This window comes from Conexibacter sp. CPCC 206217 (genome assembly GCF_030646165.1).
Taxonomy (GTDB): Bacteria; Actinomycetota; Thermoleophilia; order Solirubrobacterales; family Solirubrobacteraceae; genus Conexibacter.
In genome coordinates this window covers 225375-282567 of record NZ_JAUTDO010000002.1, presented here as the reverse complement: position 1 = coordinate 282567, position 57193 = coordinate 225375, and the positions used below count along the sequence as shown (strand labels likewise).

At 71.7% G+C, this 57193-nt stretch carries 49 protein-coding genes, 1 tRNA gene and 2 pseudogenes (2 of these 52 only partly in view); 34 read left to right on the top strand and 18 right to left on the bottom strand.

The window, feature by feature from the left end; translation table 11 throughout:
* Positions 1–1271 carry the 5' portion of a glycerol-3-phosphate dehydrogenase/oxidase gene (locus Q7L65_RS06070; RefSeq protein WP_304719431.1) on the bottom strand. It extends 292 nt beyond the left edge of the window, so only the first 1271 of its 1563 coding nucleotides appear in the window; it begins with the start codon at positions 1269–1271; its stop codon lies off the left edge, out of view.
* Between the two features lie 106 nt (positions 1272–1377).
* On the opposite strand from Q7L65_RS06070, the gene Q7L65_RS06065 reads away from it, so the two are divergent.
* From Q7L65_RS06065 to Q7L65_RS06055, 3 genes are all read left to right on the top strand, one after another.
* Positions 1378–1450: transfer RNA gene (locus Q7L65_RS06065), tRNA-Thr, on the top strand.
* 489 nt (positions 1451–1939) lie between these two features.
* Complete coding sequence (locus Q7L65_RS06060; RefSeq protein ID WP_304719429.1) at positions 1940–2956, top strand: hypothetical protein; 1017 nt, start codon at positions 1940–1942, stop codon at positions 2954–2956.
* A gap of 220 nt (positions 2957–3176) precedes the next feature.
* Entirely contained in the window at positions 3177–5168 is a 1992-nt protein-coding gene (locus tag Q7L65_RS06055; protein ID WP_304719427.1) for a M1 family metallopeptidase, read from the top strand.
* 72 nt (positions 5169–5240) lie between these two features.
* Here the strand turns inward: Q7L65_RS06055 and Q7L65_RS06050 are convergent, their stop codons facing one another.
* Entirely contained in the window at positions 5241–6290 is a 1050-nt protein-coding gene (locus Q7L65_RS06050) for a hypothetical protein (protein WP_304719425.1), read from the bottom strand.
* Positions 6291–6422: 132 nt separating this feature from the next.
* Here Q7L65_RS06050 and Q7L65_RS06045 point away from each other — a divergent pair, with 132 nt between their 5' ends.
* From Q7L65_RS06045 to Q7L65_RS05990, 12 genes and pseudogenes are all read left to right on the top strand, one after another.
* Positions 6423–7241, top strand: coding sequence for an SDR family NAD(P)-dependent oxidoreductase (locus Q7L65_RS06045; RefSeq protein ID WP_304719423.1), 819 nt, complete (start codon positions 6423–6425; stop codon positions 7239–7241).
* A gap of 314 nt (positions 7242–7555) precedes the next feature.
* The gene (locus Q7L65_RS06040) at positions 7556–8623 is read left to right on the top strand and encodes an ABC transporter permease (protein ID WP_304719421.1); all 1068 of its coding nucleotides are present in this window, start codon (positions 7556–7558) and stop codon (positions 8621–8623) included.
* Between the two features lie 22 nt (positions 8624–8645).
* A complete protein-coding gene (locus Q7L65_RS06035) occupies positions 8646–9725 on the top strand; it encodes a substrate-binding domain-containing protein (RefSeq protein ID WP_304719420.1) in 1080 nt (359 codons plus the stop codon).
* A 90-nt stretch (positions 9726–9815) separates the two neighbouring features.
* Complete coding sequence (locus tag Q7L65_RS06030) at positions 9816–11333, top strand: sugar ABC transporter ATP-binding protein (protein ID WP_304719418.1); 1518 nt, start codon at positions 9816–9818, stop codon at positions 11331–11333.
* On the top strand, positions 11330–12052 hold the full coding sequence (locus Q7L65_RS06025; protein ID WP_304719416.1) for a GntR family transcriptional regulator: 723 nt from the start codon (positions 11330–11332) through the stop codon (positions 12050–12052). Before Q7L65_RS06030 ends, Q7L65_RS06025 begins: the two co-directional genes overlap by 4 nt.
* On the top strand, positions 12049–12828 hold the full coding sequence (locus Q7L65_RS06020) for an SDR family NAD(P)-dependent oxidoreductase (protein ID WP_304719414.1): 780 nt from the start codon (positions 12049–12051) through the stop codon (positions 12826–12828). Before Q7L65_RS06025 ends, Q7L65_RS06020 begins: the two co-directional genes overlap by 4 nt.
* A gap of 16 nt (positions 12829–12844) precedes the next feature.
* Positions 12845–17005 carry a hypothetical protein gene (locus tag Q7L65_RS06015; protein ID WP_304719412.1) on the top strand — a complete coding sequence of 1387 codons (4161 nt, stop codon included), beginning with the start codon at positions 12845–12847 and terminating at the stop codon, positions 17003–17005.
* A gap of 10 nt (positions 17006–17015) precedes the next feature.
* A complete protein-coding gene (locus Q7L65_RS06010) occupies positions 17016–17990 on the top strand; it encodes a C-terminal binding protein (protein ID WP_304719410.1) in 975 nt (324 codons plus the stop codon).
* The gene (locus tag Q7L65_RS06005; RefSeq protein WP_304719408.1) at positions 17987–18994 is read left to right on the top strand and encodes a thiamine pyrophosphate-dependent dehydrogenase E1 component subunit alpha; all 1008 of its coding nucleotides are present in this window, start codon (positions 17987–17989) and stop codon (positions 18992–18994) included. The genes Q7L65_RS06010 and Q7L65_RS06005 overlap by 4 nt, the downstream gene beginning before the upstream one ends.
* Positions 18994–19977 (top strand): annotated as a pseudogene (locus Q7L65_RS06000) (alpha-ketoacid dehydrogenase subunit beta); the annotation flags it as partial. The gene Q7L65_RS06005 and the pseudogene Q7L65_RS06000, both read left to right, overlap by 1 nt.
* Before the next feature lie 71 nt (positions 19978–20048).
* A complete protein-coding gene (locus tag Q7L65_RS05995; protein ID WP_304719406.1) occupies positions 20049–20294 on the top strand; it encodes a biotin/lipoyl-containing protein in 246 nt (81 codons plus the stop codon).
* Between the two features lie 209 nt (positions 20295–20503).
* Positions 20504–20863, top strand: a complete 360-nt coding sequence (locus tag Q7L65_RS05990) for a hypothetical protein (protein WP_304719404.1) — start codon at positions 20504–20506, stop codon at positions 20861–20863.
* 39 nt (positions 20864–20902) lie between these two features.
* On the opposite strand, the gene Q7L65_RS05985 is transcribed toward Q7L65_RS05990, so the two are convergent.
* The 4 genes from Q7L65_RS05985 to Q7L65_RS05970 all read right to left on the bottom strand — a co-directional run bounded on the left by Q7L65_RS05985 (position 20903) and on the right by Q7L65_RS05970 (position 25409).
* On the bottom strand, positions 20903–21322 hold the full coding sequence (locus Q7L65_RS05985; RefSeq protein WP_304719403.1) for a hypothetical protein: 420 nt from the start codon (positions 21320–21322) through the stop codon (positions 20903–20905).
* 164 nt (positions 21323–21486) lie between these two features.
* Positions 21487–22224, bottom strand: a complete 738-nt coding sequence (locus Q7L65_RS05980) for a GntR family transcriptional regulator (protein WP_304719400.1) — start codon at positions 22222–22224, stop codon at positions 21487–21489.
* Positions 22221–23027 (bottom strand): MBL fold metallo-hydrolase, encoded by an 807-nt coding sequence (locus Q7L65_RS05975; RefSeq protein ID WP_304719398.1) that lies wholly within the window; start codon positions 23025–23027, stop codon positions 22221–22223. The genes Q7L65_RS05980 and Q7L65_RS05975 overlap by 4 nt, the downstream gene beginning before the upstream one ends.
* A 138-nt stretch (positions 23028–23165) precedes the next feature.
* A complete protein-coding gene (locus tag Q7L65_RS05970) occupies positions 23166–25409 on the bottom strand; it encodes an AAA family ATPase (protein ID WP_304719396.1) in 2244 nt (747 codons plus the stop codon).
* A 111-nt stretch (positions 25410–25520) separates the two neighbouring features.
* Here Q7L65_RS05970 and Q7L65_RS05965 point away from each other — a divergent pair, with 111 nt between their 5' ends.
* Positions 25521–26474, top strand: a complete 954-nt coding sequence (locus Q7L65_RS05965; protein WP_304719395.1) for a glutathione S-transferase family protein — start codon at positions 25521–25523, stop codon at positions 26472–26474.
* Between the two features lie 287 nt (positions 26475–26761).
* Here Q7L65_RS05965 and Q7L65_RS05960 read toward each other — a convergent pair whose 3' ends face one another.
* The 7 genes from Q7L65_RS05960 to Q7L65_RS05930 form a co-directional block, all read right to left on the bottom strand.
* Entirely contained in the window at positions 26762–28051 is a 1290-nt protein-coding gene (locus Q7L65_RS05960) for an aspartate aminotransferase family protein (protein WP_304719393.1), read from the bottom strand.
* 122 nt (positions 28052–28173) lie between these two features.
* On the bottom strand, positions 28174–28974 hold the full coding sequence (locus Q7L65_RS05955; protein WP_304719390.1) for an IclR family transcriptional regulator: 801 nt from the start codon (positions 28972–28974) through the stop codon (positions 28174–28176).
* Between the two features lie 793 nt (positions 28975–29767).
* A complete protein-coding gene (locus Q7L65_RS05950) occupies positions 29768–30421 on the bottom strand; it encodes a helix-turn-helix domain-containing protein (protein WP_304719386.1) in 654 nt (217 codons plus the stop codon).
* A gap of 190 nt (positions 30422–30611) precedes the next feature.
* Positions 30612–31085 (bottom strand): MarR family winged helix-turn-helix transcriptional regulator, encoded by a 474-nt coding sequence (locus Q7L65_RS05945; protein WP_304719385.1) that lies wholly within the window; start codon positions 31083–31085, stop codon positions 30612–30614.
* Positions 31082–32461 (bottom strand): DHA2 family efflux MFS transporter permease subunit, encoded by a 1380-nt coding sequence (locus tag Q7L65_RS05940; protein ID WP_370552528.1) that lies wholly within the window; start codon positions 32459–32461, stop codon positions 31082–31084. The genes Q7L65_RS05945 and Q7L65_RS05940 overlap by 4 nt, the downstream gene beginning before the upstream one ends.
* A 96-nt stretch (positions 32462–32557) precedes the next feature.
* On the bottom strand, positions 32558–33862 hold the full coding sequence (locus tag Q7L65_RS05935) for a polysaccharide deacetylase family protein (RefSeq protein WP_304719382.1): 1305 nt from the start codon (positions 33860–33862) through the stop codon (positions 32558–32560).
* 61 nt (positions 33863–33923) lie between these two features.
* Positions 33924–35117, bottom strand: a complete 1194-nt coding sequence (locus Q7L65_RS05930; RefSeq protein WP_304719380.1) for an HRDC domain-containing protein — start codon at positions 35115–35117, stop codon at positions 33924–33926.
* A gap of 118 nt (positions 35118–35235) precedes the next feature.
* On the opposite strand from Q7L65_RS05930, the gene Q7L65_RS05925 reads away from it, so the two are divergent.
* The 7 genes from Q7L65_RS05925 to sufD all read left to right on the top strand — a co-directional run bounded on the left by Q7L65_RS05925 (position 35236) and on the right by sufD (position 41753).
* Entirely contained in the window at positions 35236–35772 is a 537-nt protein-coding gene (locus Q7L65_RS05925; RefSeq protein ID WP_304719377.1) for an Rrf2 family transcriptional regulator, read from the top strand.
* 31 nt (positions 35773–35803) lie between these two features.
* A complete protein-coding gene (sufC, locus tag Q7L65_RS05920; RefSeq protein ID WP_304719375.1) occupies positions 35804–36577 on the top strand; it encodes a Fe-S cluster assembly ATPase SufC in 774 nt (257 codons plus the stop codon).
* Between the two features lie 4 nt (positions 36578–36581).
* Positions 36582–37826 carry a cysteine desulfurase gene (locus Q7L65_RS05915; RefSeq protein WP_304719374.1) on the top strand — a complete coding sequence of 415 codons (1245 nt, stop codon included), beginning with the start codon at positions 36582–36584 and terminating at the stop codon, positions 37824–37826.
* A gap of 270 nt (positions 37827–38096) precedes the next feature.
* Positions 38097–38510 (top strand): iron-sulfur cluster assembly scaffold protein, encoded by a 414-nt coding sequence (locus tag Q7L65_RS05910; RefSeq protein ID WP_304719372.1) that lies wholly within the window; start codon positions 38097–38099, stop codon positions 38508–38510.
* A gap of 91 nt (positions 38511–38601) precedes the next feature.
* Entirely contained in the window at positions 38602–38919 is a 318-nt protein-coding gene (locus tag Q7L65_RS05905) for a bifunctional 3-phenylpropionate/cinnamic acid dioxygenase ferredoxin subunit (RefSeq protein ID WP_304719370.1), read from the top strand.
* A 2-nt stretch (positions 38920–38921) separates the two neighbouring features.
* Positions 38922–40355: a Fe-S cluster assembly protein SufB gene (gene sufB / locus Q7L65_RS05900; RefSeq protein ID WP_304719369.1), complete on the top strand. Its 1434-nt coding sequence runs from the start codon at positions 38922–38924 to the stop codon at positions 40353–40355.
* Between the two features lie 129 nt (positions 40356–40484).
* Positions 40485–41753, top strand: a complete 1269-nt coding sequence (gene sufD / locus Q7L65_RS05895) for a Fe-S cluster assembly protein SufD (protein WP_304719367.1) — start codon at positions 40485–40487, stop codon at positions 41751–41753.
* 22 nt (positions 41754–41775) lie between these two features.
* Here the strand turns inward: sufD and htpX are convergent, their stop codons facing one another.
* On the bottom strand, positions 41776–42717 hold the full coding sequence (gene htpX / locus Q7L65_RS05890) for a zinc metalloprotease HtpX (RefSeq protein WP_304719365.1): 942 nt from the start codon (positions 42715–42717) through the stop codon (positions 41776–41778).
* 354 nt (positions 42718–43071) lie between these two features.
* Here htpX and Q7L65_RS05885 point away from each other — a divergent pair, with 354 nt between their 5' ends.
* The 5 genes from Q7L65_RS05885 to Q7L65_RS05865 all read left to right on the top strand — a co-directional run bounded on the left by Q7L65_RS05885 (position 43072) and on the right by Q7L65_RS05865 (position 49258).
* Positions 43072–44940, top strand: coding sequence for a bifunctional diguanylate cyclase/phosphodiesterase (locus tag Q7L65_RS05885; protein WP_304719364.1), 1869 nt, complete (start codon positions 43072–43074; stop codon positions 44938–44940).
* Positions 44941–44953: 13 nt separating this feature from the next.
* Complete coding sequence (locus Q7L65_RS05880) at positions 44954–45601, top strand: response regulator transcription factor (RefSeq protein WP_304719363.1); 648 nt, start codon at positions 44954–44956, stop codon at positions 45599–45601.
* Positions 45598–46758 (top strand): sensor histidine kinase, encoded by a 1161-nt coding sequence (locus Q7L65_RS05875; RefSeq protein WP_304719362.1) that lies wholly within the window; start codon positions 45598–45600, stop codon positions 46756–46758. Before Q7L65_RS05880 ends, Q7L65_RS05875 begins: the two co-directional genes overlap by 4 nt.
* A gap of 172 nt (positions 46759–46930) precedes the next feature.
* A complete protein-coding gene (locus tag Q7L65_RS05870; protein WP_304719361.1) occupies positions 46931–48916 on the top strand; it encodes a GMC family oxidoreductase N-terminal domain-containing protein in 1986 nt (661 codons plus the stop codon).
* Positions 48917–48988: 72 nt separating this feature from the next.
* Positions 48989–49258, top strand: a complete 270-nt coding sequence (locus Q7L65_RS05865; RefSeq protein WP_304719360.1) for a hypothetical protein — start codon at positions 48989–48991, stop codon at positions 49256–49258.
* Positions 49259–49291: 33 nt separating this feature from the next.
* Here Q7L65_RS05865 and Q7L65_RS05860 read toward each other — a convergent pair whose 3' ends face one another.
* The gene (locus tag Q7L65_RS05860; RefSeq protein WP_304719359.1) at positions 49292–49630 is read right to left on the bottom strand and encodes a hypothetical protein; all 339 of its coding nucleotides are present in this window, start codon (positions 49628–49630) and stop codon (positions 49292–49294) included.
* Between the two features lie 63 nt (positions 49631–49693).
* Here Q7L65_RS05860 and Q7L65_RS05855 point away from each other — a divergent pair, with 63 nt between their 5' ends.
* Entirely contained in the window at positions 49694–50383 is a 690-nt protein-coding gene (locus Q7L65_RS05855; protein WP_304719358.1) for a response regulator transcription factor, read from the top strand.
* A gap of 45 nt (positions 50384–50428) precedes the next feature.
* On the opposite strand, the gene Q7L65_RS05850 is transcribed toward Q7L65_RS05855, so the two are convergent.
* Positions 50429–52381: an ATP-binding protein gene (locus Q7L65_RS05850; RefSeq protein ID WP_304719357.1), complete on the bottom strand. Its 1953-nt coding sequence runs from the start codon at positions 52379–52381 to the stop codon at positions 50429–50431.
* Positions 52382–52477: 96 nt separating this feature from the next.
* On the opposite strand from Q7L65_RS05850, the gene fdhD reads away from it, so the two are divergent.
* From fdhD to Q7L65_RS05830, 4 genes are all read left to right on the top strand, one after another.
* Entirely contained in the window at positions 52478–53227 is a 750-nt protein-coding gene (gene fdhD / locus Q7L65_RS05845) for a formate dehydrogenase accessory sulfurtransferase FdhD (RefSeq protein WP_370552527.1), read from the top strand.
* A 154-nt stretch (positions 53228–53381) separates the two neighbouring features.
* A complete protein-coding gene (locus Q7L65_RS05840) occupies positions 53382–53819 on the top strand; it encodes a hypothetical protein (RefSeq protein ID WP_304719355.1) in 438 nt (145 codons plus the stop codon).
* 10 nt (positions 53820–53829) lie between these two features.
* The gene (locus Q7L65_RS05835) at positions 53830–55011 is read left to right on the top strand and encodes an SLC13 family permease (RefSeq protein WP_304719354.1); all 1182 of its coding nucleotides are present in this window, start codon (positions 53830–53832) and stop codon (positions 55009–55011) included.
* 63 nt (positions 55012–55074) lie between these two features.
* Entirely contained in the window at positions 55075–55875 is an 801-nt protein-coding gene (locus Q7L65_RS05830) for a fumarylacetoacetate hydrolase family protein (RefSeq protein ID WP_304719353.1), read from the top strand.
* On the opposite strand, the pseudogene Q7L65_RS05825 reads toward Q7L65_RS05830, so the two are convergent.
* Positions 55872–56069 (bottom strand): annotated as a pseudogene (locus tag Q7L65_RS05825) (LysR substrate-binding domain-containing protein); the annotation flags it as partial. The gene Q7L65_RS05830 and the pseudogene Q7L65_RS05825 overlap by 4 nt on opposite strands.
* 23 nt (positions 56070–56092) lie before the next feature.
* Here Q7L65_RS05825 and Q7L65_RS05820 point away from each other — a divergent pair.
* Positions 56093–56653 (top strand): hypothetical protein, encoded by a 561-nt coding sequence (locus Q7L65_RS05820; RefSeq protein WP_304719352.1) that lies wholly within the window; start codon positions 56093–56095, stop codon positions 56651–56653.
* 7 nt (positions 56654–56660) lie between these two features.
* Here Q7L65_RS05820 and Q7L65_RS05815 read toward each other — a convergent pair whose 3' ends face one another.
* Positions 56661–57193 carry the 3' portion of an ATP-dependent Clp protease proteolytic subunit gene (locus tag Q7L65_RS05815; protein ID WP_304719351.1) on the bottom strand. Its footprint extends 49 nt past the window's final position, so only the last 533 of its 582 coding nucleotides appear in the window; its start codon lies beyond the right edge, outside the window; its stop codon occupies positions 56661–56663.

Below are 57193 nucleotides of genomic sequence, written 5' to 3'. Positions count from 1 at the left end.
AGCGGCAGCCTGCGGGTGGTGCATGGACGTGCGTCCACATCGGGGCGGGCGACGACCGCGTCGACCGCGTCCTGCGCCATCCGTCGCGCGGTCGTCAGCTTGCCGCCGACGACCGTCACGATGCGGTCGTGCTCCAGCACGGCGTGGCGACGAGACAGGTCGGCGGTCGCCTCGTCGTCGGCGCTCGACAGCAGCGGGCGCAGGCCGGCGTAGCGGCCGACCACGTCGGCGGGCGTGAGCGGACGCTGCAGCACGCGGCTCACGTTCTCCAGCAGGAACGCCTGCTCGGCGTCGGAGACCTCCGGCACGTCGGGGATCTCGCCCCCGTCGTACGGCTCGTCGGTGATCCCGATCATCACGAGGCCGTCGCCGCGAGGGACCGCGAAGACGAAGCGCGAGCCGCCGCTGTCGGGGATCGGCGCGCTGACGCCGGCGCGCGGGTCGCCCAGCAGCCCGGCGCGCACGAGCAGGTGCGAGCCCTTGCTCGGCCGCAGCTCGACGCCGCCGGTGAGCCCGCCGGCCCACACGCCGGTCGCGTTGACGACGTTGCGGGCGCGCAGCTGATGGTGTTCGCCGCTGCGCTCGTCGACGACGACGGCGCCGTCGCGCGTCAGCTCCTGCGCGCTTGTGTAGGTGAGGATGCGCGCGCCGTGGGCGGCGGCGGTGCGAGCGATCGCGAGCACGAGACGCGCGTCGTCCTCGATCTGACCGTCCCAGTGCAGCAGCGCGCCGCGCATGCCGCGGTCGGTCAGGCCGGGCGCCAGGCGCCGCGCCTCCTCGGTCGAGATGCGGCGCATCGGCGGCAGCCGGCGGCGGTTCGTGCCGGCGGCGGCGCGCATGCGGTCGCCGATGCGGATGCCGGTCTCCAGCTTCGCGCCGGCCGCGCGCGAAACCTGGTCGCCGAGCGGGATGATGAACGGCAGCGCGCGGATCAGATGGGGAGCGTTGACGTCCATCAGCGTCGCGCGCTCCGAGGCGGACTCCCACGCGATCCCGAACTCGAGGTGGGCGAGGTAGCGCAGCCCGCCGTGTGCGAGCTTGCTGCTCCAGCCGCTGGTCCCGCTGGCGAGGTCGCCGCGCTCGATCAGCGCCACGTCGAGCCCGCGCGCGGCGGCGTCGAGCGCCGTCCACGCGCCCGTGACGCCGCCCCCGACGACGAGCAGGTCGACGACCGCGCCGCCCGCGAGCGTCTCCAGCTCAGCGGCCCGCCGACCCGCGTTGAGCGAGCTGGACCCGTGCGTCTCCCGCACGCTGGTGCGACGAAGTGACACCACGAGTCCAACTGTAACATCGCTGTCGCCCGCGCGCGAGGCTTCGTCGCAACTCCTGGTCGGCTAGGATGTCCGTCCCGGCGGCCCCGCGTCGCCCGGGGGGTTCGCCGACGTAGCTCAGCTGGTAGAGCACTTCACTCGTAATGAAGGGGTCCCCGGTTCGAATCCGGGCGTCGGCTTCTCGCAGCGGCGGTGGATTCAGGGGTTCGGGGCTCCTGCATGACGGTCTTCTTGGACGTTGTGTTGGTCAAGGGCCGTCGGGCGCGCCGGCAGGATCACGGCGCGAGGCTGTCGCCGGCATCATCGAGCCGTGGATCGGGCCGGCTGCCGGTAGCCCAGAACGCACGAACGCCCCGGCGGTGCCGGGGCGCTCGTGTTGCAGAAGATCGGCATCGTGCGGCGTTGCACCCCCGCCCGTTCCGACACGCTCTGTATCGGTCGGACGAGAGACCGGGGTGAGGTGCGCCATCGATGTCGGCGCGCCGCAATGGTCGAGAAACGACGAGATGCCTCGGAGTAAGCCCAGGGCGTCGACCGCGGGTGGCCGAAGGCGCCCGCGAGGAGAGGTCTTGTTGCTGACCCGCTGGCTCAGGGTGTCGTGGCGCGTCGCCGATACCGACCCTTTCGGGCATTTGCGGTCGAAGGGGTCTTTGATGGTTGGTCGTGTGGTGCAGCACGTGCGAACGCACGTGATCGGGTATCTGGCGCTGTTCGTGGCGCTTGGTGGGACGTCGGTCGCTGCGACCGCGGCGGTCAGAGCGGGCTCGCAGCGAGCGGTGGTGCAGGCATGCGTGACGGAGGCGTACGGGACGTTGAACCTCGCGGGGCCTGGTGGGAGATGTCCGAGCGGGCAGCGGCTGATCGCGTGGAACGAGAAGGGGCAGCCGGGTCCGGCAGGGCCGCGCGGCGCGACAGGTCCGAGAGGGGCGCGAGGCGCGCAGGGACCTGCCGGCGCGCCCTCGACCACCCCGGGTCCCGCCGGACCCGCCGGACCGATCGGGCCGGCGGGACCGGCCGGCCCGGCGGGCGCCGACGGCGCGCCCGGCGCAAGAGGCGACGCCGGCCGGCAGGGCGAGCCCGGCCCGCAAGGACCGCAGGGCGAGAGAGGCGAGCAAGGCGACAGAGGCGAGCAAGGCCTGCAAGGCGACGAAGGCGTGCAAGGCCCTCCCGGAACAGACGCCACGATCAACGGTGTCGCCGCGGGTGGCGCGCTCACCGGCACCTACCCCAACCCATCGATCGCGCCCGGCTCGATCGACACGTCCAGCTTCGCGACCGGCGCGACAGCACCAAACGCCAGCGAGTTCCGAGGCCTCACCCCTGCCGCGTTCGTCCAAGGCGGCGGACAGATGCGCCTGAGATCGGCAACCACGAGATACGGCGCTTCCTTCAACGTTCCCGGTGGACAGGCCAACCTGACCTGCGTCCCGACCGCCGATCCGCACTCGATTCTCCAGTTCCAGAACGTTGACCCCGCGGCGGCAATGGATGTCTGGCAGGACGACTCCGACGACGGTGTCTCCTACAGCACGCTGCCCTACGGGGGCATCATCAGCCCAACGACCAGCACGACCCGTCGCACGACATTCACCGTCTCACAGGGCGACGCTACGACGACGGTCGTGGTGTGGCAGGCCTGGACGGGCAGCGAGTGCAAGTACAGCGTCGCCTACTGGACCACCTAGCCCACAATGACAAAGCGCCTCCGAAAGCACCGCGCATGCGGGAATTCTGTTGTTCTGGGCGCTGCAAACGACGGCGTGTCTTTGGCCGCTTGGTAAGGGTGCGGGCGGCAATTGTGGACGAGATCGCTGGACGCGCGGGCTTGGGGAATGGCATCGTTCGCCGATCGCGTCCAGCTGGGGGACAGGCTCGCGGCGGCGCGATGCGCAAGAAAGGCCCCGCATGAACGATGGATCCCGGAAGGTCCGGGCGCGGCGCGCTGCGGCAGCGACCGTTTGTCTCCTCGCCGCCGGACTCGCGCCCGCGAGCGCGATCGCGGCGAGACCGCAGGCGAAGCGCTCGACGCCCAAGCTGACCGTCACGTCGATCAGCGCCTCGGCGACTTCGCTCAAAGGCAGACAGCGCTTCACGATCCGCGGCAAGGTCGCCAACAGAGGCGGCGCCGCCAGTCCGGCGCAGCTCGAGCTGACGCTGCGCGGCAACGTCAATCCGGTCAAGGTGTTCTCGCTCGGTGGTGTGAGACTCGCCACGGTCAAGGCGCATTCGTCGCGCTCGTTCTCCGCGTCGGTGACGGCTCCCGTGCTGAAGCGCGCCGTTCCCGGAGGCTTTCGCGCGCGCGTCTGCGTGCGCACGCATCGCGGCGCTCCGCGCGTGATCTGCGAACGCGCCGGCAGACGTGTCTTCATCGAGGGACCCAAGCCGAAGCCTGTCCCGCCGAAGCCGCCGGCTCCGCCCGCGCCGCCCGCGCCTCCGGTCGACCCGACGGTCTACACGTCGGGCGCGCGCACGCTGAACGACTCGCTCTTCCCGACGATCGGCAACGGCGGCTACGACGCCGAGCACTACGACCTCGACATCAGCTACCCCAACCCGATCACGAGAGTCATGCTCGGCACTGCGACGATCACCGCGATCGCGACGCAGAACCTGAAGGACTTCAGCTTCGACTTCCAGTCGAAGGCGGTCAACGAGGTGACGGTCGACGGCAGACCCGCGACGTTCGCATTCGACTACGTCGACTCGAAGCTGATCGTCACCCCGAGCAGCGGCATCAGAACGGGCACGACCTTCACCGTGAAGGTCGTCTACGGCGGCCCGACGTCGCCGGTGATCGATCCTGACGGCTCCTCCGAGGGCTGGATCGCCAGCGCTACCGTGGGCGCCACCGCGCTCGGCGAGCCGATCGGCGCGCAGGGCTGGTTCCCGAACAACAACGTGCCGACGGACAAGGCGACCTACGACATCTCCGTGACGCCGCCGGCCGGCTTCCAGGCCGTCTCCAACGGCGTGCTCGACGCGACCATCGCACACGACGACGGCACCTCCACCTACGAATGGAGCTCGGCGGAGCCGATGGCGTCGTACCTCGCGACGATCTCGATCGCCAGATTCGACACGACGGGATCGGACTTCTCCAACCCCGATCGCCCTCTGTACGTGTACGTCGATGGCGGCTTCACGACCAACAGAGCGAGAATGATCGCCGACCAGCAGCGAGTGCCTTCGATCCTCGACTACTACGCCGGCTACTACGGCGTGCCGTATCCGTTCGGAGCGGCCGGCGGCATCGTCCCGCGCCTCAGCGTCGGCTACGCGCTCGAGACGCAGACGAAGCCGACCTACGCGACCGCGTCGACGGCGACCGGCAGAGCGCCCGGCATCACGACCGTCGCGCACGAAAACGCCCACCAGTGGTTCGGCGACTTCGTGACGCTCGCGCAATGGAAGGACATCTGGCTCAACGAGGGCATCACCGAGTTCTCGTCATGGCTGTGGGACGTCTACGCGAACGGCAGCAGAGACACGATGGCGGATCGCTTCTCCGAGATCTACGACGACCCGTTCGACGGGCCGGACACGACGTTCTGGAGCATCGCGCCGGCCAACCCACCGACCGCGGCGGACATCTTCGACACGGACGCGATGTACGACCGCGGCGCGACGACGATGACGGCGATCCGCGAGATCTTCCTCGCCACGCCGTCGCTCGGCGAGGATGGCTTCAGGGCGATGATGAGAAAGTGGCTGACCAGCCACGCCTACGGCAACGTCACCACGGAGGAGTTCGTCGCGCTCGTCAAGGCGACCGACCCGACCCGCGCGACGCGCTGGGACGAGTTCCTCACCCAGTGGCTGTACACCCCCTACGAGGGCGACCCGTCGGTGCCCGGTAACAAGCCGAGCATCACGCCGGCGAACTTCGACACCCCGTAAGGGGCAGCGAAGCCTGACAGAGCGGGGCTGGTGTGCATTTTCGCACCGGCCCCGTCGTCGTTCCGGGGCGGTTCAGATCGCTTCCCAGCCGACCGCGAAGGCGGTCTCGACGGTCTCGCCCGGCTGCAGGGTCGAGACTGCGCCGGCGGCGAGGGCGTCGGGGGTGGAACGGCCTGGGATCGTCGAGAACTCGAGCGCGAACGTGTCGGCGCCGCCCCAGAACGGGTAGCCGCCGCCGGCACGCAGGTTCTGCCACAGCAGCAGGTGCGGGAAGCGCTCGCGGTCGACCTCGATCCGCAGTGCGCGGCCGTGTTCGCCCGCGCCCGGAGCGGTGATCCGCAGCGTGTTGCTCGCGCGCGTGAGGCAGGCGTGGTCGTGGCGGCCGTCGGGGGTGACGGGGACCGCGGCGAGGTCGATCGTGGCGGCGAGGCCGACGGTGGCGGAGGGAGGAGCGTCGCCGGCCGCGCCCGCCGGGGCGCCGCTGCTCGCGTCCGCTGAGCTGTCGCTGCTCTTGCGCGCCCGCGCGTGCGGCCATTGGAACAGGCCGGGGGCGAGGGTCGCGTGTGCGGGGTCGAACCATGGGTCCGGGACCTCCGCGGAGGCGGCGCTCAGTTCGATCCGGCCGCCCGCGAACGTCGCGCGCGCGAAGCAGGGGTGGTGGCCCCACGTGTAGGGAGCGGGTTCGGCACCGGTGTTCTCGATCCGCTCGCAGACGCGCAGCGTCGCGCCGTCGAGCGTGAGCCGCCGCACCAGCGTCAGCGGTCGGCGCACGCACGCGACGCGCGCCTCGACATGCTGCGCCCCCGCGTCGAGGACCTCCCACGGCAGCCGCACGACCTCGCCGTGCAGCAGCGACGTCGGATCCCCGGGCTGCGTGTACCCGACCTCGGGGAACATCTCGAACCAGCCGCCGGCGAAGACGTCGAGGAATCCCGCTTCCGACGCGACGCCGGCCGGTCCGAGCACGCGGGTGCATGGCGCAGGGTCGTGGTTCGGGCGCTGCCAGAGCGCCTCCGCACCGCTCGCGCGATCGACCAGCGAGGCGATCGAGAAGCCCTGCGCCGGCGTGCAGCGCACGCGCACGGCGGCGGATTCGAGCGTGATGTCGGCAGGGGAGGTCATCGGCGACCGGCGTCCGCGCTGCTTGACGCGGCCGGCGCGTAGCCTCTACGGTCGCGGAGACTTTGTCAACAGAAAACGAATACGAAGATCGACGCGCGCGCTCGCCGCGCGAGGGGAGCAGACGATGGACCGATGTGGAAGCGGCGTGACGAGCAGCGCGCGGGCGAGCGCATGAGCGCGCAGCGAGCGAGCATCGTGACCGGCGCCGCGTCGGGGATCGGCCGGGCGGCGGCGCTCGCGCTTGCGGCACAGGGCGATGCGGTGCTCGTCGCTGACGTCGACGGTCCGGGCGCGGAGCGGACCGCTGGCGAGATCGAAGAGGCCGGCGGACGGGCGCTGGCGCGGGCGGTCGACGTCGCGTCAAGCGCCGACTGCGAAGCGGCGGTCGCCGCCGCGACCGCGCTCGGGGAGTTGCGCGCGCTCGTCAACGTCGCCGGGATCGCGGTCGCGCCCGATTCCGTCGAGCACGTCTCCGACGCCGACCTCGAGCGCCTGCTGGCGGTCAACCTCGGCTCGGTCTTTCGGCTCGCCCGTCATGCGATCCCGCTGCTGCGGGCCGCGGGCGGCGGGACGATCGTCAACACCGCCTCGGTCCACGCCTACGCGACGATGACCGACAACGCGGCCTACGCCGCCTCGAAGGGTGCGCTCGTCGCGCTCACCCGGCAGATGGCGCTCGACCTCGCGCCCGACGGGATCCGCGCGGTCTGCGTGGCGCCCGGCTCCGTCGACACGCCGCTGACACGCCGCGAGCTGGAGCGGCGCGGCCTGTCCGCCGCGGAGGCCGGCTTCGACGACTCGGACGTCGCCGGTCGCGGGACGGCGATCGGCCGGATCGCGGCGCCGCAGGAGATCGCCGACGTGATCGCGTGGCTGACGACCCCCGCTGCCGCCGTCGTCAACGGCACGACGGTCGTCGCTGACGCGGGCCTGCTCGCGCGGTTGGTATGAGGGCGCCGGACGGCCCCGTCCGATTTCCACCACCGAAGGACTGCTGCCGTAGAGCGGTAGTAATCCTTCGGTCCTCCACCGGTATCGCGGGAGCGGGCGGCTGGGGCGGGGCGGGTCGCGGCCGGCTCGTCGGCCTGGTCCGAAAATCGCCCTTGACAGGCTCGCCGTCCTCGGTATACGGTCTTCGTAAATTGTTTACCGTTTTCGTTTTCCGGAACTGACCGGAGAGGACGGAAGCGGTAGAGAGTCGGACGAGAGCGCGCCGCGGTCGCACACGGCGAGCACCTCGTCCGAAACCCGAGGAGAGAGACGACGTGAACCTGTTGCAGCGCGACCGGCTGGGCGCCTCCGTGCCCGCAGCCGTCGCGGCGGAGGCCGAGGCCGGTGCCGAGGCGGTCGCCGCCCCGCCCGCCGCCCCCAATCGGCTGCGCCGAGCGCTCGCGGTCAGCGAGGCCGGTGTGATCGCCGCGCTCGCCGGACTCGTGCTGGTCTTCTGGCTGCTCGAGCCGGCCTTCCTGTCGGGCACCAACGTGCGCTCGATGCTGACGGCGGTCTCGTTCGTCGGGATCATCGCGATCGGCCAGACGCTGCTGCTCGTCGCCGGCGAGTTCGACCTCTCGGTCGGCTCCGTCGCCGGTCTGTCGGCGATCGTCAGCGCCTGGCTGATGACGAAGGGCAATCTGCCGGTCCCGCTCGGGATCCTCGGCGGGCTGGCGACCGGCGCGCTCGTCGGCTTCGTCAACGGCATCCTCGTCGTCGGCGTCGGGATCCCCGCGTTCATCGCGACGCTCGGGATGCTGTACGCCGCCAGAGGCTTCATCTACGTCATCACCAACGGCTACCCGATCTATCCCCTGCCGAGAGCGATCGGCGAGATCGGCAGCGCCGACGTGCTCTTCGGGCTGGGCTGGTCGTTCGTGCTGCTGGTCGTGCTGGCGGTGATCGCGGACGTGGTCCTGCGGCGCACCACCACCGGCCGCAACCTGTACGCGACCGGCGGCAACGCGGAGGTCGCGCGGCTGGTGGGCATCTCCACCGGGCGCGTGAAGATCGCCTGCTTCATGGTCGTCGGCGCGCTGTCGGCGGTCGCCGGCATGCTCGTGCTCGCCGACGGCGCCAGCGGCACCCCGGCGATCGGCACCGGCTGGGAGCTGACCGTGATCGCCGGCGTGGTGATCGGCGGGGTCAGCCTGTTCGGCGGCGTCGGCACGGTCGCCGCCGGAATCGTTGGCATGTTGCTGTTGCAGGTCGTGCAGAGCGGCCTCGTCGTCGTGGGCGTCAACCCCAACTGGCAGACGGTCGCGGTCGGACTGATCATGGTCCTGGCCGTCGGCGTCGACATCGCACGGCGGCGCGTCTCGCTCGCCGGCGGCACTTCGTAGCAATCCCCTGGAGAGGAGAGAGATGGACACGTTCACCCCGAGCGGGCGGCGCCCCCTGCGCCTGCTCATGCTCGCCGCCCTCGCGCTCGTCGCGCTGACGTTCGCCGCGTGCGGATCGAGCAGCAGCGACGACGACAGCAGCAGTGACGGCGCTACCACGCAGGCCGCCAGCAGCGAAAGCGGCACCGAGACGACCGCGGCCGACAGCGGCGGCGGTGACAAGGGCAAGCTGCTGTGGGTTCAGCCGCTGCGCAACAACCCCGTCCACCGCATCATGCAGGGCGGCTTCCTGAGCGAGTGCAAGAGACTCGGGTACGAGTGCGAGATCGTCGGCTCTGAGCAGCTCGACATGCCCTCGACCGCGCCGCTGGCCGACGCCGTCCTCAGCAAGGGCGGGATCAGAGCGATCGGCGTCTACGCCTACGACCCGTCGACGTACCCCTTCATCGCGAGATGGGGCAAGGACTACCCGATCGTCTCCTGGCACATCCCCGTCAGAGAGGGTGAGGCGCCCGGCCTGAAGGCCGTCACCGGCACGACCCCGACCGATTACGCGAGAGAGTCCGCGACGGCGATCGGCAGAGAGATCGGCTGCAGAGGCACCGTCGCTGTCACCGAGGGATCGTTCAACACGGTCGAGAACCTCGTCGCGAGAACGTTCACCGACCAGATGAAGTCCGACTGCCCGGACGTGAAGGTGCTCGATCCGCAGGAGGAGGGCTTCGACGTGCCCGCCGCGAAGGCGAAGGCGGTCTCGATCCTGCAGGCCAACCCCGACACGGTCGCGGCCTTCTCGACGACCGGCGGCGGCCCCGTCACCTGGGCCGGCGCGGCCGACCAGGCCGGCAAGAGACTGACGATCATCGGGATGGACTACGTCCGCCAGAACCTCGATCTCGTCAGAGACGGCAAGGTCTTCGCCGTCGTCGGCCAGCCGCTGTTCGAGGAGGGCGCGAAGACCGCGGACCTGCTCGGCGAGCTGGCCGAGGGCAAGACCGTCTCGTACGAGAACCCGCTCCCGGCCACGATCATCACGAGAGATCAGGTCGCGAGATTCGAAGGGCTGCTCGACGAGGCCGACGCGGCCACGAAGGGCCTCTAGGGACCCACCGACCGGCATCCGCGGAGGGCGCTCGCGCGCCGCAGCACGGCGCACTCCGGCGCCCTCCGTCCGCCGACCCCTGTGAATCACATGACCTACGTGCTCGAAACTGAACGGCTCGGCAAGCGCTTCGCCGGTGTGCCCGCCCTCAGCGACGTCGACTTCCGCCTGCACCCGGGCGAGGTGCACGCGCTGATCGGCCACAACGGCGCCGGCAAGTCGACGCTCGTGAAGATCCTCACCGGCGTGCACCCGGCCGGCAGCTACACGGGAGCGCTCCAGCTCGACGGCGCCGTCGTGGAGTTCTCCTCGCCCGCCGCCGCGCGCGAGCAGGGCGTCGCCTACGTGCCGCAGGAGATCCAGGTCGTCGAGCAGTTGAGCGTCGCCGAGAACCTCTACGTCGGCCAGACCGGCCTCGACACCGCGCCGCGCGTCTCCTTCCGCGAGCTGCGCCGCCGCGCGGGTGAATTGTTGAGCCGGCTGGAGATCCCGCTCGACCCGCGCGCGCCCGTCGCCGCGCTGAGCGCGACGCAGCGCCAGCTGGTGATGATCGCCCGCGCGCTGACGACCGACCCGCGCGTGCTGATCCTCGACGAGCCGACCGCGTCGCTCGCCGGCACCGAGACCGACCGCCTCTTCACCGTGCTGGACCGCCTGCGCGAGGCCGGCACGACGATGGTCTTCATCACGCACCGCATCCCCGAGGTGATGCGCATGTGCGATCGCGCGACGGTATTGCGCGACGGGCGCAAGGTCGCGGAGCTGGAGCGCAGTGAATTCAGCGAACGCGGGATCGTCGCCGCGATGGTCGGCCGCGAGGTCGACCACCTCTATCCGACCCGCAGCAGCGTTCACGGTGACGAGGAGGTGCTGCGCCTGGAGGGCGTCGGCGTGCCGCACCCCACGCGCCCGCGCGACGTCCTGCGCGACGTCGACTTCGTCGCCCGCAGAGGCGAGATCGTCGGGATCGCCGGCGTCGTCGGCGCAGGGCGCACCGAGCTGCTGTCGGCGATCTACGGCGCGCTGCCGCACAGCGGCACGATCGCCGTCGAGGGCAGGCCGCTGAAGCTGCGCACGCCCGCCGACGCGCGCCGTGCCGGCATCGCGATGCTGACCGAGGACCGCAAGGGCAGCGGGCTGCTGTTCAACTTCGCGCTGCGCGAGAACATCACCGCCGGCAACCTCGGCGGCCTTGCGCGCGGCGGCTGGGTCGACCGCCGCGGCGAGCAGAAGGCGGCGCTCGGCTTCATGAGGTCGCTGCAGATCAAGGCGCCGTCGGCCAGCTCCGACGTCGCGCACCTGAGCGGCGGCAACCAGCAGAAGATCCTGCTCGCGCGCGTGCTGATGAACGCGCCGAAGATCATGCTGCTGGACGAGCCGACCAAGGGCGTCGACGTCGAGACGCGGCAGGAGATCTACCGCCTGATCCTCGACCTCGCCGACAGAGGCGTGACGCTGCTGGTGGTCTCCTCCGAGATCGCCGAGCTGGTCGGCCTCTGCGACCGCTGCCTCGTGCTCGCCGACGGCTCGATCGTCGACGAGTTCAGACGCGGCGAGGGCAGCGAGGCGCGCGTGATCGAGGCGACGACGACGGCGGTGACCGCATGAGCCCGCTCGCGTCGCGGCTGGACAGCGTCGGGCCGTCGCTCGTCAACGGCCAGCACACGACCAAGCTCGGCCGCTCGATCTACTCCGGCTGGGTCGCCGGGGTGCTGCGCGAGGCGATCATCGACGGCACGCTCGCCTCGGGCACGCCGCTGGTGGAGGCGCGCGTCGCCGACGAGCTGGCGGTCAGCCGCGGCCCGGTCCGCAGCGCGCTGCAGGTGCTCGAGGGCGAGGGGCTCGTGCGCACGCTGCCCAACGGCCGCACGAGCGTCGTCGGCTTCGGCGCCGAGGACCTGCGCGACCTCTTCCGCGTCCGCTTCGAGCTGGAGAGCACCGCGATCCGCTGGGGCGCGGAGCGCTCCGCCCCGATAGCGCCGCTGTCCGCCGCGCTCGACGCCTTCGAGGTCGAGGGCGCGACGACGCCGCGGCTGGTGGAGCTGGACATCGCGCTGCATCGCGCGCTGGTGGAGCGCAGCGGCAGCCGCTTCCTCGTCGAGGCGTGGAAGGCCGTCGCGCCCGTGATCCAGACCGTCATCGCGATCGGCAACAGGCGTCTCGCCGCGGTCGATCCCGCGACCCACTTCCGCCGCATCGTCGCGTCGCACGAGCCGCTGATCGCCGCGATCGGCGCCGCGCATCCCGAGGAGGCGGTGGCGATGTTGAGAGACCAGTTCGAGTTGACCGCGTCGATGTTCGGCGACGGGCAGGGGGAGGACGCATGATCGCCGAGACGATGACCGCGACGCTGGCGGGCACGACGCCGCTGCTGGCCGGCCGGACCGTGATCCTGACCGGTGCGGGAGGCGGGATCGGCCGCGCGATCGCGCACGCGCTGGCGGCCGCCGGCGCGCGCGTCGCGCTGACCGATCTGCGCCAAGAGCCGCTCGACGCGCTGGCGGGGCAGTTGGCGGACGGGCAGATCCTCGCCCGCGCCATCGACGCCTCCGACCCCGCCGCCTTCGCGGCCTTCCACGACGAGACGGCCGCCGCGCTCGGTCCGGTCGACGGGCTCGTCAACTGCGCCGGCACGTTCGAGAAGCGCGCCTTCGACGAGCTGGACGCCGCCGCCTGGGCGCGCTCGCTCACCGCCAACCTGCTGACCACCGTCGCCGGCTGCCAGGCTGTCCTGCCAGGGATGATCGCGCGCGGCTGCGGCGCGGTCGTCAACGTCGCCTCGACCGCGGGCGAGTACGGCTCGATCAGCCCCGCCAGCCACTACGCCGCCGCGAAGGGCGGCGTGATCGGGCTGACGAAGTCGCTCGCGCGCGAGGCCGCGCCGGCGCAGGTGCGCGTCAACGCGGTCAGCCCCGGCCCGGTCGAGACCGACGGCCTGTTGGCGGTCACGCCCGAGCAGAAGGCGATCGCCGGCTCGCGCACGTTGTTCGGCCGCCTCGGTCAGCCGGAGGAGATCGCCGGCGCCTGCATCTTCCTGCTGTGCCCCCTGTCCACCTTCGTCACCGGTCACGTGCTGCGCGTGAACGGCGGCGCGTTGCTGTAGGGAGGGTCCCACCGTCATGTCCCGAATCCCGCGGAGCGCGTTAGCGCTCCCGCTGTCCGTCGCCCTGACGCTCGCCGCGTCGGCGGCCGCGCACGCCGTCACCGTCGGTGACGCCTACGCGACCGCCGGCGCCAACCAGTGCAGTTGGACGATCGGCACCGCCGCCACCGAGAAGGTCCTCTCCTTCAGCGGCGGGACGTTCACGCTCGCCAGCTTCAAGAACAAGCTCGCCTCCCCGGTGCGCGAGTACGTCGACGCCGGGCAGCCCTCCGCGGAGGTCCGCTTCGACTGGGACGGCACGACGATCACGGGCGCGACGCCCGGCTGGTCGTGCGGCTCCGGCAGCGCCGCGAGCAGAACGGTCGGCGGCGAGTCGGCGATTCAGCTCGACGTGACGATCGCTCGCGCCGGCCTCAGCGTCACCAAGCACTACATCGTCTATCCCTCGACGTCCGTCGTGCGCGAGTGGGCGGATTACAGAAACACCGACTCCAGCGCGCACAGACTGACGCGCCCGTCGTTTCTGGAGCAGCACGTGATGGGTGACGAGACGGCCGACACGACGCTGCGCTGGATGAGCGGCGCGCGCTCGACCGCCGGTTCATGGGAGCTGCGCTCCAACCCGCTCTCCAGCACCTACGCGCGCACCTTCGACAGCTTTGACAGCTTCGACTGCCCGGCCAACACCAGCGGCGTGCCGGCGTGGCAGGACATCGCCACCTACAACGCCAGCGGCTACCTCTCGATGAGAGAGTGGCACGACTCCGGCGGCTACGTGTGGCCCGGAGCGCAGCACCCCGGACCCGGCAACGCGACCGCGCGCGCCTGGACGGCGCCGAGAGCCGGCACCGTCGACATCTCCGGCAGAGCGGCGAAGATGAACACGCTCGGCAACGGCGTCGTCGTGAAGATCACGAAGAACGACGTGCCGATCTGGAGCGCCAGAACGATCGCCGGCACGGACACGACCGGCATCGCGACGAACGTCTCCGGCGTCTCGGTCGTCGCCGGCGACGTGATCCGCTTCGAGATCGCCAACAACGGCGACTGGGCCAACGACGCGACCAGCTGGGATCCGACCGTCGCCTACAGCGGCGGCGGCACCTCCTACACGGCGTCGAGCGGCTTCTCCTCGACGCAGGGGGCCAAGCAGTGGCGCTACCAGGACTTCGGCGGCTCCAGCGCCTGCCCGACGACCGGCTGGGCGGAGACCTCCTTCAACTACATCCCGTGGTTCTCGGTCTGGAACCGCACGCACAGAGACGGCGTCGCGATCGGCTTCGACTACTACGGCCGCTGGGCGATGGACGCCGGCAACCAGGCCGGCGGGACCGGCTCGCTGTCGCTCGCGATCCCCAACTACGACGCGTCGCTGGCGGCGGGCGCCTCGATCACTACGCCGAGAGCGTTCACGCACGTCTACGTCGACGACCTCGACGACATGACCAACCGGTTGCTCGACTGGCAGTACAGATACATGTGGGACTACACGCGTGCGCCGTACTTCAACGGCATCCGCATGCTGAGCTACTGGTACACCGGCAGCCAGTGGACCGGATCGTGGGATCAGGCCGGGACGCTGCAGAAGGTGTTCGGCTTCGCGCCCCACCTCACCACGATCGGCGCCGACACCTATCACCGTGACAACGGCTGGTGGGACACGCCCGGCAACTGGGACGGTCCCGACTTCAGACAGTCGATCGACTACCTCGGCAAGTCCGGCGCCAAGCAGTTGACGTACATGATGGCCTACGACGCGAACACGAACTCGCAGGTCTACAGAGACCATCCGGACTGGTTCGTCAACGGCTCGCCCTGCGGGTACGCCGATCGTCTGATCGATCTCACCCAGCCCGGCGCGGAGGCGTGGATGGGCGACCTGCTGATCGGCAAGGCAGCGGCGTGGGGCGACTTCCAGTGGCGCAACGACGCCTGCCCGGTCGCCAACACGCCCGGCTCCCAGCAGCTCGCGCAGGACCAGGCGTTCCGCCGCGTCCAGGCGCGCTTCCTCGACACCCGCACGGGTTCCGCGATCCAGGGCGTCGACTCCGGCGGCCACGACACCTCGTATGAGTTCATGCGGATGGCGTCGGGCTTCTCGATCACCGACCTCGACGGCTTCGCGGCGCAGTACGACGCCTCGCGCCTCTTCCCCGGCGACAAGATGAGCGGGATCCCAGACGCCTGGAACCCCGGCAACTGCTCCGTCGCCTGGAACGCGCTGCTGATGTTCAACCCGGACTTCACCGGTGACACGAACGACCCGGTGAAGCTCGCCTGCATGCGCAAGCTGGTGGAGAAGTACCGCTTCCTGCGCGACAGAGGCCTCGTCGGTCGCTGGATTCACCAGTACCACCCGGAGGCGAGTGACAACGCCAGAAACTGGTACCAGCGTGTCAGCCAGGACGCGACCAAGTCGCTCGTGATCTACAAGGGCGGCGGCTCCGGCGGCGCCGTCACCGTCTACCCGCGCGGCCTCACGCCCGGCACGACCTACGACGTCCGCTACGAGCTGTCGTCGGGCAGTGCATCGCGCACCGGCAGCGACCTGATGGCCAACGGCATCAGACTGCCGTCGATCGCCGCCGGCGAGCTGATCTGGATCGGCCTGCCGAAGCACCCGGGCGGCGGCCAGGACAGAACCGCGCCGTCGAACCCCGCCAACGTGCAGGCGCAGGTCCGCACGAACATGAACTACGCCGGCGTCGAGCTGACGTGGGACGCGGGCGCCGATGACAACTTCGTCAGCGGCTACGAGGTCTCGCTGCTGGGCAGAACGATCGCGACGGTCGCCAAGGGCCGCTACTTCTTCCACACCGGAGCGCTCGCCTCGCCGAACGCGCCGTACGTGGTGAAGACGCTCGACGGCGACGGCAACCTCTCCAGCGGCGCCAGCCCCGGCGGCTTCACCGTCGACACGGTCGCCGCCGAGGACGACGACGGCGCCGTCGTCTACAGCGGCGGCTGGGACCACCAGACCGGCGTCGCCGACGCCTCCGGGCAGACGCTGTCGCGCTCGGCCGGCACCTGCAACGACGCCTGCTCGGGCTTCTCCGGCACGCAGGGGACGAACAACTGGCGCTACCAGGACCTCGTCTCCGGCAGATGGCAGGACATCGCGGGCTACGCCGCGACCGGCGGATACCTCGGGATGAAGGAGTGGCACGACGCCTCGGGCGGCTTCGTCTGGCCCGCCGCCGAGCACCCCGGCGCCTCCAACGACACAGCCCGCACGTGGGTTGCGCCGAGAGCCGGGACGGTCAGCGTCACCAGCCACGTCGCGAAGCTTGTGACCGGCGGCGACGGCGTCGTCGTGAAGATCACCAAGAACGGCGCGACGCTGTGGGGCCCGACCTCGATCGGCGCCGACGACACGACCGGAGTCGACGCGAACGTCGCCTCGATCAGCGTCGCCGCGGGTGACGCGATCCGCTTCGAGGTCAACCGCAACGGCGACTACCAGTACGACGCGACCGCGTGGGATCCGTACGTGCGCTACTCGACCGATCCGCCGCCGCCGGCGGCCTCCAGCGCAACCGCCGCGTGGACGTTCACCGGCAGCCAGGTGACGTACCTCGCCCAGCTCGCGCCGGAGCTCGGCAGAGTCACGGTGAAGATCGACGGCGTCACCGACACGACGCTGGACCTCTACGCGCCGGACACGACCAACTACCAGATCCCCGTCTACGTCAAGACGTTCGGATCGGTCGGCAGACACACGATCAGCATCGAGCCGGCGGGCAGCAGAAACAGCCGCTCGACGGGCCTCGCGGTCACGCTCGACGGCTTCCAGGCGCTCACCAACGCGCCGACGGTCCTCAACGAGACCGACGCCGCGATCGCCTACGGCGGCAGCGGCTGGACGACGGCCGGCGGTGTGAGATCCAGCGCGACCGCGGGCGACACCGCGACGGTCAGATTCACGGGCCGCCGCATCACCTGGGTCGGCAAGCAGTGCGCCGCGTGCGGCAGAGCCGACGTCTCGCTCGACGGCAACCTCGCCGCGCGCGTGGACAGCTACGGCTACCGCGGCCCGACGGTCGATCAGGCCGCGCTGTACCAGGCGACGTTCCCGACCGGCGGCCCGCACACCCTCACGGTGAGAGTGCTCGGCTCGCGCAACTACGACAGCACCGCAAACACGGTGAGCGTGGACGCCTTCCACGTGCGCCCCTGAAAGGGAGACGATGAGGCCGCTGCTGCTTCTGACCGACGCCGACCGCTTCCCGTTCGCCGCGCCCGAGCGCGCGGCGGCGGCAGCGGCCGGTGCCGACCTGCTGTCGCTCGACGGCCACGATCCCGCGCGGATCGTGGCTGCGGGCGGCGGCGCCGCCGCGGCGATCTTCGTCTACCACGCGACGGTCGACGCGGACCTGCTCGACCAGCTGCCGCAGCTGCGCGTGGTGGCGCGCTGCGGCAGCGGCTACGACAAGGTCGACGTCGAGGCGGCGCACGCGCGCGGCGTCGAGGTCGTCTACGTCCCGGACTACGGGACCGACGACGTCGCCGACCACACGCTCGCGCTGCTGCTGGCGTGCGCCCGGCGCGTGCCGTCGTCGGACCGCGCGCTGCGCGCCGGGCGCTGGCTGCCGTACGCGCAGCTCGGCGCGATGCGGCGGCTGCGCGGCGCGACGCTCGGGCTGCTCGGCTTCGGCCGCATCGCGCGCGCTGCCGCCCGTCGTGCCGACGCGTTCGGGATGGAGCTGCTCGTGCACGATCCCGGCGTCGACGACGTCACGCTCACGCGCGTGGGCGCCACGCGCGCCGACGACCTGAACGACCTGCTGGAGCGCTGCGACGCGCTCTCGATCCACCTTCCGCTGACCCCCTCCACGCAGCGCCTGATCGGCGCGCCGGAGCTGGCGGCGATGAAGCCCGGCGCGTTGCTCGTCAACACGAGCCGCGGCGAGATCGTCGACGAGGACGCGCTCGCCGCGGCGCTCGCCGGCGGTCATCTCGGCGGCGCCGGCCTCGACGTGTTCGAGGTCGAGCCGCTCCCCCAAGACAGTCCCCTGATCGGATTGGAGTCTGCTGTGGTCACACCCCACTCGGCGGCGTTCTCCGAGCAGGCGCTCGCCGAGGTGCGCAGCCGCGCGCTCGACGACGCCCTGCGCGTGCTCGCCGGCGACCAACCCCGCGATCCTGTGCCGGTGCCGCGATGAGCGCCGCGACCACGAACGGCGGCGCGTCGCCGGCGACCTTGGCCCGCGCCGACCTCTACCGCACGATGCGCACGATCCGCCGCTTCGAGGAGCAGATCGTGATCCTCGTCAACTCCAACGAGATCGCCGGCGTCACGCACGAGTACATCGGCCAGGAGGCCGTCGCGACCGGCGTCTGCGCCGCGCTGCGCGACGACGACGTGATCACCTCGACGCACCGCGGCCACGGTCACGTGATCGCGAAGGGCGCCGACGTGGCGCGGATGATGGCCGAGCTGCTGGGCCGCACGACGGGCCTCAACCGCGCGCGCGGCGGCTCGATGCACATCGCCGACGTCTCGCTCGGGATCTACGGCGCCAACGGCATCGTCGCGGCCGGTGCGCCGATCGCCGCCGGCGCGGCTTGGGCCGGCGTGCAGGCCGGCAGCGATCGCGTCGCCGTCTGCTTCTTCGGCGACGGCGCCGTCAACCAGGGCGTGCTGCACGAGACGATGAACATGGCCGGGATCTGGAGACTGCCGGTGCTGTTCGTCTGCGAGAACAACGGCTACGCGGTGTCCTTTGCGCAGGAGGATGCGACCGCTGGCTCGCTGGTCGAGCGCGCCGCCGCCTACGGGATGCCGTCGGTCGCGGTCGACGGGATGGACGTCGAGGCGGTCGCGACGGCCGCGGCCGAGGCGGTCTCGCACGCGCGCGCCGGCGGCGGCCCGTCGTTCCTGGAATGCCGCACCTACCGCTTCGTCGGTCACCACACGGCCGAGGCGACGATGGGGCTCGGCTACCGCAGCGACGAGGAGATCGCGGGGTGGCGGGAGCGCGATCCGCTGCTCGTGCTCGGCGCGCGGATGGAGGCCGGCGAGATCGAGGCGATCGACGCGTCGGTCGAATCGTCGTTGGAGAGCGCGCTGGCGTTCGCGCGCGAGAGCCCGCGCCCGGAGGTCTCGACGGCGCGCGACCATGTGTACGCGAGCGGCCCCGTGCCGCGCGAGGGGGTGGCGGTCTGATGGCCCGCATGCGATACCAGCAGGCGCTGGCGAAGGCGCTGCGCGACGAGATGCTGCGCGACCCGTCGGTGTTCGTGCTCGGCGAGGACGTGCGCGCGTCGCTGCGCGGCGTCACGAGAGGGCTCGCGGCGGAGCTGGGCGAGCAGCGGATCATCGACACGCCGATCTCCGAGCAGGCCTTCACGGGCTTCGCGATGGGCGCGGCGCTGGCCGGCCACCGCCCGGTCGTCGAGTACCAGATCCCGTCGCTGCTGTTCACGGCGTTCGAGCCGATCGTCAACCAGGCGCAGAAGTTCCGCCTGATGACGGGCGGGCAGGCGAAGGTGCCGGTGACCTACATCGTGCCCGGCTCCGGCGCGCGCATGGGCCTCGCGGCGCAGCATTCCGACCACCCGTACGCGCTGTTCGCGCAGGCGGGCGTGAAGACGGTCGTGCCGGCGACGGCGTCGGACGCCTACGGCCTCTTCGTCGCCGCGATCCGCGACGACGACCCGGTCGTCTTCTTCGCGCCGGCGGCGGCGCTCGGCTCGCGCGAGGAGGTCGCCGACGACGCGGAGCCGATCCCGCTCGGCGTCGGCCGCGTGCACCGCAGCGGCGACGACGTGACGGTGGTCGCGGTCGGCCACCTCGTCAGAGACGCGCTGGCGGTCGCGGAGGCGCTGGCGGCGTCGGAGGACGGGGCCACGATCTCGGTGGAGGTCTTCGACCCGCGCACGATCCACCCGTTCGACTGGGAGGGCCTGCGGGCGTCGGTCGCCAAGACGGGCCGGCTCGTCGTGACCGACGACACCAACCGCACGTGCGGCCTGGCGGCCGAGGTCGTCGCGACGGCGGCGGAGGAGTTCGCCGATCTGCTGGTCGCGCCGCCGAAACGGATCACCCGCGCCGACGCGCCGATCCCGTTCGCGGTCGAGCTGGAGGTCGCGCTGCTGCCGAGCCGGGAGCAGCTGACGGACGCGATCCGCGCGGTCGCGGCGGTCGGACCCGGTCCGCGCCCGGCGGCTGCCGGCGCCGGCGCCGGTGCCGGAACCGGCGCCGCCCAGGAGGTCGCCCGATGATCGACGTCCACATTCCGAAGATGGGCATGTCCACGGTGGAGGTGGAGATCCTCGAGGTGATGGTCGAGGTCGGCGACCGCGTCATCGCCGGCGACTCGGTCGTCGAGGTCGAGGGCGACAAGGCGACGTTCGAGGTTGAGGCCGGCGCCGAGGGCGTCGTGGCCGAGATCCTCGTCAGCCCAGGTCAGGAGTGCGCGGTCGGCGACGTGGTCGTGCGGATCGCGGACGACGCGGCGGCGTGAGCACAGATGCCGCCGCTCCCGCCGGCACATTCGTGCGCGCGACCCGCACCCAGAAGCTGATCGCGCGCCCGTGAACTCCGGCACGCCGCTCTTCGCCTCGACCATCCGCGGTCGCTCTGGACGGCGACTGGATCGCCTCCCATGGTGGTAGCAGTGAAGATGTGCGACCTCGAGCGGGATCTCAAGCCGGGCCGGCCGATCCCCTCGTCGTGGGCGAGCGATCGCTCAGGTTCGCGGCGACGCTTCTCGCGGCCGCCGCCGCGGTGATCCTCGGAGTCCTTGCGACTGGGCTGATCGAGCACGTGAACGGCGCGGCATGCGGCGCCGAGATTCCGTTCTGCACGACGCCGACCCAGCAGTTCGCGCGCGTGACGGTGGCGGCCGTCTGCGGTGTCGGCGTCGTCGGCTCGGCGTTGTCTGTGTGGGCTCTGTGGGCAAGCTCGGCGCTCAGGCGCCACGCCTACCGGTTCGTGCTGTTCGCCGCGATCGTCGCGCTGACGCTCCTGATCGTCGATCCCGCACAGCACCTGGCCCAGGATCAGGGCGTCGGTCAATGGTTCGGTTGGTAGGTCCGTCGCGCGAACGCGGGCGGCCCCGACGGCGATCGGCTACTCCGCGACCGCGTCGAACGTCAGCTGCCCGGCCAGCGGATCCTCCGGCGGGGCGGGTTCGAGCGTGCGGCGCTCGGCGTCGAAGGCCTGCAGCTTGGCGAGCTTGCGGTCCTTTGCGGCGAGTCTGCGTTCGAGCTGCTCGATCTTGTTGTGCAGCCTCGCGCGCTCCCTGTCGAGCAGCGCTCGCTCGGCGCTGAGCTGCGCTCGCTCGGCCGCGAGCTGCTCGACGTGCGTCGCCAGCCGCTCACGCTCCACGTCGAGCTGCTCGACGTGCGCGAGCGTCCCGCCGACGGCGCTCTTCAGCTCGCGCGACAGCGCCCCGAATCCGGCAAGCACGAAGCCGCCGACGATCGGCCCCCGCACGCCCGCTCGCGTGCGTCCGGCGCGGCGGCTCGTCTCGCGATGCACGTCAGACATGCCCGAGATCGTACGCACCGGACCGGCTGTCAGCCGCCTCCGCAGGCTCGGATGGACGAGGTACTCACCCTCTCAACCAGCAGAAACCATCCCTCCGGACCAGCTCTGGCTATACCTCTGGACCAGCTTTCGCTCGAACTCTCGCCCACCGCAGCGGATGTTCTCTATCGCTCCGCGAACATCTCTCTCGTGACCGCGAACTGGGCGCCGAGCAGTCTGAGGGCGGCGCTGGCGTCGTAGGCCTCGATCGCGTCGACGAGGGGGGCGTGAACGGAGATGATGCGGGTGAAGTTCTCGTCGGGGTCGGCTTCGGCCATGCGACGGTTGCCGATCGTGATGACGGTGTGGATCACGGGGGCGAGTGCGAGCCAGGCCTGCGTCAGGAAGCGGCTGCCCGAGAATTCGAGCAGCGCGCGGTGGAAGTCGATGTCGAAGTCGACCAGGCGCTGGGTCGACGCGCCCTCGTCGAGCACGAGCGCGTAGGCGCTGCGGATCGGGGCGGTGTCGGCTCTGGCGGCGATGCCGCGGCGGATCGCGGTCGACTCCAGCTCGAAGCGCACGCCGACGAGGTCCTCCAGGTCGGCGGCCGAGAAGCCGACGACGACGGAGCGGCCGTTGGGCTGCGTCCGCACCAGGCCCTCGCCCTCCAGCACGTGCAGGGCGTTGCGGATCGGTCCGCGGCTGACGGCCAACTGCTCGGCCAGTCGCGCCTCGACGAGCGGCTCGCCGGCGACGAGCGTTCCCTCGACGATCGCCTCGCGCAGGACCGAGGCGACGCGACCCGAGTAGACGCTGCGATCGAGCTTCACCGCGTGCTGCCCCGGCGTGCCGCCGGGCGCCCCGGCGGCTGCGTGGCGGCCAAGGTTGAGGCTCGTCATCGGATCGGTCTGCTCCTTCGTCATGCGGCGATCGTCACCCCGGTCGGACGCACGTCGATGCGCTCGCCCAGCTCCAGCACCCGCACCGCGGGCCCGCCGAGCTTCGCACACGCGTCGGCGAACAGCCGCGGGTCGAGCGTCGGTCTGCCGCCGGGCGCGTGGCTGCTGCCGTAGGCCTCCGGAGCCCACATCCCGTAGTGGCAGGGGATCGCGACCGCGGGCGCCAGTTGCGTCGCCATCAGCGCCGCCTCGAGCGCGTGCATGTTGCCGCCGCTGCCGTTGGTCACGAAGATGCCGACGTCGAACGGGGCGCGCGCGTGGACGGCGAGGCAGCGCTGGTCGTACTCGGTGTCGCCGCTGTGCAGGATCCGCGTGCCGCCGACTTCGATCACGTAGGCGAGCGCGTCCTCGGTCAGCCAGCCGGCGACCTCGTGTCTGGCGTAATGACCGTGGAACGTGAACGCCCCGACGGTGACCGTCTCGCCGCGCTCGACGGTGACGATCTGCTCGGACCGGATCCCGCGACCGACCAGCCGCGAGACGATGCTCGACGGCCCGACGAAGACGACGCCGGGGTTCGCGCCGGCGAGCGCTCTGCAGGTGGTCAGGTCGAGGTGGTCGTGGTGGCTGTGCGTGATCGCGACGACGTCGGCGCGGGTCGCGGCCGGGTCGAGCGGGATCGGCGCCAGGCGCGGCAGGCCCAGCTCCTCCAGCGCGAACTCGGACAGGTACGGGTCGAGCAGGCACAGCTCGCCGCTTGGCGCCTCGATCGCGTAGCCGGCCTGGCCGATCCAGGTCAGCCCGACCGTCGCACTGTCATCCGCCATGACCACTCCCGAGAAGTTGAAAACTGTTACCCGTTCACTGTATCGGGAGCGGGGCCCGGCATGCGAGCGCGACGCGTGTCGCGGAGGGGAGCCGGCCGCGCACGTTCGGCCGCGGCGCAGCAACGGCGCGAGCCGCCGCTACGCGTGCAGCTCGTCCAGCCGTTCGGCGAGGCGGCTGTGGCGGCGGCCGGCGTCGGTCGTGCGAGCGGCGCGGGCGACCATCTCGGGGGTGCCGACGACGACGGTCGCGACGGTCGAGCGGGTGATCGCGGTGTAGAGCATCTCGCGCCGCAGGAAGCGGCCGCCGGCGGCGGGGTGGGCGACGACGATCGCGATCGGCAGCTCGATCCCCTGGCCGCGGTGCACCGAGCACGCGTAGGCGAGCTGCAGCCCGCCGACCTCGGCCGCGGGGATCTGCACGACGCCGCCGCCGTCGACCCCGACCAGGACGCCGCCGGCGTCGCCGCCGCCTCTGCGTCTCGGTTCGGCCGCCTCCTCGTCCTCGTCCTCCGACCCGCCGCCGGCCGGCGCGACCTCCTGCAGCAGCCGCAGCAGCGAGCCGTTCATCACGCCGAGGTCGTGCAGGTTGCGCCCGACCAGCATCAGCTTGTCGCCGATCCGCAGCCGCCCGTTGCCGACCTCCAGGCCGTCGGCGTTCAGGGCCGCGCGCAGCGATCTGTTGAGCGCGTCGATGCCCAACTCGCCGCGATAGACGGGGGCGAAGACCTGGATGTCGCCGTGCGGGTCGACGCCGTAGTGCTTCGGCAGGCGCGAGCTGACGAGCGAGACGATCTCCTCGCGCGCGGCGACGGGATCGTTGCGCGCGATGAAGAAGAGGTCGTGCTTCATCCCGTCCGCGCGCACGAACGAGGGCGCGTTGCCGCCGCGGATCGCGTGCGCGCCCTGCACGATCATCGAGCCGGCCGCCTGGCGGAAGATGTGCTGCAGCCGCGCGGTCGGCACGCGGCCGGAGGCGACCAGCTCCGCGAACGGCTTGCCGGCGCCGACGGGCGCGAGCTGATCCGCGTCGCCGACGAGCACCACGTGCGTCGAGTCGCCGATCGCGCGCAGCAGCGTCACGAGCAGCTCGAGGTTCGCCATCGACGTCTCGTCGACGATCACCAGGTCCGTTCTGAGCGGCGTCGCCTCGTCGTGGACCGGGCCCTCGCCGGGGATCCACGCGAGCGCCGAGTGCACGGTCGAGGCGTCGAGGCCGGTCGCCTCGGTCATCCGCAGCGCCGCGCGCCCGGTCGGCGCGACGAGCATCACGTGCGCGCGCTGGTCGCGCGCGATCTGCCCGATCATGCGGATGCTCGCGGTCTTGCCGGTGCCCGGCCCGCCCGTCACGACCGACAGCCGCTGCGCGAACGCGCCGCGCACGCCGGCCCACTGCTCGCCGGTCAGCTCGACGCCCTCCGCGCCGGCGTCCGGCGGCTCCTCCGGCACGCTCAGCTTGTCCGACGGCTTGCCGTCGAGCAGCGCCGCGACGCGCTCGGCCAGCTCGCGCTCCAGCCGCGCGACCTCGGCACGGTAGACCCAGACGGCGTCGTCGTCCTGCGCCAGCTCGACGTCGCCCTCGTGTTCGAGCTCGGCCAGGAACGTCGCCGGCGGCGGGCTCTGAGCGCTCAGCAGCTCGCGCGTGCGCAGCAGCAGCGCGGCGGCCGGCTGGCAGGTCGAGCCGTCGCGCTCGGCCTCGGTCAGCGCGTGCAGGATCGCCGCGCGCGTGCGGCCCTTGCTCTCCAATGGCGCGCCGAGGCCGCGCGCGATCGCGTCAGCGGTGACGAAGCCGACGCCGAAGACGCTCGTGAGGTCGTACGGCCGCTCGCGCACGACGCGGTAGGAGCTGTCGCCGTAGTGCTGGTGGATCCTGCCGGCGAGGTGGGCGAGGCCGTGCGGCGCCAGCAGCAGGTGCAGCCCGCGCGTGGCGCGCAGCGCATCCCACGAGCGGGCCGCCTCGCCGGCGCGCTGCGGCGTCAGGCCGGCGCGCGCGAAGGCGCCCTTGGGATCGCGGTCGATCTCGCTCAGCGCGTCGGCGCCGAACAGCTGCTGCAGCGCTCTGGCTCGCCGCGGGCCGATGTGGCGGACTCTGCGCAGGTAGGCGAGCACGGCCTCGTCGTCGGTCGGCACGAGCGGGTGCGCCTCGCGGACTCTCACCTGCGGGCCGTAGCGCGGGTCGATCACCCAGCTGCCGGCGACCGTCGCCTGCTCGCCCTGCTCGAGGTGGACGAGCGGCCCGACGAGCACGATCCGCTCGCCATCCCATTCGCCGTCGAGCACCGCGAAGCCGCTGTCCTCGTTGGCGAAGCGCTGGCCCGTGACGACGACCTCGCCGGCGAACGCGTCGCCCTCGGCGGGCGGCCAGGTGGGGGAGGGCAGGGGCATCGTCAGCCAGCCTAGTGACTCATTTGCGACAGCAGACCACGTGTTTCGCGCGCCTTTGCGCACCCGCTAGTATTAGTTGCGCAAGCAACAACTTTTGGAGCCATCACGCCGATGTCCGACACCGCCGCTTCCTGCGCCGTCCAGTTTCCGAAGGAGTCGGACGCGCGCGGCGCGTTCGTCCGACAGCAGAGCCGCTTCCGCGACTGGGTCACCGCCGACGGATCCAGTCCCTACCCGGCCGAGCCCGGTCGCTACCACCTGTACATCTCGCTCGCCTGCCCGTGGGCCTCGCGCACGCTGATCGTGCGCAACCTCAAGCGGCTGCAGGACGTGATCGACGTCACCGTCGTCGACCCGCTGCGCGACGAGCGCGGCTGGCGCTTCACCGCCGAGGAGCCCGATCCGGTCAACGGCTTCGAGTATGTGGCGCAGGCGTACGCCGCCAGCGACCCCGCCTTCGACGGCCGCGTGACGGTGCCGGTGCTGTGGGACAAGCGGACGGGGCGGATCGTCAACAACGAGAGCGCCGACATCATCCGGATGCTCAACTCGGCGTTCGACGAATGGGGTGACGCCAGCGTCGACCTCTACCCGCAAGCGTTGCGAAGTGAGATCGACCCACTCAACGAGCGCATCTACGCGACGGTCAACAACGGCGTCTACCGCGCCGGTTTCGCGGGCTCCCAGGAGGCGTACGAGGAGGCCTTCGACGCGCTCTTCGAGACGCTCGACGTGCTCGACGAGCGCCTCGCCGGACGGCGCTACCTGACCGGCGACCAGATCACCGAGGCGGACTGGCGGCTGTTCGTCACGCTCGTGCGCTTCGACGCCGTCTACGTCGGCCACTTCAAGTGCAACCTGCGGCGGATCGCCGACTACCCGAACCTGTCGGGCTACGTGCGCGACCTCTACCAGCAGCCGGGGATCGCGCAGACGGTCGACTTCGACCACATCAAGCGCCACTACTACATGACGCACCCGCAGCTGAACCCGTCGCGGATCGTCCCGAAGGGCCCGGCGCTGGACTTCGACGCGCCGCACGATCGCGCGCGGCTCGCAGCCTGAGCACCAGCGGAGCCTGAAGAAAAGGGTGGCCGGCCGCGCCAGGGGGAGCGCGACCGGCCGGAGCCACGCGGGGCGGCGTGGCCCGTGACGGCCTCGGGGGAGAAGCCGTCACGCTTTGAAAACTTCCCACTCGCGACCCCTTCGAGTCACTGTGAGATCGTAAGTGTCGCGCTTTTGGCGGACGTTCGCATTCCCGACAGTGAAGAAGCCTTCACCAAATCGGGTCTGGTCGATCAGCGCACCGCTATCCGTTCAGCGATCTGGACCCCAGATGGCGCGTGTGCACTCTATCGGACGGACGCCGCGGCGACCGCGTCGAGCGACTCGCCGACCGTCGTCGCGAGCAGCTCGATCTGCTCCTGCTCGATCGTCAGCGGCGGCGAGACCGCGATCCCCTGGCCGAGCGCGCGCACGATCACGCCGCGCTCGCGAGCCGCCGCGAAGACCGCCCCGGGCGCGCCGGCGGCGTTCGCCTCCGGGGTGAACTCGAGCGCCGCCAGCAGCCCGACGCCGCCGCGCGCCTCGTGCACGAGCGGATGCGCGGCCAACGGCTTCAGCGCCTCCAGCAGCGGGCCCTCCAGCTCCAGCGCGCGGCTGACCAGTCCGTCCTGCTCCAGCAGGTCGAGGTTGGCGCTGCCGGCCGCGCAGCAGGTCGCGTGCGCCGCGTACGTCGCGCCGTGGCGCAGCGTGTTGCCCGCCTCGTCCCAGAACGGCTCCGCCACGCGCCCGGAGGCGACGACGCCGCCGAGCGGCAGGTAGCCGCTGGTGACGCCCTTGGCGAACGTGATCATGTCGGGGCTGAGGCCGAACCGCTCCGACGCGAACCAGTGCCCGACGCGGCCGAACGCGCAGATGACCTCGTCGGCGACGAACAGGATGCCGTGCTCGTTGCAGATCGCCTGGACGCCCTCGAGGTAGCCCGCCGGCGGCGGCAGCACGCCGCCCGCGCCGATCACCGGCTCGGCGAAGACGGCCGCGACGCGCTCGGGGCCGACCTGCAGGATCTCCTGCTCCAGCGCCGCGAGCGAGTCCCACTGCACCGACGAGACCTGACTCATCAGCGGGCCCCAGCCCGCGCGGTTGCCCTCGATCCCGCCGATCGCCGTGCCGTAGCCGTTGGTGCCGTGGTAGCCGCCGGTGCGGCCGATCAGGTGCACGCGCTCCGGCTGGCCCTTCGCGCTCCAGTAGCGGCGCGCGATCTTCGCGGCCGAGTCGAGCGCCTCGCCGCCGCCGGTCGTGAAGAAGACACGCGCGTCGTCGACCGGCGCCAGCCGCGCGACGCGCGCGGCGAGCTCCTGCGCGGGCGGTGTCGTGAAGTCGCCGAACGCCGAGTACGCCTCCAGCCTGCCGAGCTGCTCGACGATCGCGTCGGCGATCTCGCGCCGTCCGTGTCCCACGTTCGCGTACCAGAGGCTCGCGGTCGCATCGAGATAGCGGCGATCCTCCTCGTCGTAGATCCAGACGCCTTCGCCGCGCGTCAGGACGAACTCGCTGTGGCGCACCGCCGACATGTCTGAGAAGGGGTGCCACAGGCGGGTGTCCGCCACGTCGGCCTCCCGGCGATCGATCGAAGTCATGACGGGACTGTCGCAACGGCCGCGGGAGCCCACAAGCCGCCATCGGTCCAACGTCGCGGGGCGGCCTTGTGCAGGATGGCGAGTGTCGATCGGTGAGCGCGCCTTGCGCGCACACCCGCGCGTCAGGCCGCGGTGGGAGCGCCCGCGCCGTTGGCCGGCGTGCCGGCGCCCTCGCCGGGCTCGTAGCCGAGCTCGCGCGAGACCTCCAGCATCCGTCCCCGCACCAGCTCGCCGAGCTCCGACAGGTCCTGGCGCAGCAGCCGCGCGGCGGGGCCGGAGACGCTCGCCGCGGCCACCACCTCGCCGTCGGAGCCGAAGATCGGCGCCGCGATGCAGAGCACGCCGTCCTCGTACTCCTCGCGATCGATCGCATACCCACGCGCGTGCGCGCGACGCAGCTCGACCTCCAGCTCGTCGGCGGCGGTGATCGTGTGCGGGGTCAGCGACGGGAACGGCGCGCGCTCGCGCAGGTCGCCGATCACGTCACCGGTCTGGAACGCGAGCATCGCCTTGCCGGCTGCGCACGCGTGCGCGGGCACGCGCCGGCCCAGTTCGGTGAACATCCGCACGGTGCGGCTGCTCTCGGCCTGGTCGACGTAGACGATCGTGAAGCGGTCCAGGACGCAGAGGTTGGTCGTCTCGTCGGTCGCGTCGCGGATCATCAGCAGGTGCGGGCGCACCGCCGTGCGCAGCCGCTGCATGCGGTGCTCCTGCCCGCCGGCCAGCTCGACGACCTTGTGGCTGAGGCGGTAACGGCTCGTCTGCGGGTTCTGCACGACATAGCCGCACGCGATCAGCGTCGCGAGCAGCCGATGCGTCGTGCTCGGCTGCAGACCCGTGCGGTGCGCCAGCTCCACCAGCCCGATCTCGTCGGCCGCGGCGACCGCTTCGAGAAGGTCGAAGCCACGCGCGACGGACTGCACGATCGCGGGACTCTTCGCCTGACTGGGGATCGGACAACCTCATTTCCGGGATGCGGAATCACCGACCGTACCAGAGCAGCCGCGCCAAGCGGGAATCGTGCGCGCGCTCGCGCCATATAGCCCTTTGTCACCCGATCGAAACACCGCCTTCAGGCAGAGCAGAAAGCTATGCATTCGTTTGTCAGGATCGCGAACAACGACGATACCGGTGCATCCCGCGAGGCCGCTGTATACAGCTGCCAAGGTGTCGGTTGTGGACGTAATTGAGCGGTTGACGCAGCTGTCCAAGCGCGTTAGCGTGGCAAGCACGAACTCCGCAACCACGGGGATTTCGTGTCGAGGGGAAGGGGCGTGCCGTCGCGGCGCCTCGTGGAACGTCAAGCAGTGCATCAGTTCTTCGGTTCTCCGGAGATTAATCATGAGATCGGAAACCGAGCAAAACCTGCCGATCCAGCATCCACACGGATGCAGGTCCACCGCACCGGCCCTCCTGCACGGGGCATACGCGATGGTCTGCACACACGCGCCGGCACGCGACGGCGCAGTGGATCCTGATCGGCAGACGGCGGCGCCACGTGCGCACAGTCTGTCGGCGGCACATGGACCCGGAACCGCGGCCGCGCCCACGCGAGCGCGAAGCGGCTTCTACCCCGGGGCCTTGCCCAGACTGTCGCTGCCGGACGCCGTCGCCCGCCGATAGGGCCACCGCGAGGTTGGCCCGCGGCTTCGGCGGCCGCTGCGTGGGGGACGCAGCGGCCGCCGAGAATTTCGCCGGCGCCGATTTTTCGGCTGGTCAGCGACTGTCGAACAGGCGCAGGAACGCATCCGCCGGTGCCTGCTCGCCCTCTATCCGCAGCGCGTTCGCGTTCGTCTCGGGGCTGAGCGTCGCGACCCATTGCTCTGCCGTGCCGCTGATGCGTATCGCGGCGTCGGGGGCGGGGCGGTGTTCCACCTTGGCGCGGCCGCTCTGGCGCACGTAGGCGTATTCCTGGGGCTTCTCCTCGTGCTCGATCGTGAGGGCGAGCTCGCCGTCGGCGCCGTTGGGCGCGGTGGCGAGGAAGGGGGCGAGGCGGAAGCAGGCGGCTACGTCGATCCATTCGTCGGCACGTGGGGCGGACCAGTTCGTCTGCAGTTCCCAGCGGGCGATCTCGCCGATCACCGGCAGCAGGGAGCGGCCGCGGTCGGTCAGCTCGAGGTCGACGCGCGGCGGCAGCGAGCGGAAGCGGCGGCGCACGATCAGCCGCTCCTCCGCCATCTTCGCCAGGCGCGCCTCGAGCGCGCCCGCGGAGACGCCCGGGAGCCAGCGGCGCAGCTCGTCGAGTCGCAGCGGCCCCGCCGCCAGGTCGCGCACGATCACCATCAGCCAGCGGTCGCCGAGGACGTTCAGCGCACGCGCGTCCGGTGCCCACTGACGGCGCGGCTTCTCCCCGAAGTCCCTTGTCGGCATGAACGGTTCCCCGACCGCCCATCCGGCGCACGCACGTGCGGCAGTCCACCCTGGAGCGGCCCCTCGATATGACGATAAATCGTAAAACGCCCCTGCAAACGGCAGGGAACAACGCTGTTCCTAGGACGTGGAAACATACCAAAATCCCACATCACGGTGAGCTGCTGGGTCCGTGCGGCCGGCCAGCGTGTCAGCGCGCGAGTTGCGACAGGATCCGCGCGAGCGTGGCGAGGTCGTCGGGCGCCAGCGTCCGCAGCCCGGCCGGCGGGACGTCGAGCAGTTCGCTGGCGCGCGCCGCGATCCGCTTGCCCTCCGCCGTCGCCGAGACGAGCTTGGCGCGCCGGTCGCGCGGGTCGGCGGTGCGGGCGACCAGCCTGAGCTGCTCGAGGTCGTCGACGATCCGCGTCGCGTACGGCGGATCCGTCTGCAGCCGATCGGCGAGCGCGCGCAGCGTCAGCGGCTGCTCGGCGATGTACTTCAGCGATCGCACGCGCGCGAAGCTGAGCCCCAGCGCCTCCGCGATCTCGTGCCGGCGGTCGTGGTCGAGCACCAGTTCGCGCATCACGCTCCAGCTCAGCTGGACGGGATCGCTCGCCGCGTCGTCGGCGCCGGCACGCCGCTGAGCGCGGTCGTCGTCGCCCGCCGCCTGCGCCCGGTCGCTCACGTGCCCGCCGCCGTCCGGTCAAAGGCCAGCGCCGCGCGCGCCGCGGTGCCGTTCGCCCAGCGGCTCGTCGTCGCGATCCCGAGCAGCAGCACCAGCAGGCCGCAGCCGGTCACCAGCCACCAGCCGGTGTGGCCCGCCGCGGCGATCGCGCCGTCGGACGCGAGCGCGGCGCTCGGCACCGCGATCGCGCCGACGACCGCGACGCCGAGCGTCGAGCCGAACTGGCGGCTGGTCGACGCGACCGCCGCCGCGACGCCCGCCTGGTCGGCCGGCATGCCGGAGACCGCCGTGTTCGTGATCGGCGGGTTGACGAAGCCGAAGCCGATTCCGAACAGCACGTAGGCGGCGAACAGGTGCGCGAGCGACGTCGTGCCGTCGACGCTCGTCAGCAGCAGCGCGCCGAGCGTCATCGCGACGCCGCCGATCAGCAAGCACGGGCGCGCGCCCGCGCGCGCCAGCAGCCGGCCCGCGAGCGGCCCGCCGATCACCGTCATCGCCGCCATCGGCAGCGTCCACAGGCCTGCCGTCAGCGGCGACAGGTCGCGCGCCTCCTGCAGGTAGAGCGTGTTGAGGAAGAGGAAGCCGCCGAGCCCGGCGAACGCGGCGACGGCGATCCCGGTCGCACCCGAGAACGGCGCGCTGCGGAAGAAGCGCATGTCGATCAGCGGCTCGCGGCGGCGCAGCTCCCATCGCACCAGCGCGATCAGCAGCACGAGCGCGAAGCCGAACAGCGCGATGCTGCCGCTGGAGGTCCAGCCGTGCGCCGGCGCCTCGATGATCGCGTAGGTGAGCGTCGCCAGCAGCAGGATCACGAGCACCTGGCCGACGGCGTCGACGCGGCGGGCGCGCGCGGCCTTCGACTCCGGCACGAAGCGCGTCGTCAGCAGGTACGCGGCGATCCCGACCGGGACGTTGATCCAGAAGATCGCGCGCCAGTCGACCGCCTGCACGAGCAGCCCGCCGAGGACCGGTCCGAGCGCCATGCTGACGCCGATCGTGCCGCCCCAGATGCCGATCGCCTGCGCGCGCTCGCGCGGATCGGTGAAGGTGTTGCGGACGATCCCCATCGCGACCGGGTTCAGCATCGAGCCGCCGATCGCCTGCAGCACGCGGGCGGCTATCAGCAGCTGCACGTTCGGTGCGATCGAGCACAGCAGCGAGCCGAGCGAGAAGAGCGACAGCCCGACCTTGAAGATCCGCGCGCGGCCGAGCCGGTCGGCGGTCGAGCCGGCCAGCAGCAGCAGCGAGGCGAGCGTCAGCGTGTAGGCGTCGACGGTCCACTGCAGCTGCGCGACAGAGGCGCCGAGATCGTTGCGGATCGACGGCAGCGCGATGTTCACCGCCGTCGCGTCGACCCCCACGATGAAGAGGCTCATGCAGCAGATCGCGAGGATCAGGAAGCGGCGGGGATCGGGCTGGGGCGCGTCGGGCACGCCATCGACGATAGCAATGCTTGTACGGCTACAACTATCTCAGCGGTACGTCATCGTCGCGCCGATCAGCTGCGCGACCGTCACGAACCCGTAGCCGCGCGCCTTCAGCGTGTCGATGATCCGCGGCAGCGCGGCGAGGCCCTGCGAGCGCGGTCCGCCACCGTCGTGCATCAGCACGATCGAGCCGTTGTGGACCCCGTTGACGACGCGCTGGTAGTCGGCCTCGGTGCCGGGCAGCTGCCAGTCGTTCGTGTCGACGTCCCACTGGATCGTGTTGAAGCCGAGGCCGCGCGCGAGGCTCGTGAGGCTTCCGCTTATCGCGCCGCCGGGCGCGCGGAAGGCGCACGGGCGGAAGCCGGTCGCGGTCTGGATCGCGTTCGCGGTCGAGGTGATCTGGCCCGAGGCGAAGGCGCCGCCGGCGGAGACGTTCGGGTGGCTCCAGGTGTGGTCGCCGATCTCGTGACCCTCGGCGAGGACGCGGCGCGCGATGCTGGCGTTCGGCGCGACCTGCTGGCCGATCATGAAGAAGGTCGCCTTCACGCCCTTCTGCTTCAGCACGTCGAGGAAGCTGTTGGTGTAGGTCGACGGCCCGTCGTCGAAGGTGAGCGCGACGACCCTCTTCGCGCGCGAGCCGTTGGTGACGAAGTCGGGCCCGTTCGGTATGCAGCCGACCGGCAGCGGCACTCTCAGTTGCAGCACGGCGCCGTTCGCGGGTCGGGCGCGGAAGCAGTCCCGCGTGCCGCCGACGTTGCAGCCGTCGGTGCTCGACAGCACGCGCCAGCGGACCGCGGAGCCCTCGGGGATGCCGGCCTTCTCGAGCGTGAAGCGGGCGCTGATCGCCCTCGGGTCGCGGTGCGACACTCTCGCGCTGAGCGCGTGCAGCGGGCCGTGGCCGCCGGACTTCAGCACGCGCGCGAGCGTCAGCGTCGTCGTCGCGCCCGTGCGCCGCACGCAGACCTCGCGCGACTGCACGCCGCCGGCCTCGTAGACGAGCCGCAGGCAGAGCGTCTGTCTGTTGCGCCGCAGCGACGCCGGCGACCAGCGCGCGTTCGTCGTCGCGGTCCAGGCGAGCACGCTGCCGTCCTGCGTCAGCGCCGCGCTCCGCAGGCCGAGCGGGGCGAGCGCGGTGCCGGTGTCCTGCGGCTCGACGGGCGCGTCGTCGCCGGTCCCGCTGCCGGGTCTCTGGGCCGGCGGAACGTTGCCGGGCGCCGCGCCGCCGCCGCCGTCGCCGGCGGCGCTCGCGACCGGCGTGAGGTCGTCCGGGGCGGGTGCGGCGACGACCCCGGTCGGGATCGCGATCAACGCGAGCGTCAGCGTTGCGAGCAGGGGGAGGCGGCGGGACATGCGCACGACCTTAAACATCGGCAGGCGCGCCCGCGAGTGAAGCAATCTTCCGTGCAGACCCTCAGTCCTCGAGCGGCCGCACGTCGATCTTGCCCTCGCGGATCGCGACCGCGCGCCGGCCGGCGAGCACGTCGGCCAGCTCCGCGCCGACCAGTTCGCGGCGCCAGCCGGTCAGCGCGCGCACGTCGGGCTCCGGGTCGCCGCGGCGCGCGGCGATCACGATCTGCTCCAGCTCCGCGCGCGAGGCGACCAGCTCGTAGGCCAGTTCGGCTTCGATCGCGCGCGTGCGGATGACGGCCTCGACGAGCGCGATCAGCGGCGCGTCGCCCTGCTCGCCGCCGGGCCGGCGCGCCTCGCGCGCGATCGGCTCGGCGTTGCTGCCACGCTCGACGGCCTCGACGATCGCGTCGCCGCGGCGGCGCAGGTGGCCGCCGTGAAGGCCGCGGATCTGCTCCAGCTCGCGCGTGCTGGCCGGCTTGCGCTTGGCGATCTCGACGAGCGCGGGGTCGGGCAGGATCGTGCCGACCGGCTTGTCCTCCTGCTGCGCGGTGCGCTCGCGCCAGGCGGCGACCTCACGCGCGACCGCGCGTGCGCGCGGGTCCAGCTGTCCCGAGCGCGGCAGCCGCTCGAACGCGGTCTCGGGATCGCGCTCGTCGCTGGCGTCCTCCATCCGGCGGCACTCCTCGCGCGCCCACTCCAGCCGGCCGCTCGCGGTCAGCTTCTCGTGCAGCGCGTCGCTCAGCTGCAGCAGGTAGACGACGTCCTCGCGCGCGTAGGAGAGCTGCTCCTCCGTCAGCGGGCGCGCGTCCCAGCGGGTGTAGCTGGCGGTCTTGCCGACGCGCAGGCCGAGCGCGGCGCCGAGCAGGTTGCCGTAGCCGGTCTGCGCGCCGTAGCCGGCGAAGCCGGCGGCGACCTGGGTGTCGAAGACGTTGCGCACGTCGGTCTTCCACGCGCGCCGCAGGATCGCGACGTCCTGGCGCGCGGCGTGCAGCACGATCTCGATCTGCGGATCGGCCAGCACCGCGGCGAGCGGCTCGATCGCGAGCTCGTCGAACGGGTCGAACAGCGCGATCCGCACGCCCTCTTCGCCGTCGGGGTCCGGCACCGCGACCTGCACGAGGCACAGCAGCGCGCGATAGCGGCCCTCCGACATGAACTCCGTGTCGATGCCGAGGCGGCCGGATGCGACCGCCAGCTCGGCGATTCGCGCGATCTCGTCGCTGCCCGCCAGCGTGGTGACAGATTCTTGTGGCACTTGGCCCACTATGAAGGAGCGGGCGGTCGTGCGTCGGCGGCCACTACCATGCCGCGCCGCGAACGTCGTGACTTCGGGCGGCCGAACCAACACCGACCCCGCTGGTAGGATTTAGCGAATGATCTTCTCCTCCAAGGCCGAGTACGGCGTCCGCCTGATGGTCGAGCTGGGCCGCCAGGCGGCCGACGCGCCGATCAGCCTGAAGGCGATCGCCGCCGCGGAGAACCTCCCGCTCGCATACCTGGAGCAGGTCGTCGCTCGGCTCAAGAAGGCCGACCTCGTCAGAAGTGCGCGCGGCGCCCACGGCGGCTACTGGCTCGCGCGCCCCGCCGAGCAGATCTCGATGGACCAGGTCGTGCTCGCGCTGGAGGGCTCGATCGCGCCGATGGAGTGCTTCGTCAACGATCAGACCGAGCGCGTGCTGTGCTCGCACGCCGACCACGGCGTCGCCGACCATCACTGCGCCACCAAGCTGCTGTGGATGCGCGTCCAGACGGGCGTCGTCCGATCCCTTCAGACCACCACGCTCGCCGAGCTGGTGGAGTTCTCGCGGCGCGAGAGCGGGGCCCGCAAGGCGCCCGCGTCCGCCGCTTCGCCGCTCGCGGTGACCGCCCACGGGAGCGATTCGCTTCCGTCCGCCGCGCCCGCGGCCTGAATCGAACACCCCCACCAAACCCCCGGAGACCATGGCCGAGCTCGAAATCCGCAACCTGCACGTCCGCGTCGGCGAGAAGGAGATCCTCAAGGGTCTCGAACTCGCGATCGGCAAGGGCGAGATCCACGCCCTGATGGGCCCCAACGGCTCCGGCAAGTCGACGCTCGCGAACGTCGTGATGGGTCACCCGAAGTACGAGGTGACCGATGGCCAGATCTTCTTCAAGGGCGAGGACATCACGGAGGCGGCCACCGACGAGCGCGCTCGCATGGGCCTCTTCATGGCGTTCCAGTACCCGGTCTCGGTGCCGGGCGTGACGGTGACGAAGTACCTGCGCACGGTCATGAACGCGCACCGCGAGTCGCGCGGCGAGGAGCCGATCTCGCTGAAGGACTTCCGCAGCACGGTCGAAGCCGCGATGAGACTGACCGAGGTGCCGAGACAGTTCTCCTCGCGCTACCTCAACGAGGGCTTCTCCGGCGGCGAGAAGAAGCGCATGGAGATCCTCCAGCTGGCGCTGCAGAAGCCGGACATGGCGATCCTCGACGAGACCGACTCCGGCCTCGACATCGACGCGCTGCGCGTCGTCTCCAACGGCGTCAACGCCGTCGCGGGCGACCACATGGGCGTGCTGATCATCACGCACTACCAGCGGATCCTGCATCTCGTGCAGCCGAGCCACGTGCACGTGATGTACCAGGGCCGGATCGTCAAGGAGGGCGGCCCGGAGCTCGTCGGCGTGCTCGAGGAGAAGGGCTACGGCTGGATCAGAGACGAGGTCGAGGCCGCCGCCGCGGCCTCGTGACGCGATGAGCGCCGGCGCTCCCATCCGCACGTTCGACGCCGCCGCCGTGGCGGCGCAGTTCCCGATCCTGCAACGCGAGATCGACGGCAGGAGAGTCGTCTACCTCGACAGCGGCGCGACGGCGCAGAAGCCGGCGTCGGTGATCGAGGCGCTCGACGACTCCTACCGCCTGCACAACGCGAACATCCATCGCGGCGTCTACACGCTCGCGCAGGAGGCGACCGAGCGCTTCGAGGGCGCGCGTGAGCGGATCGCGCGCTTCATCGGCGCACGCCCGTCGCAGACGATCTTCACCAAGAACGTGACCGAGGCGATCAACCTCGTCGCGTACTCGTGGGGCCGCCGCAACGTCGGCGCCGGCGACACGATCGTGCTGACGCCGATGGAGCACCACGCCAACATCGTGCCGTGGCAGCAGCTCGCGCGCGAGGTCGGCGCGAGACTCGCCTACGTCGAGCTGGCCGAGGACGGCCGGCTCGACCTCGACGCGCTCGACACGCTGCTGAAGCTGGAGCCGAAGCTCGTCGCCGTCGCGCACGTCTCCAACGTGCTCGGCACGCGCAACCCGGTCGAGGAGATCGTCCGGCGCGCGCACGCGGCCGGCGCGCTGGTGCTGGTCGACGGCGCGCAGGCGGTGCCGCACATGGCCGTCGACGTCGAGGCGATCGGCGCCGACTTCTACGGCTTCACCGGCCACAAGGTCTACGGGCCGACCGGCGTCGGCGTGCTGTACGGCCGCCGCGAGCTGCTGGAGGCGATGGAGCCGTTCCTGACCGGTGGCGACATGATCGGCCAGGTCGACTTCCACGAGTCGACGTGGAAGGAGCTGCCGTGGAAGTTCGAGGCCGGCACCTCGCCGTACATCGAGGCGACTGGCCTCGGCGCCGCGGTCGAGTGGCTCGACGCGCTCGGGCTCGACGCGGTCCACGCGCACGAGCAGGAGCTGACGCGCTATGCGCTGCAGGCGCTCGCCGAGGTGCCGAGGCTGACGATCTACGGTCCGGCCGCCGAGCATCGCGGCGCGATCGTGTCGTTCGCCCTCGACGGCGTCCATCCGCACGACGTCGCGGAGATCCTCGGGCGCGAGCAGATCTGCGTGCGCGCCGGCCACCACTGCGCCCAGCCGCTGATGCGCCGTCTCGGCGTGCCGGCGACGACGCGCGCGAGCTTCGCGGCTCACACGACGCCGGCCGAGATCGACGTGCTGGTCGAGGGTTTGGCCCGCGTGCGCCGGATCTTCGAGCTGTGACGGGCAGAACGACCTCTTGCACTATGCACTTTACTTCAGCGCAATGAACTACTACGATGACGAAGGTCTGGTCGAGGGCTTGCGAGAGCAACTCCGAAATCGATCCGACATGCCGCCATCCACCTGCTCGCGGGGACGCGAGCTTGCACGCGGCGAACCGGCGGGGGGTGTCGCGACCACACCCCCCGTCGCCTCTTCGGGAGTGCCCGGTGCCGACGGCGCCGGGCACGGCCCCGTCGTCCGCAACGGCGCCGCTAGGGTGTGAGTGAGATGGACGACCTCTACCGCGAGTACATCCTCGAGCACTACAAGCGGCCTCACAACTGGTCGCCGCCGCAGGAGGAGCTGGCCAGAGCGGACCTCGAGTTCGAGGACGCCAACCCGCTCTGCGGCGACACGCTGCGCGTCCAGATCGCCGTCGACGCCGACGATCGCATCGAGCAGATCCGCTTCTCCGGTCACGGCTGCGCGATTTCGCAGGCGGCCGCCTCGATGTCCTCCGACGAGGTGATCGGGATGCCCGTGCGCGAGTTGCTGGAGCTCGACAAGTCGTTCGTGCTGGACCTGCTCGGGATCGACATCTCGGCGACGCGGATCAAGTGCGCGCTGCTGTCGCTGAAGGTGCTCAAGAGCGCCGCGCTCGGCGGCGCCGCGGCATGGCCCGACGCCGAAGAGGCAGCGTAGCTGCGACGGTCGCGCCGGCAGGGGCTCTCAGAGGGGTCCCCGCTATCATCGGAGCGGTAAATCCGATCATCTGACTAGGACTTCTTCCCACGTGCCGGAAACGATCACCGTCTGTCCGCTCGCAGAGCTGCCGCCAGGCAGCATGCGGCTCGTCGAATTCGACGATCTCGAGATCGGCGTCTTCAACTGCGCCGGAACGATCTACGCGATCGAAGACCGCTGCTCGCACGACGACGGACCGCTCGTCGAGGGCTTCCTCGACGCGGACGGCTGCACGATCGAATGCCCGCGCCACGGGTCGTTGTTCGACCTGAAGACCGGTAAGCCACTGACGCTTCCGGCATACGTCCCGGTGGACACGTACCCGGTGGTCATCGACGACAACGTGATCAAGCTGGAGGTTGACTGACCATGGCCACGCCTGAAGTGATCGCAGAGCAGGACGCGCTCAAGGGCATCAACGCCGACTACACGGAGCGGTTCGGCTTCCACGACGCCGAGAACTACCTGTACAAGGCGCCCAAGGGCATCAACAGAGAGATCGTCGAGAAGATCTCCGAGTTCAAGAGCGAGCCGCAGTGGATGCGCGACTTCCGCCTGAAGGCGCTCGAGCACTTCTTCGAGCACCCGATGCCGAGATGGGGCTCGCCGATGCTGGCCGAGGTCGACTTCGACAACATCCACTACTTCGTGCGCGCCTCCGAGCGCTCCGAGCGCTCGTGGGACGACGTCCCCGAGGACGTCAAGAAGACGTTCGACCGCCTCGGCATCCCGGAGGCGGAGCGCAGATTCCTCTCCGGCGTCGGCGCGCAGTACGAGTCGGAGGTCGTCTATCACCAGGTCCACGAGGACCTGGAGAAGCAGGGCGTCATCTTCACCGACATGGACACGGCGCTGCGCGAGCACCCGGAGCTGCTGAGAGAGTACTTCGCGACGATCATCCCGCCCAACGACAACAAGCTCGCCGCGCTCAACAGCGCCGTGTGGTCGGGCGGGTCGTTCGTCTACGTGCCGCCGGGCGTCCACGTCGAGATGCCGCTGCAGGCCTACTTCCGCATCAACACGGAGAACATGGGCCAGTTCGAGCGCACGCTGATCATCGCCGACGAGGGCTCCTACGTGCACTACGTCGAGGGCTGCACCGCGCCGACGTACTCGTCGGACTCGCTGCACTCGGCCGTCGTCGAGCTGGTCGCCAAGCCGGGCGCGCGGATCCGCTACACGACCGTCCAGAACTGGTCGCAGAACGTCTTCAACCTCGTCACCAAGCGCGCGATCGCCGAGACCGACGCGACGGTCGAGTGGGTCGACTGCAACCTCGGCTCGAAGCTGACGATGAAGTACCCGTCCGTCTACCTGATGGGCGAGCGGGCGCACGGCGAGATCCTCTCGATCGCGTTCGCCGGCAAGGGCCAGCACCAGGACGCGGGCGGCAAGATCGTCCACGCGGCGCCGAACACGACGTCGAACATCTTCGCCAAGTCGATCTCCAAGGACGGCGGGCGCGGCTCCTACCGCGGCCTGCTCGAGGTCGCCAGAGGCGCGCACGGGTCGAAGTCGAAGGTCGTCTGCGACGCCCTGCTGCTGGACGAGGACTCGCGCTCGGACACCTACCCGACGATCCGCATCGGCGAGGACGACGTCGACGTCGGCCACGAGGCGACCGTCTCGAAGATCGGCGAGGAGCAGGTCTTCTACCTGATGACGCACGGCATCAGCGAGGAAGAGGCGTCGAAGCTGATCGTGAACGGCTTCATCGAGCCGATCACGAAGGAGCTGCCGATGGAGTACGCCGTCGAGATGAACCGGCTGATCGAGTTGCAGATGGAAGGTTCGATCGGGTGATCTGACGGCGCCTCGCCGCGCCTGGCTTTGTCCTCGGTCGCTTATGGGCTAGCGCCCACCGCGCTCCCTGCGTTCGCGCCAGGCACGGCGATCCACCATCAGCTCACCCAATCGATACTGGAGAACCGTATGGCTACTGCGATTTCACCCGAACAGCCCGGCTGGCTGACCGCCCGGCGCGAGCGCGCCGCTTCGCTCAGCGAGTCGCTGGAGCTGCCGACCTACAAGGGCAGAGCGGGCTGGGAGTTCACCGACATCTCGTCGCTGGACCTCGCCGCCTACCCTGGCGCCGGTGCCGGCGACGCGGCGGCCGTGGAGCGCGCCGAGGCGCTCTTCATCGGGCTCGAAGATCCGATCGTCGTCACGCAGGTCGACGCCACGACCGTCGAGGTCGCGGGCGAACTGCCCGACGGCGTCGTCGTCACGACGCTGGAGCAGGCCGCCGCGTCGCATCCCGAGCTGGTCGAGCAGCACCTCGGCACGATCGTCTCCGGGCAGGACGCGTTCGTCGCGCGCAACGACGCCGGCTTCGCCGGCGGGCTGTTCGTGCACGTCGGCGGCGGCACGGTGCTGGAGCGGCCGATCCTCGTCACCGTCGTGCAGAACGACGACCGCACCGCGCTCAACTGGCGTTCGCTGATCGTCGTCGAGGACGGCGGCGAGGCGGAGGTGTGGGAGCAGTACCTGTCCTCCGACGCCGACCGCGACGGGCTCTTCAACACCGTCGTCGAGCTGGTCGTCGGCGACAACGCCAACCTGCGCTTCGTCAACGGGCAGAACCTGTCCGAGAAGAGCTGGATCTTCGGCACGCAGCGGGCCGAGGTCGGCCGCGACGGCGCGCTTGACTGGGTCTCGCTCGGCTTCGGCTCCGCGCGCGGCAAGGTGCGGATGGAGACGAAGCTGGCCGGCGCGGGCGCCGACGGCAGAGTCACCGGCGCCTACGCCAGCCACAGACGCCAGCACGTCGACTTCGACACGACGCAGGAGCACGCGGCGCCGCACACGACCTCCGACCTCGCCTTCCGCGGGGTGCTGCAGGGTCGCTCGGAGGCGGTCTGGCGCGGCAACATCATCGTCGACCCTGGCGCGCAGCAGACGGACGCCTTCCAGGAGAGCCGCAACCTGCTGCTGTCCAAGAGAGCGCACGCCGACGCGATCCCCGGCCTGGAGATCCAGGCCAACGACGTGCGCTGCACGCACGCGGCCGCGATCGCGCAGATCGATCCCGAGCAGCTCTTCTACCTGCGCTCGCGCGGGCTGCCGCTGGAGACCGCGAGACGGCTCGTGATCGAGGGCTTCCTCGCCGAGCTGGTCGAGCGCTTCGAGGAGGGTCCGGTCCGGACCGTCCTCGGCGGCGCGCTCGAGCGCCGGCTGGGCTTGATCCTGGGAGAACTCTGAAGCTGACTGAATGCGGCGCGGCTCAGCCGCGCCGCGTCAGCTCGCGGTAGCCACGTGCCGGCGGCAGGTCGCCGGGTGGGCGGGACTGCAGCTGTGACTCGAGTCTCGCCAGCGCCGCGATCCGCTTGTCGAGCGGGGGGTGCGTCGCGAACAGGCTCGCGATCGAGCTGCGCGGCGACGCCGGCAGGATGAAGAACGCGTTCATCTCGCTCGCGGCGCGCAGGTCGCGCTGCGGCACGCGGCTCATCGAGCCGCTGATCTTCATCAGCGCGGAGGCGAGCGCGCTCGGGCGGCCGGTGATGACCGCGGCGCCGCGGTCGGCGGCGAACTCGCGGTAGCGCGACAGCATCCGCAGCAGCAGGAACGAGACCGCGTAGACGGCGAACGAGATCGCGATCAGCGGCAGGATGCCGGGGCTGTCGCGGTTGTTGCCGCCCAGCAGGAAGCCCCATTGCAGGATGAACGCGGCTATCGAGGCGAAGAACGACGCGATCGTCATGATCATCATGTCGCGGTGCTGGACGTGCGCGAGCTCGTGCGCCATCACGCCCTCCAGCTCGTGCGGCTCCAGCAGCTCGAGGATCCCGGTCGTCGCGCAGACGGTCGCGCTCTTGCGCGAGCGGCCGATCGCGAACGCGTTCGGGACCGAGGTCTGCGCGAGCGCGACCTTCGGCTTGGGCAGGTTCGCCTGGATGCAGAGGCGCTCGACGAGCGCGTGCAGTTGCGGCGCCTCCTGCGGGGAGACGACCTTCGCGTGCATCGCGTGCATCGCCAGCTTGTCGGAGGCGAACAGCTGCACGAAGAACAGCCCGCCGGCGATCACGACCGCCGCTCCGATCCCGATGCCGGAGGCGACGACTGCAGCCATCAGCACCACGTAGACGGCCCCCAGCAGGAAGATCGTGGAGATCATCCGAACCTGGAGGCCCGTGTCGCGACCGAAGGTGGACGGGCTGCTGCGCATCGTGGGAACCGGCTCCTGTCTGTCTCTGTCTGCGGCCCGCGCGGCGCGCCGGAGTCAGAGATGGGGCCGGCGCGCCGCGTGGCCTTGGAGGCGCCGGTGGCGCGTCAGGCCCCGACGCGTTGCCCCACCGGCGTGTCAACAACTATGGACCCGGCAGGGGGCTTTGCGCAGGCGTCAGGTGACCCTAATGGCGAGGGGTTCGTCCCCTCCGATCGGACCCCCTCCGATCGGAGGGGGGAAGAGCGCGCTGGTCGCGCCAGCGCGCCGAGACCGGATCCCAGATTGCTACTTGGTTCTCATTTCGCCGATCATCTGCCTGTGGGGGAAGCTGCCGAACACGGCTCGGCGCGTGAGATGCGCCAACAGACCTTGACCAATCGGCCGGGGTTGGAGCTGATCGACCTTGGTCGCGCGCAGCATCTGCTGAGCGCGCACTACGAGGTCCATGAGCTGATGCTGCGCGAGGCTCCGCTGCAGGACGTGCTGGCGGAGCTGGCGCGTGGGATGGAGCGCCACAGCGACGGGATGCTCGCGTCGCTGCTGCTGCTCGATCAGGAACGGCGCACGCTGCACACGGGCGCCGCGCCGAGCCTGCCGCTCGCGTACGTCGACGCGCTCGACGGGATCGCGATCGGGCCCGCCGTCGGCTCATGCGGCAGCGCCGCGTACCACGCGAGCGAGGTGATCGTCGTCGACATCCAGGCCGATGCGCGCTGGAGCGAGCACCGCGAGCTGGCCGCCGAGCACGACCTCGGCGCGTGCTGGTCGGTCCCGATCCTCGACGCCGGCGACGCCGTGCTCGGCACCTTCGCGCTCTACTACCGCGCGCCCCGCGCGCCGCAGGAGAGCGAGCTGCGGCTGATCCGCCACGCGAGCCGGCTGGCGGCGATAGCGATCGAGCGCCACCGCGCGCACGCCAAGCTGCAGCGGCTGGCGACGCGCGACATCCTGACCGGCCTGCCGAACCGCGCGCTGCTGCTGGACCGGCTCGCGCAGGCGCTCGCCCGCGCCCAGCGCACCGGCACCGCGGTCGCCGTCGTGTTCGTCGACCTCGACCGCTTCAAGCTCGTCAACGACTCGCTCGGCCACGAGATGGGCGACTGGATGCTGCGCGAGGTCGCCGACCGGCTCAGCGCGGCGGTCAGTCCGGGCGCCACCGTCGCACGCTTCGGCGGCGACGAGTTCGTCGTCGTCGCCGAGGGCGTCGCCGCCGTCGACGCCCACTGCCTGCCGACGCAGCTGCACGCGGCGCTGGAGGCGCCGCTGCTGCATCCGCTGACGGGTGAGCACACCGTCTCCGCGCACCTCGGCATAGCGCTGACGGACGCCTCGACCGATCCGCGCGAGGCCTTGCGGCGCGCCGAGAGCGCGCTCTACGAAGCAAAGCGCGACGGCGTCACGACGCGCCTCTACAGCGACGAGCTGCGCCGCCGCGCGACCGAGCAGCTGCAGCTGCACAGCGCGCTGCGACGGGCGCTGCCGCGCGGCGAGCTGGAACTCGCCTATCAGCCGATCATCGCCGCCGACAGCGGCCGCGTCGTCGCGTTCGAGTCGTTGATGCGGTGGGACAACCCGCGGCTGGGGCGCGTCTCGCCGGCGCACTTCATCCCCGCCGCCGAGGAGAGCGGCCTGATCCTCGAGCTGGGCGACTGGGCGCTGGCGCGCGCGACCGCGCAGGCGAGCGCCTGGGCCGCCGAGTACGGCCCCGTCGCGATGGCGGTCAACATCTCCGCCCGCCAGCTGATCGACCCGGAGCTGCCGGCGCGGATCGAGCGGACGCTCGGAAGCTCCGGCCTCGATCCGTCGCTGCTGGTGCTGGAGGTGACCGAGACGGCGCTGCTGGAGCACGACGTGCGCGCGGTGCGGTCGCTCGCGACGCTGTCGCGGCTCGGCGTGCACATCGCGCTCGACGACTTCGGCACCGGTTATTCGAGCTTCGCGCGTCTGCGCACGATGCCGATCGATGCGGTCAAGATCGACAAGACGTTCGTCGACGACCTCGGGCACGACGCGGACGCGCGCGCGATCGTGACCGCGATGATCGGCGTCGCGCAGGGGCTCGACCTCGCCGTGACGGCCGAGGGCGTCGAGACGCAGGAGCAGCTGGAGCTGCTGCGCGAGCTCGGCTGCTCGCACCTGCAGGGCTACCTGCTCGGGCGCCCGCAGCCCGCCGCCGAGGCGACCGCGGTGCTCGCCGCGGGCGGCGTCTGGGCGCGGGGCTGATAGAAACGCAGGGGTGAGCGCTTCCCCACCCCGCGTGCGGGTGTTCGTCGCCGACGACCATCCGCTGTTCCGCGAGGCGATCGTGCGGACGATCCGCGAGCGGCCCGACTTCGAGCTGGTCGGCGAGGCCGCCGACGGTCGCAGCGCGCTGCAGGCGATCCGCGAGCTGCGGCCCGACGTCGCCGTGATCGACGTGAAGATGCCCGAGCTGGACGGGTTGCAGGTCGTCGCCGCGATCAGACGCGACGAGCTGGGCACGCGCGTGCTGCTGCTGTCGGCGTACCTCGACAGCGCGATCGTCTTCCAGGCGGTCGGCGCGGGCGCCGCCGCCTACCTGTCGAAGGAGTCCGACCGCGACGCGATCGGCGAGGCGATCGCCGCCGTCGCGCGCGGCGAGACGGTCCTCTCGCCCGAGGCGCAGGCCGGGATCGCCGCCGAGGTGCGCTCGCGCCAGGCGGACGATCGCCCGCTGCTGACCCCGCGTGAGCGCGAGGTGCTCGGCCACGTCGCCGCCGGTCGCGGCGCGCCGGAGATCGCGCGGCTGATCCACCTCAGCCCGGCGACCGTCAAGGGCCATCTGCAGAGCCTCTACGAGAAGCTCGGCGTGTCCGACCGCGCGGCCGCCGTCGCGGAGGCGATGCGCCGCGGCCTGCTCGAATGACCGAGCGCCCGGCGGCGCCCTCCGCGCTGCCGCGCGAGTCGGTGCGGGTGTGGGCGCTGATCCGCCTCGCGGCGCTGCCGGCGATCTACCTCGGCGAACGGCTCGTCGACCACCCGACGCCGCGCAGCGACCCGTTCGGCCCGCTGCTGATCGCCGCCTGCGCCTACGCGCTCGTCGCCGCCGCGGTCGCCTACGCCCCGCGCACGCGGCAGCTGCCGTCGCAGTTGCTGGCGCTGCTGGACCTCGGCTTCCTGTGGGCGCTGACCTACACCTCCGGCGGGCCGTTCTCGCAGCTGCGCTACGCGTTCTTCCTGCTGCCGATCGGCGCGGCACTGCTGCTGCGCCCGGCGCTGACGGCCGCCGCGTCGCTGGTCGTCGTGATCTCCTACGTCGCGATCGCGCTGCTGTACCCGACGCAGGACGCCGGCGACTTCGAGCTGACGCAGGCGGTCTACCTCGTCTGGATGGGGATCGTCGCGGTGCTGCTGTCGCAGCTGCTGGCGCGGCGCGCCGACGAGGTCGAGCGGCTGTCGGCCGACCGCGGCAGGCTCGTGGCGCAGGCGCTCGACGCGGAGGACCGCGAGCGGCGGCGGCTGGCCGCGGCGCTGCATGACGACGCCGTCCAGAACCTGCTCGCGGCGCGCCACGAGCTGGCCGGCGGCGGTGACGTCGCGTTCGTGCAGCACGGGCTCGACCGCACGATCTCGCAGCTGCGCGACGCCGTCTTCGAGCTGTACCCGGCGGCGCTGGACCACGCAGGGCTGGCGGCGGCGCTGGAGGCGGTCGCCGCGCACGCCGGCAGACGCGCGGGCTTCGCCTGGCAGGTCGAGGTCGGCGACGAGGCGGTCGGCCTGCACGACCAGCTGCTGTTCTCGCTCGCTCGCGAGCTGCTCATCAACGTCGCCAAGCACTCCGGCGCCGCGAACGCGACGGTGAGAGTGCGCGCGACGCCGGCGGAGCTGCTGCTGGAGGTCGCCGACGACGGGCGCGGGCTCGATTCGGCGCGGCTGCGCAGCGCGCCGCTGGAGGGTCACATCGGCCTGGCCTCGGCGACCGAGCGGGTCGAGGCGCTCGACGGCGTGCTCGAGATCGCGGCCGAGCCCGGCCACGGCACGCTCGTGCGGGCGCGCATCCCGCTGCGTGGCGAACCATCCTGAATTCACACCAAGCGGGAGCTAATCTGCCGGAACGCCCCGGGACGGCCGGTCCGCGTGCACGGAGGTCGTACGCGGACCGGTGGGGCGGCCTACCGCGCTCCTGTCGCGTGCAGCGACGGAGCACTCATTGCAGTTAGGCTCCTCCTCAATCAGCGAGGAGGAGCCTGCTGCGATGCCAGAGCTGACGTTGACGACCCGCCAGCGGCGGGCGCTCGCCGCGATCTGCGACACGTTCTGCCCGGCCGGCGACGGCTTGCTGAGCGCGAGCGAGCTGGGCGTGCCCGACGCGGTCCTGCGGCTGGTCGCGCGCGACCCTCGCGCGGCCGCGCACAGAGAGCTGCGCCAGTTGCTGAGCGCGTGGGAGTCGCCCGCGCTGACGTACGCGATCGGGCACGGCTGGAAGCGCTTCAGCGCGATGGGGCCCGACAGACGCGAGGCGGCGCTGCTGTCGTGGGGCGACAGCGTCGTGCCGCAGCGGCGGGCGGCGTTTCAGGCGCTGCGCAAGGGCGCGCTGCTGATGTACTACGCCCTGCCGGCGCCGGACGGCGGCCCGAACCCGGTCTGGGACACGCTCGGCTACCCGGGCCCGCCCGGCCCGCCGCCGCTCGCGCCGCCGAAGGCGCTGACGCCGCGGCCGGTCGCGGCCGACACGACGCTCGACTGCGACGTCTGCATCGTCGGCTCCGGCGCGGGCGGCGGGGTCGCGGCGGCGGTGCTGAGCGGCGCCGGGCTCGACGTCGTCGTGCTGGAGGGCGGCGGCTACTACGACGACGGCGACTTCGACGGCGGCGAGCTGAGCGCGCTGACGCGGCTCTACGCCGGCTCCCCGACGGCGACGCACGATCACAGCGTCAGCCTGATCGCCGGCGCCTGCCTCGGCGGCGGCACGGTCGTCAACTACTCGACCTCGTTCCGCACGCCCGACGAGGTGCGCGCCGAATGGGCCGCGCACGGCGTGCCGGCCTTCGTCGGCGAGGAGTACGGCGCGAGCCTCGACGCGGTCTGCGAACGGCTCGGCGTCAACCAGGAGCACAACGATCCGTCGACGCGCGACCGGAAGCTGCGCGCCGGCTGTCTCGCGCTCGGCTGGCACGTCGACGCGATGCCGCGCAACGTCGACGGCCGTTGCGACCAGGGCGTCGACTGCGGCACGTGCGGGCTCGGCTGCCGCCGCGGCGCGAAGCAGTCGGTCGTCAAGACGTGGCTGCCCGACGCCGCCGCGGGCGGTGCGCGGCTGCTGGTCGGCACGAAGGCCGAGCGGGTGCGGATCGAGCAGGGCAGCGCGCGCGGGGTGGACGCGCGCAGCGCCGGCGGCCACCGCGTGACGGTGCGCGCGCGGGCGGTCGTGAGCGCCTGCGGCGCGCTGCACACGCCGGCGCTGCTGAAGCGCTCCGGCCTGCAGAACCAGCACATCGGGCGCCACCTCAAGCTGCACCCGGCGACCGCCGTGTGGGGCGTCTACGACGAGGAGCTGCGGCCGTGGGAGGGCACGATGCAGGCGCTCTACTCCGACCAGCACCGCGACCTCGACGGCGGCTACGGCGTCAAGTACGAGACGGCCTCCGCGCTGCCGCACCTGGCGGTCCCGTTCTTCCCCTGGCGCGGGGCCGGCGCCCACCACGAGCTGATGCAGGCGCTCTCCAGCTCGGTCGCGTTCGGCGTGCTGCTGCGCGACCGCGACGGCGGCGAGGTGCGCGTCGGGCGCGACGGCGAGCCGGTCGTGCGCTACAGACTGTCGCCCTACGACCTCGCGCACGTGCGCAGCGGCGTGGAGGGGGCGGCGCGGATGCACGAGGCGGCCGGCGCGAAACGGATCTTCAGCTCGCAGAGCCGCTTCGTCGCCTACGCGCCGGGCGGCGACGGACCGGGCGCGGGCGGCACGGACGCGGCGCGTCAACGCTTCCTCGACGACGTCGACCGCTGCGGCTACGGCGCCGGGCGCACGCACTTCGCCTCGTTCCACATCATGGGATCGGCGCGGATGGGCGGCGCGGCCAGCACCGCGGCCGTCGCGCCGAGCGGCGAGACGTGGGACGTGCGCGACCTCTACGTCTTCGACGGCTCCGCGTTCCCGAGCGCGCCCGGCGTCAACCCGCAGGTCTCGATCCAGGCGATCGCCCACATGGGGGCGCGGCGGCTGGCCGCGCGACTGGGCTGAAGCGTGCAGGGATCGGGTAGTTCGTATTCTCGGAGCACTGATGCCCTGAAGCTGCACAGGAGGACCGGACCAGTGAAGTTCAACAAGCTCGCGGACAAGGCCAAGCAGGCGATAGAGAGACGTGGCGGGATGGACTCGCTGAAGGAGGACCTGCAGGAGGTCAAGGACGCCGCCACGGGGAGAGGGAGCCTGAAGGACAAGGCGAGAGCGGCTGCGGACGCGCTCAAGACGCCGGGCAAGAACCCGGAGACGCCGGCCGCGAACGCGCCCGCGACGCCGCCGCCGGCTCCCCCCGCGACGCCGCCCGCGGTTCCGCCCACGACGCCGCCTGACGCGGCGTAGCGAAGCCCGGCGTTGCCGCGAAGGCGACGGGGCTCAGGCGGCTGCGGTCACCGCGGCCGCCAGCGCCTCTTCCAGCGCGTCGCGCTGGAAGGGCTTCAGCACGTGCGCGATCGGCGCGAGCTCCTGCAGCTCGGCGCTCGGCGGGAAGATGCTGCAGATCACGATCGCCAGGTCCGGCTGCGTCGCGCGCATCGAGCGGGCCAGGTCGAGGCCGCCGTTGAAGGCGGGCTCCAGCAGCAGCACGTCGACCGCATCCTGGTCGTTGCCGCCGTTGCGGTCGAGCTCGACCGGGTCGTGACCAAGCCGCCTGATCGATCGTTCCAGCAGCGCGCGCACATCGGCCGAGGGCTCCGCGATCAAGACTTTTGCCATCGAAGGATCATCCGGTGAAGCGGCCTGGAGCGTGCATGAATCCGGTATGGAAGCAGGGTGAAAATGGCTGCTGAGGTGCTCGTCGTGGAGGACGAGGACGACGTGCGGCGGCTGGTGCGCGTGCTGCTCGAACGCGCCGGTCACGCGGTCAGAGAGGCCTCCAACGGCGTCGAGGCGCTGCGGCTGCTGCAGGTCTCCACCCCCGATCTCGTCGTGCTCGACGTGACGATGCCGGAGTTGGACGGCTGGCAGACGCTGGAGCGGATCCGCGACCTGACCGAGGTGCCGGTGCTGATGCTGACCGCGCGCGCCGGCGAGCTCGACAAGGTGCGCGGCCTGAAGGGCGGCGCCGACGACTACGTCACGAAGCCGTTCGGCCGACAGGAGTTGTTGGCGCGCGTGGAGGCGCTGCTGCGGCGCACGAGCGGCCCGCCGGAGGTGCGCCCGGCCTACAGAGACGCGATCGTGATGGTCGACTACGTCAGCCGCGAGGTGACCGTCGGCGGGCGTCCGGTGCAGCTGACGCCGCTGGAGTTCAAGCTGCTGTCGGCGTTCGTGCGCCACCCGAACGAGACGCTCGCGCGCGACCGGCTGCTGGAGCTGGTGTGGGGCGACACCGAGGGCTTCGGCGGCGACCAGGTGAAGCTCTACGTCGGCTACCTGCGCCGCAAGCTCGGCTGGGACGCGGCCGCGCCGTCGCCGATCGAGACCGTGCGCGGCTTCGGCTACCGCTACCGGCCGCCGGCGGAGTAGACGGCGGCGAAGCGCGCCGCGCTTCGCCGCGCCGCCACTTGGCGGCTACAGCTCCTCGCGGTAGACGATCGGGACGAGTGCGGCGCCGTTGCGCGCCGGCGTGCGGCCGTCGCGTGCCTCGCTGGCATGCAGCGGCAGGCGCACGCTGAACGTCGTGCCCTGACCGACCTCGCTCGTCAAGCTGATGGTGCCGCCGTGCGCCGCGACGATCGCGCGCACGATCATCAGCCCGAGGCCGACGCCCGGGACCGCTCTGGAGGTCGCGTTGGAGGCGCGGAAGAAGCGGTCGAAGAGGCGGCCCTGCTCGTCCCTCGGCACGCCGACGCCGGTGTCGGCGACGTCTATCCGCGCATCGTCGCCGTCGGCGCTCAGCCGCACCTCGACATGGCCGTCGCTGGGCGTGAACTTGAGCGCGTTGGAGATCAGGTTGTCGAGCACCTGCGCGATCCGGTCGCGGTCGCCGACGCACCCGCCGAGCGGGTCGATCTGCGCGCTCAGCAGGATGCCGGCGTCCTCGGCGCGCGGCCGCGCCGCCTCGACCGCCTCGCGCGTGACCTGCGCGAGGTCGACGATGCCCGGCTCCAGTAGCAGCGAGCCGGACTCGACCTGCGCGGCGAACAGCAGGTCGCCGACCAGCCGCAGCAGCCGCTGCGCGTTGCGCTCGACGATCTCCAGGTAGCGGTGCTGCTCCGCGGCGTCGGCGTCGACGTGCGCGTGCTCGCCGAGCACCAGCTCGACGTAGCCGAGGATCGCCGTCAGCGGAGTGCGCAGCTCGTGCGAGACGAGCGCGAAGAACTCCTCCTTGACGCGCTCGGCCTCACGCTCGCCCGTCACCTCGCGCAGCACCAGCAACCGCCCGATCGTGCGGCCGTGGCCGTCGCGCACGGGGGTCGCGTAGCGGGCGAAGGCGCGGCGCGTGCCCAGCAGCGTGATCTCGTCGCGCGCCTCGCCGCTGCGGCCGCCGGGCGCGGCAGCGTCGAGCGGCACGAGCGTGCCGTCCTGGTCGATCCCGGTCGCGCGCGGGCCGAACGCGGCGCGCACCTCGCGCATCGGCGGGTTGTCGACGATCGCGGCGCCGTCGCGGTCCAGCAGCGCGATCGCGTCCGGGGTCGCGTCGAGGACCGCGCGCAGCACGCTGGCGCCCTCGCGCGCGGAGCGGACCGCGTCGACCAGCTCGGAGCCGCGGCTCTCCAGCTCTTGGTTCTGGCGCTCCAACGCGCCGCGGTTCTCCTCCAGCGAGGCGGCCATTCTGTTGAACGTCCGCGCGAGGTCGGCGACCTCGCCGGAGCCGCCGTCGTCGCCGCGCACGCGTGCCTGCAGATCGCCGTCGGAGATCGCGCGCGCCGCGTCGGCGACGTGGCGCATCGGCGACAGCACGGAGCGCCGCATGTAGTAGAGCGTCCCGGCGACGACGAACAGCGTGAAGACGATGCCGGCGACGCCGACGAACTCCGCCAGCTCGGCGAGGCGACCGGTTCGCTGGCGTCGCGGCAGCAGGTTCGCGCGGCCGTTCTCGACCAGGCGGCTGAGCTGGGCGCTGATCTGGCCGGCTTCGCGCTCGGCGCGCGCGAGCCGCTCGTCGTCCGCGGGTGAGACGTCGCCGTCGGCGCGCACCGCCGCGATCGTCGTGTCGACGAAGTCGCGTGTGCGGGCGAGCTGCGTGCGGATGTCCACCGCGGCCATGTCGGTGCGGCCGCTCAGCACCCGCTCGACGCGATCCAGCGCGTCGTTGAGGGTCGCCGTCGCGGCGTCGAGCTGCCGTGCGGAGGCGGCATCGCGCCGATCGACGTAGTTGCGCAATCCGATGTCGAGCGCGGTCAGGTCGTCGTGCGCGTTGCTCGTGCTGACGACGACGTTGGAGAGATGGCTCGCGGCACTGTCGGTCGAGCGCAGCTCGCGGATCGCGAACAGCATCACGACGAGCACGGCGAGGAACAGGACGGTCAGCGTCCCGATTCCGGCGAGCAGTCTTCGGCGCAGGCCTCCATTGCGGCGCATGCACGTCACACCGTACCGAGGTTCGCTCGTCCTGCCGAGCCGGCCGCGTACGATCGTCACATGGCGGACCGATCGACGGACGTGCGCATCCGTGGCATGCATGCGGCGATAGAGCGCGACGGGGAGCCCGACGTGGTCGCCGTCGAGGAGCCGCTGGAGATCCGCGTCGACGGCGTCCCGCTGGCGGTGACGATGCGCACGCCCGGCGACGACGACCAGCTCGCGGCCGGCTTCCTGCACGGCGAGGGACTGATCGACCGCTGGCCGGCGCGCGTCGGGCCGCCGCAGGACCTGGCTGCCAACGCGGTCGAGGTCGCCGGTCCGCTGCTGCACGATCCCGGCCAGCGCAGCTTCTACACGACCTCCTCGTGCGGGGTCTGCGGCAAGGGGGCGATCGAGCAGGTCGCGGTCGACGCGCCGCGGCTGCCGCTCGACGGCGCGCTCGCGCCGCTGCCGCGCGCGCTGCTGGCGGCGCTGCCGGACCGGCTCGTGCAGCCGGAGTTCGCGCGCACCGGCGGCCTGCACGCGACCGGCCTGTTCGACTGGACCGGGGAGCTGCGCTGCGTGCGCGAGGACGTCGGGCGCCACAACGCGATGGACAAGGTGATCGGCTGGGCGCTGGAGCGCGGCGAGCTGCCGTTGCGCGGCGGCCTGCTGTGCGTCAGCGGGCGGCTCTCGTTCGAGCTGGTGCAGAAGGCGGTCGTCGCGGGCGCGCCGGTGCTCGTCGGCGTCGGCGCGCCGACCTCGCTCGCGGTCGAGCTCGCGCGCGACCGCGAGCTGACGCTGTGCGGGTTCGCGCGCGGCGGGCGGGTGAACGTGTACAGCGGTGCGGCGCGCGTGGGGTGAGCGGCGGCGCCGGGCGCGCGCGAGTCGCAGCGTCGCTGCGCGAGCGCTGGATTTTCCAGCATGCACGTTCGCTGTTGAGCCGGGGCGCGGCGGGGCACACTCACCGTGCGCGCCGCACTCGCGGCCTGCCAGCCCAACGCCGGAGGTGATCGCCGTGCCGGAACCCGCTCGCATCCTGCTCGTCGCCAACCGCACCGCCGCGACGCCGCGGCTGCTGGAGGCCGTCCGCGAGCGCGTCGCGCACGGGCCGGCGACGTTCCACCTCGTCGTGCCCAGACATCCGCCCGGCCTGCACAAGGTCGTCGACCCGCAGGACGGTGACGGCGGCGAGGCGGAGCGGACGCTGGCGGCGGCGATCGGGCCGCTCAGCGAGGCCGCGGGCAGCCCCGTCACCGGCAACGTCGGCAGCACCGAGCCGCTGATGGCGATCGAGGACGCGGTCAACCTCGCGCCGTACGACGAGATAGTGATCTCGACGCTGCCGAAGCACATATCGAGATGGCTGCATCTGGACCTCGTCAGCAAGGCGAGAGGGATCGGCCCGAAGGTGACCCACATCGAAGCGGTCGACGAGGAGTCGCCGGTCCCTTGATCCCGCCCACGTGAGCGTCGCCGAGGAGCTTCGCACCCTCGCGCCGACGCTCGGCTTCCTCGCCGCAGTGCTGGTGCTCGGCCATCTGTGCGAGCGCGAGGGACTGTTCGCCGCCGCCGGTCGGCTGCTCGCCGGCCACGCCGACGGGCGCCCGCGCAGGCTGCTGGCGCTCGTCTTCGCGCTCGCGGCGGCGGTCACCGCCGTGCTCGGGCTCGACGCGACGGTCGTGCTGCTGACGCCGGTCGTGCTCAGCAGCGCGGCGCTGCTGCGGCTGCGCCCGCGCCCGCACGTCTACGCCTGCGTCCACCTCGCCAACTCGGCGTCGCTGCTGCTGCCGGTCTCCAACCTGACGAACCTGCTCGCCTTCCACCAGTCGGGGATCGGCTTCCTGCGCTTCAGCGCGCTGATGGCGCTGCCGTGGATCGTCGTGATCGCGGTCGAGTGGGCGGTGCTGCGGCGCTTCTTCGCGGGAGATCTGGGGGCGGCGGCCGCATCCGGCGACGGCCGTCCGCGTGCGGCCGGCGCCGCGCGTCCCGACGGCGACGAGCGCGGGTCGGGCGCGGTCGCGGTCGACTCACCGCCGACGGCGGACGACCGCGGCTCGCCCGCGCTCGCCGCCGCCGTCGTGCTCGCCACGCTCGCCGGCTTCGTCCTCAGCGCGCCGCTCGGGGTCGATCCCGCGTTCGTCGCGGCGGCGGGCGCGCTCGTCCTCGCGGTGCCGGCGCTGGCGAGCCGGCGGACCTCCGTGCGCGCGCTCGTGAGAGCCGCGAGTCCCGGCTTCCTGGTCTGCGTGCTGGCGCTCGGCGTCGCCGTCGCGGGCGCGCTGTCGCTCGGGCTCGACCGCGTCGTCGACGATCTGCTGCCGCGCGGCGACACGCTGCCGGCGCTGCTCGGCGTGACCGCCGTCGCGGCGCTGCTGGCGAACGCGATCAACAACCTGCCGGCGACGCTGATACTGCTGCCGGCGCTCGCCGACCGCGGCACCGGTCCGCTGCTGGCGGCGCTGATCGGCCTCAACGTCGGCCCGAACCTGACCTACACCGGCTCGCTCGCGACGCTGCTGTGGAAGCGCGTGCTGCGCGGCTCGCGCACGACACCGGAGTGGGCCACGTTCTTGCGGCTCGGCGCGTTGACGGTCGTGCCCGGCCTGCTGCTGGGAACGATTGCGCTGTGGGCGGCGCTCGCCGTCTGACGGTTCGAAGAACGCAGCCGCGCGGGCGGTCGTGGGCGCCGGCAACCATCTACGCTCCCGGCCATGAGACTCGCCACCTTCCTCCTTCCCGGTTCGTCCGAGCCGCTCGCCGGCGAGGTGCGCGACGAGCGCGTCGTCGCCTTCTCCGCGCATCCCGCGCCCGACGGCGTGCGCGAGCGGCTCGCCAGCGGCGACCGCACGCCCGCGTCCGGCCCCGACTACGCGCTCGCCGAGGTGACGCTGCTGGCGCCGGTGCCGCAGCCGCGCGCGATCTTCGGGATCGGCCTCAACTACGCCGCGCACGCGGCCGAGGGCGGCAAGGCGGCGCCGTCGCAGCCGATCGTCTTCTTCAAGCAGCCGGGCGCGTCGGTCGCGCCGAGCGGGCCGGTCCGCCACCCCGCGGTCACGAGCATGCTCGACTACGAGGCCGAGCTGGCCGTCGTGATCGGCGCCGACGGCCAGATCGGCGGCTTCGCGGTCGCCGACGACGTCAGCGCGCGCGACCTGCAGAGAAGCGAGCCGCAGTGGGTGCGCGCGAAGGGCGGCGACACGTTCTGCCCGTGGGGCCCGTGGATCACGACCGCCGACGAGCTGTCGGTCAGCGAGGCCGAGGACCTGCAGATCCGCGCCTGGGTCAACGGCGAGCTGCGCCAGGACTCGCGCACGTCGGACCTGATCTTCGGCTGCCAGGCCTGCGTCGACTTCATCGCCGAGTCGATCGCGCTGCAGCCGGGCGACCTGATCCTGACCGGCACGCCCAGCGGCGTCGGCGTCCACATGAGACCGTCCCGCTTCCTCACCCCGGGCGACGTCGTGAGAATCGAGCTGGAGCGCCTCGGCGCGATCGAGCACCCGGTCGTCTAAGCCTCCGTCGCCAGCTCCTGCAGCAGCGCGAGAGCGGCGGCGCTCGCGTCGCGGGCCGGCAGCGCGGCGTGCAGCCGCCAGGTGAGATCGCCGCCGCGGATCCGCAGCACGTGCAGGTCGCTCAGCGGCGCGGCGGCGAACTCGGGCAGCAGCGCGACGCCGAGGCCGGCGCGCACGAGCTGCTCGGCGGCGCCGAAGTCGCCGACCGCAGCGGGTCGTGATCCCGCGCGCCGACCGCGGGCGCTTCGCCGCCGCCGCTGCCTCCGCGATGGTCTCGTTCGCGACGCTGAGCATCTTCAGCTCGGTCGGGCCGGGCTTCCTCGCCGGCACCCTGCAGCACGACTCGCACGCGCTCGCCGGTGCGATCACCTGCGCGACCTTCCTCGCCGGCGTCGTCACGCAGATCGCGCTCGCGAGACTCGCGGCGGCGCGGCTGGTCGCGCTCGGCCAGGCGCTCGCGGCCGCCGGGCTGGCGCTGCTCGTCGCCGCGCTCTGGATCGAGCGGATGCCGATCTACATCGCGGCTGGCCTGCTGGCCGGCGCCGGCTGCGGCGTGCTGTTCAAGGGCTGCATCGCGACCGTCAACGCGCTCGCGCCGGAGGAGGCGCTGGCCGGTCTGTTCGTCGCGGCCTACTGCGGCACGGCGATCCCGACGGTCGCGCTGGGCCTTGCGACGCAGACATTGGACGCGAAGGTCGCGCTGCTGGCCTTCGCGCTGCTGATGTGCGGCGTGATCGCCGGGCCCGGCCGCCGCGTGCGGCGGCCGGTCGCAGCCTGAGCTGCGCTCAGTGCTTCTCGATCACGCGATCGATCAGCCCGTAGGCGGCGGCCTCGTCGGGCTTGAAGAAGCGGTCGCGCTCCATGTCCGCGTGGACTCTCTCCTCGGTCTGACCCGTGTGGTACGCGTAGATCTCGTCGATCCGCTTGCGCGTCTTGATGATCTCGTTCGCGTGGATCTCGATGTCGGTCGACTGGCCCTCGAAGCCGGCGGACGGCTGGTGGATCAGTATCCGGCTGTTGGGCAGCGACATGCGCTTGCCTCTCGCGCCGCCCATCAGCAGCAGCGAGCCCATCGACATCGCGATTCCGACGCACATCGTCGACACGTCCGGCTTGATGAACTGCATCGTGTCGTAGATCGCCAGGCCGGCGTAGATCGACCCGCCGGGCGAGTTGATGTAGATCGAGATGTCCTTGTCGGGATCGCTCGACTCGAGGTGCAGCAGCTGCGCCACGACGAGGTTCGCGACCTGGTCGTCGACGGCGGTGCCGAGGAAGATGATCCGCTCGTTGAGCAGGCGGCTGTAGATGTCGAACT

Bases quoted from the DNA above. Each gene is read 5' to 3' on its own strand.
- Q7L65_RS06055 (WP_304719427.1), top strand. From the start codon at position 3,177: ATGAACGATGGATCCCGGAAGGTCCGGGCGCGGCGCGCTGCGGCAGCG.
- Q7L65_RS06050 (WP_304719425.1), bottom strand. From the start codon at position 6,290: ATGACCTCCCCTGCCGACATCACGCTCGAATCCGCCGCCGTGCGCGTG.
- Q7L65_RS06045 (WP_304719423.1), top strand. From the start codon at position 6,423: ATGTGGAAGCGGCGTGACGAGCAGCGCGCGGGCGAGCGCATGAGCGCG.
- Q7L65_RS06035 (WP_304719420.1), top strand. From the start codon at position 8,646: ATGGACACGTTCACCCCGAGCGGGCGGCGCCCCCTGCGCCTGCTCATG.
- Q7L65_RS06030 (WP_304719418.1), top strand. From the start codon at position 9,816: ATGACCTACGTGCTCGAAACTGAACGGCTCGGCAAGCGCTTCGCCGGT.
- Q7L65_RS06025 (WP_304719416.1), top strand. From the start codon at position 11,330: ATGAGCCCGCTCGCGTCGCGGCTGGACAGCGTCGGGCCGTCGCTCGTC.
- Q7L65_RS06020 (WP_304719414.1), top strand. From the start codon at position 12,049: ATGATCGCCGAGACGATGACCGCGACGCTGGCGGGCACGACGCCGCTG.
- Q7L65_RS06015 (WP_304719412.1), top strand. From the start codon at position 12,845: ATGTCCCGAATCCCGCGGAGCGCGTTAGCGCTCCCGCTGTCCGTCGCC.
- Q7L65_RS06010 (WP_304719410.1), top strand. From the start codon at position 17,016: ATGAGGCCGCTGCTGCTTCTGACCGACGCCGACCGCTTCCCGTTCGCC.
- Q7L65_RS06005 (WP_304719408.1), top strand. From the start codon at position 17,987: ATGAGCGCCGCGACCACGAACGGCGGCGCGTCGCCGGCGACCTTGGCC.
- Q7L65_RS05995 (WP_304719406.1), top strand. From the start codon at position 20,049: ATGATCGACGTCCACATTCCGAAGATGGGCATGTCCACGGTGGAGGTG.
- Q7L65_RS05985 (WP_304719403.1), bottom strand. From the start codon at position 21,322: ATGTCTGACGTGCATCGCGAGACGAGCCGCCGCGCCGGACGCACGCGA.
- Q7L65_RS05980 (WP_304719400.1), bottom strand. From the start codon at position 22,224: ATGACGAAGGAGCAGACCGATCCGATGACGAGCCTCAACCTTGGCCGC.
- Q7L65_RS05975 (WP_304719398.1), bottom strand. From the start codon at position 23,027: ATGGCGGATGACAGTGCGACGGTCGGGCTGACCTGGATCGGCCAGGCC.
- Q7L65_RS05970 (WP_304719396.1), bottom strand. From the start codon at position 25,409: ATGCCCCTGCCCTCCCCCACCTGGCCGCCCGCCGAGGGCGACGCGTTC.
- Q7L65_RS05965 (WP_304719395.1), top strand. From the start codon at position 25,521: ATGTCCGACACCGCCGCTTCCTGCGCCGTCCAGTTTCCGAAGGAGTCG.
- Q7L65_RS05960 (WP_304719393.1), bottom strand. From the start codon at position 28,051: ATGACTTCGATCGATCGCCGGGAGGCCGACGTGGCGGACACCCGCCTG.
- Q7L65_RS05950 (WP_304719386.1), bottom strand. From the start codon at position 30,421: ATGCCGACAAGGGACTTCGGGGAGAAGCCGCGCCGTCAGTGGGCACCG.
- Q7L65_RS05940 (WP_370552528.1), bottom strand. From the start codon at position 32,461: ATGAGCCTCTTCATCGTGGGGGTCGACGCGACGGCGGTGAACATCGCG.
- Q7L65_RS05935 (WP_304719382.1), bottom strand. From the start codon at position 33,862: ATGTCCCGCCGCCTCCCCCTGCTCGCAACGCTGACGCTCGCGTTGATC.
- Q7L65_RS05925 (WP_304719377.1), top strand. From the start codon at position 35,236: ATGATCTTCTCCTCCAAGGCCGAGTACGGCGTCCGCCTGATGGTCGAG.
- sufC (WP_304719375.1), top strand. From the start codon at position 35,804: ATGGCCGAGCTCGAAATCCGCAACCTGCACGTCCGCGTCGGCGAGAAG.
- Q7L65_RS05915 (WP_304719374.1), top strand. From the start codon at position 36,582: ATGAGCGCCGGCGCTCCCATCCGCACGTTCGACGCCGCCGCCGTGGCG.
- Q7L65_RS05910 (WP_304719372.1), top strand. From the start codon at position 38,097: ATGGACGACCTCTACCGCGAGTACATCCTCGAGCACTACAAGCGGCCT.
- sufB (WP_304719369.1), top strand. From the start codon at position 38,922: ATGGCCACGCCTGAAGTGATCGCAGAGCAGGACGCGCTCAAGGGCATC.
- sufD (WP_304719367.1), top strand. From the start codon at position 40,485: ATGGCTACTGCGATTTCACCCGAACAGCCCGGCTGGCTGACCGCCCGG.
- htpX (WP_304719365.1), bottom strand. From the start codon at position 42,717: ATGCGCAGCAGCCCGTCCACCTTCGGTCGCGACACGGGCCTCCAGGTT.
- Q7L65_RS05885 (WP_304719364.1), top strand. From the start codon at position 43,072: ATGCGCCAACAGACCTTGACCAATCGGCCGGGGTTGGAGCTGATCGAC.
- Q7L65_RS05875 (WP_304719362.1), top strand. From the start codon at position 45,598: ATGACCGAGCGCCCGGCGGCGCCCTCCGCGCTGCCGCGCGAGTCGGTG.
- Q7L65_RS05870 (WP_304719361.1), top strand. From the start codon at position 46,931: ATGCCAGAGCTGACGTTGACGACCCGCCAGCGGCGGGCGCTCGCCGCG.
- Q7L65_RS05860 (WP_304719359.1), bottom strand. From the start codon at position 49,630: ATGGCAAAAGTCTTGATCGCGGAGCCCTCGGCCGATGTGCGCGCGCTG.
- Q7L65_RS05855 (WP_304719358.1), top strand. From the start codon at position 49,694: ATGGCTGCTGAGGTGCTCGTCGTGGAGGACGAGGACGACGTGCGGCGG.
- Q7L65_RS05850 (WP_304719357.1), bottom strand. From the start codon at position 52,381: ATGCGCCGCAATGGAGGCCTGCGCCGAAGACTGCTCGCCGGAATCGGG.
- fdhD (WP_370552527.1), top strand. From the start codon at position 52,478: ATGCATGCGGCGATAGAGCGCGACGGGGAGCCCGACGTGGTCGCCGTC.
- Q7L65_RS05830 (WP_304719353.1), top strand. From the start codon at position 55,075: ATGAGACTCGCCACCTTCCTCCTTCCCGGTTCGTCCGAGCCGCTCGCC.